Source organism: Pseudonocardia sp. MH-G8, assembly GCF_002262885.1.
Classification (GTDB): Bacteria; Actinomycetota; Actinomycetes; order Mycobacteriales; family Pseudonocardiaceae; genus Pseudonocardia.
In genome coordinates, this window is record NZ_NKYF01000043.1 from 1 (window position 1) to 55,541 (window position 55,541).

Consider the following 55,541-nt stretch of genomic DNA (forward strand, 5'->3'; position numbering starts at 1 on the left):
GTGCGCCGACTCATCCGCACGTCGTTGCCGTGACGGTGCGCGGCGCGCAGGGGCACGCTCGACCGGCCGAGCTGACGCTGCCCGACGGTTACGACGACTACCCCCGTCTGGCCGGGACGCCGATCCAGGCTCTGGCGCACGCGTATTCGGCGATTCGGGACGACCTCGTCCTCGGCACCGCTGTCGCTCCGGACTTCGCTCACGCCGTCACGCGCCATCGGCTCTTGGATGCGATCGAGCGGTCCGCCGCCACGGGGCGACGAGTCGGCATCGGGTAACCGTCGAGGGCGCGGAGTCGGTTGCGCACGAGGCCGCCCACATCGTCACCTCCTTGCGTAATGGGCAATATCCCATGCCTTAGGTGCAACTGGCCGGTAGACCTGGGCCGAGCGAGCCCTACTCCGGGGCTCGAACTCTCGGAGAGGAGCCAGGATGTCCAGCACCGCGTGGACCGACCACCGGCCGGAGGGCACGACCGTCGACGCCATCGTGATCGGCGGCGGCGCCGCGGGCTTGAACGGGGCGTTGATGCTCGCCCGCTCGCGCCGATCGGTCGTGGTCGTCGACAGCGGCGATCCCCGCAACGCACCGGCCGACGGCGTCCGCGGCCTGCTCGGGCTGGACGGGATCGCGCCCGCCGAGCTGCTGCACCATGGCCGGGAGGAGGTCGGCCGTTACGGGGGGCAGGTCCTGACCGGCGAGGTGGTGTCCGCCGCTCCGGCCGCACCCACCCCCGACGGGGACCTGCGGTTCGTGGTGGGCCTGGCCGACGGCCGGGTCCTGCACGCCCGCCGGCTCCTGGTCGCCACCGGTCTGCGCGACGTGCTGCCGGACATCCCCGGCCTGGCCGCGCACTGGGGCCACGGCGTGGTGCACTGCCCGTACTGCCATGGCTGGGAGGTACGCGACGAGGCCATCGGCGTGCTGGGCGTCGGTCCCATGTCGATCCATCAGATCTGGCTGTTCCGCCAGCTGACCGACGACCTGGTGTTCTTCAGCGGGGGGACGGACCTGGACGACGACACCCGCACCCGGCTCGCCGTGCGTGGCGTCACGGTCGTCGACACCCCGGTCGCGCGGGTCGAGTCCGACGACCGCGGCATCACGGGCGTGCGGCTGGCCGACGGGCTGCTCGTGCCGCGGCGCGTGCTGGCGGTGACCACGACCATGCAGGCCCGCACCGACGGTCTCGAGGGCCTGGACCTGCCCGTGGAGGATCTGCCGAACGGCATGGGCCGCCACGTCGCCTCCGGCATGGCGGGAACCACGCAGGTGCCCGGCGTGTGGGTGGCGGGCAACGCCACCGAGCTGCACGCGCAGGTCGGGGCCTCCGCCGCGGCCGGAGGACTGGCCGGTTCGCACATCAACGCCCATCTTGCGGCCGCGGACACCGCAGCAGCGCTCCACCTCGCCGGCAGGTCCGCGCGCCGGGCCTCCTGACGGAGCACTACAGCAGCACCGGAACCGCACACCAGCACACGGAAGGGCACCCCCATATGAGCACCGGAGCCACCCCCACCCGCGACGACCTCGCCGACATGTTGTACGACCTTCTGGCATTGACCACGTTGGAGCCGCTCCCGGCCGGTGCGCCGATCACGGGGCTGCCCGGTCGTTGGTCCCCGCGCCCTGATGGTGAGCGGGGCGCCCGGGTCGAGCTCACCGACGGCGAGCACATCCTGGTGGACGGCGTCGCGCGCACCGGCGTCGTCGACGTGGACCTGAGCGATCCCCGCACCTCGCGGTCGGACGCGCTCGCCCTCGACGCGCAGCGGCGGATCGTGGTCTGGTGGTTCCCCGACGCTTCGGGCGGTCAGGTCTGGGTCGGGATGACGACGGAGTCGGCGCCGCGTCTGCGGGACTTCCAGGGCATCTCGACCTACCCGGTCGACGACGGCTGGCGGATCCCGGTCTCGTTCACCCGTGTCGCCGATGACGAACAACTCCCCTCGGTCGAGCGTTTCTCCACCGGCGAGTCGACGCCTGTGGAGCGGGTCGGGTGGTTCGAGGCCGTCATCGACGGCGAGCCGTACCGCTTCGCCGTCGACCGGAACCCTCGTTACGCCTACGTCGAGTTCCGCGATGCCGGATCCGGGGTCGAGTCCTATGCCGCGACGCGGGCCGTCCGGATCTTCGACGACCCCGCTGACGTCACGGTCCTCGACTTCAACGACGCCGTGGTGCCGTCCTGCGCCTTCAACCCCAGGATCAACTGCCCGCTGCCCCCGCGCGGCAACTGGATCCACAGCGTCGTCCGGGCCGGTCAGCGCGATGTGCTGTTCGCACCGACCGCGACCGACGAGCAGCCGGCGCCGGGTCCGGGCTCATGAGCACCGACCGGGCGGTCCAGCCGCCCCCCGATCCCACTGCCCACCAGACGATCAGCGACGCCGGACGCCGCCGGGCGATCCTCGTCGCCGTCTGCATCGCCCTGATGGCGGTGATCGCCTCGGTCACCGGGCTCAACGTCGCCCAGCCCGATCTCGCGGTGGCCTTCGGGGTCTCGCAGCACACCGTTCTGTGGGTCATCAATGCCTACACCCTGACCCTGGCGGCCCTGCTGCTGCCGCTGGGTGCGGTCGGGGACCGCTGGGGCCGCAAGCGCGTGCTGCTCGCCGGTCTCGCCCTGTTCGGGGTCGCGAACGTGGCGGCCGCAGTGGCCCCGACGGTGGAGGTGATGCTCGCGGCGCGTGTCCTCAGCGGCGTGGGCGCAGCGATGATCATGCCGATCACGCTCGCCGTCATCACCACGACCTTCCCTCCGCAGGAGCGGAGCCGGGCGATCGGCATCTGGACGGCCGTCTCCGGCGGCGGTGGGCTCCTGGGCATGTTCCTGTCCGCCGTTCTCGTCGATCTGGCGACCTGGCGCCTGCTGTTCGTGCTGCCCGTGGTCCTCGTCGTCGTCTCCGGCGTCATGACCGTGCGCTCGGTGCCGGACTCGCGCGAGATCCCGACGCACGGGTTCGACGTGGTCGGGGCCGTGACCTCCGGCCTGGCCGTGGTCGGGCTGACCTTCGCGCTGCACGAGGGGCCGGCGCGGGGCTGGTCGGACCCGCTCTCCCTGGCCGGCCTGGTCGTCGGCGTCGGCGCGGCCGTCGCGTTCGTGCTCTGGGAACTCCGCCGGCCCGGCCCCCTGCTCGACGTCCGGCTGTTCGGCAGGCGCAACCTGTCCAGCGGATCGATCGTGCTGCTCGCGGTGTTCGGTGTCCAGGCCGGCGTCTCCGTGGTCCTCTACCCGTTCTTCCAGACCGTGTTCGGCTGGTCGGGCCTGCTGGCCACCGTCGCACTGCTGCCCATGGCCGGGCTCATGATGGCGTCCTCCGGCTTGGCCCCGCGGCTGGCCGAACGCGTCGGTGACCGGGCCACCATGGCCACCGGGGTCGCCCTCGTCGGGGCGGGGTTGGTCCTACTGGCCGTCCTGGTCTCGGTGGACGGCGGCTACCTGGCCGTCCTGCCGGGCATGGCCGTCATCGGGATCGGGATGGGGCTGTCCATGACGCCGGCGACCACCGCGATCACGGCGTCGCTGCCGCGTGATCGCCAGGGCGTCGCCTCCGCCCTCAACGACGTGACCCGCGAGGTCGGCGCCGCCGTGGGGGTGGCGCTGCTGGGCGCGCTGCTCACCGCCGGATACCGCGACGCCGTCGACGCCCGGCTGACCGGTTTCCCGGACGCGGCGGCCGACGCCGCGCGACAGGGTGTGGCCACCGCGGTCCAGGCTGCGGGTGGTGCCGGGGACCGCGCCTCGGAGCTGGTGCGGGCGGCCCAGGAGTCGTTGGTCATCGGCTGGCAGCAGACCATGTGGGTCGGCACGGGCCTGATGGTGGCCCTGCTCGCCCTCGTCGTGGTCCGCGGCCCGCAGGACCGCGGAGGTGGCGCCTCATCGCCGAATCCATCGGCCGTCGGGAAGCCTCAGCCGTCGGTCGGCACCCGGAGCGCGCCATCCAACCAGGAGATCACCTCGGCCCAGTTCAGCGGCGGGGCGGATTCCATGTGAACGACCTCCCCGTTCCGGGAGCTGGTGTGGACGGTGTGCTCGAATCCGCCGTCGGTCCGATCGAGGAACGACATGTCGTGCTCCATGCCGTGCATCCGGTAGAAGGTGGCCGGCACCCGATGCGCGGCCACGGCGTCGAACAGCAGTTGGCTCTGCTGCCACGGCACGTTGATGTCGGCGTCACCGTGAACGACGAGGAAGGGTGGGGTCCGCGTGTCGACGTAGGTCAGCGGGCTCGCGGCCCGGACCTCGTCCGGGCACGTGGAGGGACGGCATCCGATGAGCCGACCTTCGGGTGACTTCGCGTCGTCGTGGCAGTTCGTGCCACCACCGTATTCGTTGATCAGCTCGCACGATCCGGGAAGGTTGTGCTGGTCCATCTCGGCGAACTGGGTAGGGGTGTACAAGTCGACCACGGCGTTCACAGCACTGGAGGGGCCGGTGACTCCGACGTCCCCTTCCAGCTCCGGATCATTCCCGGTGACCCCCAACATCGTCGAGGCAAACGCTCCTGAGGAGTCACCCATCGCCGCGATCCGGTTCTTGTCGAGGTGGTACCGGTCGGCGTGCGCGCGCAGCCATCGTACGGACGCCTTCGCATCGTGTAGTTGCGCGGGGAACACGGCCTGACCGCTCGACCGCACGGAGACGGCCGCAACCGCGAACCCGTGCGGAACGAACTGCTCCGCGTATCGGGGCCCGATCGTATTGCCGTCGTCGCACAACCACGCGCAACCGCCCGACACCCACACCACCGGCACCGGCTTTCCGTGGCCGGCGTCGACCGGCAGGTACAGGTCGATCGCTCCGGCCTTCCCGGGCAGCTCCGCATACGTCATTCCGGTCACGGCGCGATAGGGCGGCTCAGCCGTCGTCGCCTGTGCTGTCGAGGGAATGACGAGGAGAGCCACGGCTACGGTGAACGTCACGAGGAACCGTGGGAGAACCGTCGACGGCGGCAAGATCGAGTGCCTCACTGTGTCTCCTTGACCTCACGCCCGCCACGACGTGGCGGGCCGGACGGGACCGTCCGCGTGGAACAGGGCTGCGGACGGGCGGTGCACCCTCTGACCTGGTCGAGCAGCGCGCCGATGTCGACGGTGTCGTCCCGGCCGCGCCACGCCACGTGCTGGTCGGGGCGGACCAGCAGGAGATCGGCACCGACGACCTCGCGCAGGTCGGGGCGGTTCAGGTGCAGCCGGGTCAGTGGCACGCCGCGTTCGCGCGCCGCGGCTTCCCATTCCGGGCCTGCCGACGAGCCGAGCTCGATCAGGGTGAAGCCGGGGCCGAGCTCGTCGTAGAGCGACCGTCCGGGCCCGAGCCACAGGTGGGGGAGCCGGGCGCCGGGCGCGGCGGAGGGCCGGTAGTGCGATGTGGTGGATTCCGGCGCGGGCCCGTCGTCGTCGACCACGAGCGGCGACTCGCGGTAGCGGGCACCGAGTACGAACCCGAGCGTGTACATCTCCGAGGTCTTCGAACGCCGGATCGCCGCCGCAGCCTCGGCCCGTGCCACCTCCCCGGCAGGCCCGACCTCCTCGAGTCCGGGGCGGGTGAGCTCTCCGGTGAGCACCTGCATGTTCCGCTCCGCCTCGGCGATGGTGCGCAGGGCCATCGGGCGGCGCTCGGCCTCGTACGTGGCCAGCAGGTCGGGCCCGGCCCAGCCGGCCACCTCCGCGGCGAGCTTCCAGCCGAGGTCGGCGGCGTCACCGATGCCGGTGTTGGCGCCGAACCCGCCCCACGGCGGGTTGAGATGGGCGGCGTCGCCCAGCAGGAAGCACCGTCCGACGCGGTAGTCGTCGGCGACGAGCATGCGCGCGGACCACGGATCGTGCGCCACCACGTCGAGCGGGTGGTCGCCGCCGATCATCGTGGTGAGCGCGTCCCGCACCCACTCCGCCGACGGCTCCGGCGGGGCACCGAGGGTGATCGCCCACCAGGTGTCCGCCGTGTCCAGCGGGCCCATCAGACCGTTGACCCGGTCGTTGACGATCCAGTACTGCACGGCCCGCCCGTGCGGTTGGGCCGCGCCGAGGCCGGGCGCGCGGAAGATCGTCTGCAGGTTCTGGATCTCGTGGCTGCGCCCGGACAACGTGACCCCGAGCAGGCGCCGGACGGTGCTGCGTCCTCCGTCGGCTCCCGCGAGGTGGCGTCCGCGGAACCGCAGCTCGGCGCCGTCCGTGCCGGCGGCGGTCGCGGTGACGCCGTCGGCGTCCTGCGCGATGCCGGTCAGCGTGGTCCCCCAGAGCGCGGTGACGCTGTCCCGGCGATCGAGAGCCCCACGCAGCGCCTCCTCGAGCCGGTTCTGCGCGCACCACTGCCCGGGTTCGGGCAGCTCGGAGCGAGGGACGTCGGACAGGGCGAAGACCTGGTCGAACCGTTCGATCCGGTGTCCGGTGAGGCTGGTGCAGTACACCGCGGAGTCCGACCAGCCGAAGGGCAGCCGGGCGTTGGCGCGGATGTCGTCGGCGACCCCGAGCCTGCGGAAGATCTCCATGGAGCGGGGGTTGACCTGCTTGCACCGCGGGGAGCCGACGCCGGGTGCCTCCCGCGGCTCGAGCAGCACGCAGCGAACTCCGCGCGAGCCCAGCTCGTGGGCCAGTGTCAGCCCGACCGGGCCGCCGCCGACGATGATGACCTCGGTCTCCTCGGGCGGGCGGACGTCACTCATGCGGGGGTCTCCAGTGCGGGTGCCGCGGTGCGTGTACTCGGCCGGGTGGGCACGAAGGCGATGGTGAGGGCCCCGATGACCGCGGGAACGACGAAGGCGTAGAAGCCGGCGTCGGGGATGGTGATCAGGATGGTGACGGCGGCGAGGTAGCTCGGTCCGACGATCGCCCCGATCCTGCCGACGCCCAGGCTGAACCCGAGCGCGGTACCGCGCAGCCGCGGCGGGTAGAAGCGGGCGACGTAGCTGTTGACGAGGTTCTGCGTGCCGAGCGCGCCGAGCCCGGCCAGGGCCGACATCACCAGCAACAGCCACCGCGGTTGCGGGGTGCTCAGGACGAGCATCGCCCCGGCTGCGACGAGGAAGCACGTCACCGTCGTCGCCTTGAGGAACCCGCGGTCGGCGACCAGGGTGACCGCCACGGTGCCGATGATGGCGCCGAGGTTGAAGGTGATGGCGAACTCGAGCGACGAGGTGAGGTCGTACCCCGCGTCGACCATGAGCGTGGGCAGCCAGGCGCTGGCCCCGTAGACCAGCACCAGCCCGACGAAGGTTGCGGCCCAGAACAGCCCGGTCGCCACGCGGTAGTCCGGTGCGAAGAGCTGCGCGGCCTTGTTGCCGGTGTGGTCCGGCGCGGGTCCGGTGGCCGCCTCGGGGTCGGTTTCCGGGACCTCGTGCGGAACCAGGCGCCACACGAACGGCGTGAGCAGCAGCGGAATCGCGCCCACGAGGAACAGCGTCTGGAAGTGCATGTCGGGGAGTACGGCGCGGCCCAGCAGCGAGGCGGCGAGCCCACCGAAGGCGACGCCGGTCAGGGCGATGCCGACGAACAGGCTGCGGCGGTGCGGCGGCGCCCAATCCGTCACGAATGCCACGACGAGGGGTATCAGCGCGCCGAGCCCGACACCGGTCGCCAGCCGGGTCGCCGCGAACAGTTCGACCGTGGGCGCGAGCGCGCTGAGCAGCATCCAGATCGAGATCCAGCCGAGGCTGAGGGTGAGGGGGAGGCGCCGCCCCCACACGTCACCCGCCCAGCCGGCCGCGATCGCGCCGAGCGGCATGCCGAGTGCGGTGACGCTGGCGAGCAGCCCGAGGGCGGCGGGCGTCGCACCCCACGGCTCGTAGGCGAGCAGGCTCGGTCCGACGGTGCCGAGGATGAACAGGTCGTACCCGTCGACGAACAGCACGATCATGCCGAGCGCGAGAACGGTCCTCGATCGGCGGGTGGTGGGGATCGGGTCGGCCACTTTCGGACTCCTTCGTCCGCAGGACAGGGGGCACCGACCGGGCTCTGTCGATCGTGGCCCGGTGGGTGGACTTCACTCAGGGGGCGGCGTGCGCGCCGGTCATCAGCGCGCCGAGGTCCTCCGGCTTGAGGAAGGACGGTGGGGGTGGCGGGCCCCAGTTGAACAGGCCCTTGGCGCCTTCGAGGGTCTCCGGGGTCCAGAGCTGGTCGTCGACGACGCAGTCCATGTCGGAGTAGTACTCGGAGAAGTTGCCGGCGGGGTCCTTGAGGTACCAGAAGAAGTTCGAGCCGGCGTGGTGGCGGCCCAGACCCCAGACGTGGCGTTCGGGGTGGTCCTCGAGCATGGCCATGGCGCCGCGGCCGACCTCGTCGACGTCGTCGACCTGCCAGGACGTGTGATGCAGGAACGGCACCGGGGCGCGGAGGGCGAGGACGTTGTGGTGATCCACCGAGCAGCGCATGAACGCGCCCGCGCCCGCGATGCGATCCGACAGCTTGAAGCCGACGCCCTCGAGGAAGAACCGTTCGGTGACGGCCAGGTCGGGGGTGCCGATGACGACGTGACCGAGCTTGCGTGGCGTGACCCGGCCGGTCCGGTCCACGCCGGGGGCGCGGGCGTTGACCCGCTCGATCCGCCCGGGCCCGTTGTACGGGGTGGCGGGCGTGTGCGGCTGGTCCAGCCGCGGGGTGATCGCCACGACGACCCGGGCGCCGGTGGCGGGTTCCACCGCGGTCACGCTGTCCGGGCCCTGCTCGACCGGGCCGTGTCCGCCGGGTACGGCGAGCCGGGTGAGCTGTTCGGTCACCCGGCCCAGGTCGTCGTGGTCGTCAGCGCCGATGGTGAGCTGCACCAGCCGCCGGAACGGGGTCTCGACGATCCGCAGCTGCTCCCCACCGTCGCGGGTGCGGAACACGCGCGCGTCGTCGCCGGGTTCCGGCTCGACCGGGGCGAGCCCGAAGTCGGTGTAGTACCGGGCGGTCTCGGCGACGTTCGGCACGCCGATGACCACTGAGGACAACCGGTGCAGTCCCATCGTGTCTCCTCGTTGAGCGTGGGTCGATCCTGCGGCTCAGGCGCTGACGAACCTCTGGCGCAGCTCACCGATGCCGGTCACGTAGGTGGTCAGCTCGTCGCCGGGCTGCAGGAAGCGCTTCGGGTCCCGTCCGATCCCGACCCCGGCGGGGGTGCCGGTGAAGATGAGGTCGCCCGGCAGCAGCGGGGTGACCCGGGACAGGCCCTCGATCAGCGCGGGTACGGAGAACAGCAGCTGGCGGGTCCGGCCGTGCTGCAGGGTCTCACCGTTGACGGCGCAGCCGAGCTCGAGGTCGTCGGGGTCGGTGAACTCGTCGACCGTGACCACCCACGGGCCGACCGGCGCGAAGCCGGGGAAGGACTTGCCCAGGCTGAACTGCGGGGCCGGGCCGGCGAGCTGGCTGGCTCGCTCCGACAGGTCCTGCCCGACGGTGAGCCCGGCGACGCAGCCCCAGGCGTCGGCCGCGGCGACGTTCGCGGCGCGCTTGCCGATCACCGCGACCAGCTCGACCTCCCAGTCGGTGTTCCCGCCATCGGGCAGCACGACGGTGGTCTGCGGCCCGGACAGGGCGGTGCGGAACTTGGTGAACACCGGGGGAAACGTGTCGGGTACGGCGAAGTTCGACTCCGCGGCGTGGTCGCGGTAGTTCAGCCCGATGGCGAACACCTGTGCCGGAGCCGGGGCGGGGGCGCGCAGGTCGGCGACGTCGAACGGGAGCGCCTCGGTCAGGTCGGTGTTCCGGGCCCACCCGACGAACTCGTCCCATCGTTCGTAGACCGCCTGCGGGTCGGGTCCGAACTCACCGCCCGACGCCTTCTCGACGTCGGTGGCGCCGGCAGAATCGGTGCCGGTCACCAGGACCGCGCGCCCGAGCAAGTTGGCGAAACGCACCGGTTGACCTCCTCAGGAACACGCGAACTGATCGGATTCGTGCTGTCTGGCGCCGCGCGGGTGGTGAGGCTGAGGTCCCGTGACGCTCGTCGTGCACGGAGAGCTCGGCGCGCACGTGCGGGCCGGGTCCCTTCACGGGCAAGCTTGCGCCGGGCCCATCAACATGTCAAGGCAATGTTGAAAATGCTCGGTCGTGCCGAACCTGCGGACGCACTTCGGAGGATCCGGCGCCTACGTGCTCTCGAACCGGTCGAGCAGGATGTCGGAGGTGTGCTGGATGTGCGCGGTGAGCACGTCGACCGCGGCGTCGGCGTCGTGGGAGAGGACGGCGTCGAGCATCGCGCGGTGCTCCCCGGAGATGTCACGCGGCGTGTGCCCCATCGGGACCGACCAGCGTCGATAGAGCTCAGCGGAGTCGCGCAAGGATGCGGCGACGGCGCGCAGCCGCGGATTGGGGCATCCCGAGAGCAGCGCCAGGTGGAAGGCCGCGTGGGCGGCAGCCCATTCCTCGGTGATGCGATCGGGGTCCTCTGCAGCCATCTGGTGGGTGCGTTCCAGCCGGTGGTGGGCTGCGAGAACCTGGGACTCCCACTCGACCCCGCCGTGCTCGACGGCCTGTCGCAGCACGAGGGTCTCGATGGCACACCGCGCCGCCGTCAGGTGCTGCAGGTCGACGATGGAGACGGGCATGACCCGGAAGCCGTACTGGGGTTCGGACTCCACCAGGCCCTCGGCCGTCAGCCGGGTCAGTGCTTCCCGCACCACACCCATGCTCGCCCCGTACCGGGCGGACAGCTCGGCGAACCGTAGGCGGGATGCCGGACGGACGCGCCCGGCGAGGATGTCCCCGCGCAGCTCGGCGTAGACCCGCTCGGCGCGGGTCGGCGTACCGCTGCGACTCATACGAACCAGTCAAGCATCGTTGGCAAAGTGCCGCAATGTCGAAAGGTAACTCATATATCGCTCGCGCCGGCGGTCTCATGCGCGAGGACGACGAGACGACTGCAGGAGCCGTTGCCGCACTCGTGGAGCGGGCCGACGGGATCCCGCCGGCGGTGGAACTCGCCGCATCGACAGCTGCGTTGTTCGGCCCGGCCGCGTTGCTCGCGCGACTCGACCCGCTCCCCGCACCCGCGCCACGGGAGCGTCCTGAGCGAGTCCTGGACGCATTCCGCTGCCGGGACGTGGGCGAGACGGTGACGATCGGGGCGCTGGACGACGTCGAGCTGGTTCGCGGGGCGCAGGCCGGTCACATGTCCTCCCTCGGCCTGCTGCTGGCACGTCACCAAGGAGGTATGCGCGCGGTCGCGTTGAGCATCCTGGGGCCGGGCCCCGACGCCGACGACGCGGTCCAGGAGGCCGCGCTGGTCGCGCTGCGCCGGATCGGGGACCTCCGCGACGCCCACTCGGTGGCGCCGTGGCTGCGCGCGATCGTCCGCAACGCCTGCCGGATGCAGTTGCGCGCTCCGGCGGTGGTGCCGCTGGGTGACCCGGAGTCGCCGGCGCTGCCCAGCCCCGGGCCCGGGGTCGACGAGCTGACGCTGCGCGCCGTGCACCGCGGATCCCTCTCCGAGGCGTTCGGGGACCGATCCTGCCCGACGGCCAGCGCGCGTCGCTGCAGATCGCCACCTCGTCCCGGCTACGAGCGGAGAGCTCCGCTCCGCACGTCCAGCGGGCGGCCCTGACGATCGAGGTGCTCACAGCACGTCACGGGCGATGAGATGATCTCGACGAGATCATGATGGGTCGGGACGTGGGGATGACTGCGAGGAGGTCCGAGATCGACGCCGAGTCGTTCGTCGAAGCCGCACGCGCTGCGGTGCCCGCACTCGCCGCGGACGCTGCCCGCACCGAGGCCGACCGGCGCGTGAGCGATGCGAGCCTGGCCGCGGCCCGCGCCGCAGGCGCCTTCACCCTGGCTGCCCCGCGCGATGCCGGCGGGGTCGAGGCGGACCTCGCCACCAGGGTCCGGGTACTGGCCGAGCTCGGTCGGGGGTGCCCGTCCACGGCGTGGATCGTCGCGACGACCGCCGAGACGAAGATCGCGCTGCGGCCCGCGCTGACCGGTCAGGCACACGCGGAGGTGTTCGCCGACCCGGACGCGGTGCTGTGTGCCTCGGCGCGCCCGGGCCGCGCCACCGCGGTGCCCGGTGGCCTGCGGGTCGGCGGGCGATGGGGCTACGCCTCGGGGTGCGAGCACGCCACGTGGGCGCTGCTGGTCGCGCAGGTGCACGACGACGAGGACGGGCCCGCGCGGCCCGTGGTGGTGGTCGTGCCGACCGAGCGCCTGTCGGTCGATCGCGACTGGCACGTGTCCGGGCTGTGCGGCACGGGGAGCCACAGCCTGGTCGGTGACGACGTCCTGGTTCCGGGTTCCCACGTGCTCGAGATGTCCCGCCTGGCGGGCGGGCCGCCGAACGTTGCGATGGCACTGGGCCTGTTCGCCCCGCTGCTCGGAGCGGCGCGGGGTGCGCTCGACGTCGTCGCCGCGGCGCTCGGACAGCGCCCGCCGCCGGGGCCCGGCTACGACGGGCTGGTGGAGTTCCCCGGCGCTCAGCAGTACTTCGCCGAGGCCACCCATCACATCGACTCCGCCGAGCAGCGCATGCTGCGGATCGCCGAGACCCTCGACGCCGTCCCACCCGGTGAGCGGCTTGCCCCGCAGGAGCGCTCGCGCCTGCGTATGGATCTGCTTTCCGCGATGCGGGAGTGCCGCCGGGCCTTCGACGACCTGCTCGACCTGCACGGGGCGAGCGGGTTCACCACGACGAACCCGCTGCAGCGGTTCTGGCGCGACTTCGCCGTCGGATCGCGGCACGTCCAGTTCAGCTCCTACGTCGTGGCGCAGGACTACGGGCGTCTCCTGCTCGGGGCAGGAGACGCCGTCTCCGCTGTCCTCTGACCGCGAGGCGGTCAGCGCGAGCGACGGATGCACGCAGCGGTCACTGCGACCCCCGCCACCGCCGCGGAGCTCCGCCGTGCCCGGCAAGGGAGGCAGCGCGTCCAGGAAGACCTGGGGGCGGTCGACGTCGAGCCGCCGGCCGTGGGTTCCGTCATCGTCGACCTCGCATCCTGTCGGTCCAGCACCGCGGCCCATGTGCGACCGATTTCCGACAGGTCAGGTGCGTGTCCTGACCGGCGGGCGGGGCCCGCGCTCGGGGTACGCGAGGACGGCACCGCTCAGCGGCCGCTGAGGGTGCGGGCCCAGGGTTCGTCGATGTCGGGGAGGCCGAGTGCGGTGACGACGTTGGCCAGCATGCCGGCACCGAACCACTGGCGGACGGCCTCCTCGTCGTTGCCCAGGAGCTCGCGGACGAGCTCGGTCTGCCGCGCGTAGCACGATCGCGCGGCGTCGCCGACGAGCGGCTCGTCGGCGGCGCAGTTGGCCTGCATGAGGAACATCAGGATGTCCCGGTCCTCGATCAGGCCGGTATAGGCCGTGCGCGCCACGTGCAGGGCTTCTGCGGGGGAGCGCGGTGGTTGCGCCGCGTCGGCGACCTGGGCGGCCAGGGTGGTCGCGATCAGCTCGGAGACGTGGTGGATCACGCTGGCGAACAGTGCCTGCTTGTTGGTGAAGAGGCGGTAGAGGTAGGGCTGTGAGATGCCGGCTCGTTCGGCGATCTCCTGGGTCGTGGTCCCGTAGAAGCCCTTGCGGGCGAAGCAGGCGACTGCTGCCTCCAGGACGGCCCGACGCCGCTGGCTGCTCTTCGTGCTGGTGCCGGGTGCAGGCATGGGCTAGTCAATCACGGGTCGTGGTGTGTCGGCGGATCAGATGATGCTCCGCCGCTGAGGTCGGTGACGCGGCGCGGCCCGGAACCTCGGTCCGGGCCGCGGCATACGTCGTCAGCTGCCGAAGGTTCCGGTGATGTCGGCCCGGGAGGTGTTGTCTGCGGGATCGAGGGCCTCGACGGCGGCGAGTGGGTTCCAGTAGTCGACGTAGCGGGTGATCCGGCCGGCGTCGTCGGTGTAGACGACCGAGATGCAGGTCTGCTCGTAGGGCTTGCCCGTGGCGACTGCTCGTCCTGTCGCCCGGAACTCGGCGATCGCCCTCGTGGCATCGACGGTGTCGTGGAAGACTAGATCCACGAACTGCACGTCGAAGATCTCGGGGAAGTGGGTCATGTGGGCGAGCAGCGCTTCATGTCCGCGGAGCTCGCGCGGCATGCCCGTCGGTGCGTAGGGGAACTCGAGCACCCCGTCCGCGGTGAACAGGTCGAGCCACTCGCGGGTTCGGCCCGATGGGATCAGACGCAGGTGCTCGGCGAGGGCGTGCTGCGCGGGCGTTCGCCGCTCGACAACCGAAGTGGAACTCATGCACGCTCCTAGTTAGTGGTTGACCAATCACAAAGCTACGCGAGTCTTCCGCCTCTGGTCAAGTTCGCAGGTGATCGCAGGCAACGGAGGTCGCACGTCGCAGCGCGGGCGGGTCCGCGGCTCGGATCGGCTGCGCGCGGCTCGGTCTGACGAGCCCTGCCGGATGCTTAGGCGATCACCGTCGACGGCGAGTTCCTGGGGTTCCCAGTGGAGGTCCGGCACTGCGTCGACGTGGGCCTTCTGGACCGCGAGGACGTCGGTCCGGGTGCCGGGTTCGCTGTTCAGGGTGATCCGGTCGTTGATGAACTCGTCCATGTGGTCGAACTCGTGGGCGTTGAGCTCTTCGAGGTAGCGCCGGTAGAACTCGCGAAGGTCGATCTCGGGGCATGGTGGCCTCTCCGTCGCCCCGAATCGGGGCCGCACTCGGTTCGTGGTGACTCGCGACGCCCTCCCGCGGTCTCGTCGCGGCGGGCCGTCGCTCCACATCGACGGGACGTTCAACTGGTGGCGCCCGGATCTCCGGATCCGGCCCTGTTCGTCATGTGGCCGATGCTGCTCGGCGACCTGACATCTGCCGCCGGGGACTTTCGTCAGGCGGGCGGCCAAGCCTGCAGTGCGGCGTCGGCGACCCGGTACAGCTCGTCGCGACCGGCGCCGCTCGCGGCCTGGACGGCGATTCCGCTCGACACGGCCATGAGGAACCGGGCGAGTGGTCCCGGGTCGGACGTCGGCGGCAGGTCCCCCTCGTCCCGGGCTCGCTGGAACCTGTCCTTCAGGCGGGAGCAGGCGTCGTTGCGCCAGTCGGACAGGAAGTCCTGGACGGCTCGGTCTGCGGGCGCCGCGGCCAGGGCTCCCTGCACGCCGAGGCATCCGGACGGCTGCTCGGGTGGGTGGTGGTCTCGACCGCGCCGTGCAGGAACGCGGTGGCCACCGTCCGGGCGGTCGGTTCCTCGAGTGCGCGTGTCGCGTAGGCGGCCGGTCCGGCGGAGTAGCGCTGCAGGGCCTTGCGGAACAGGTTCTCCTTGTTGCCGAAGGCCGCGTACATGCTCGTGCGGGTGATGCCCATCGCCGCGGTCAGGTCGGTGAGGCCGGCCCCTTCGTAGCCCTGCGCCCAGAACGCCCGCATCGCGCGCTCGAGGGCCTCGTCCACGTCGAACTCCCGCGGCCGGCCGATCGTCGCCCTCCGGGTACCTGCCATGACCTCCAGCATGGCCCCGCCCTCGGTCGGCGCCCCGCTGTGCTACCTTCGTTCAGTACCGATCAGTGCGAAATATTCGAGAGGTCAGAGCCCGATGAGACAGTTCGACGGCAAGACTGCGGTCGTGACCGGTGGCAGCAGCGGGATCGGCCTGGCGACTGCGGAGCGACTCGCCGCCGAAGGCGCGCACGTGTTCATCACCGGACGGCGCGAGCTCGAACTGGAGAAGGCGGTCGCCGCGATCGGCAACGCCACCGCGGTACCCGGCGACGTCAGCCTCGCGGCCGACGTGGACCGCCTGTACGAGCGGGTGGGGGAGCGCGGGCAGGGCCTGGACGTGCTGTTCGCCAGTGCAGGTATCAACTTCCTCGCGACGTTGGACGAGCTCACCGAGGAGGATCACGACCGGATCTTCGACATCAACGTCAAGGGCACCTTCCTCACCGTGCAGAAGGCTCTCCCACTGCTCAACGACGGCGCCTCGGTGATCCTGACCGCCTCCACCGCCGCCGAGAGCGGCGACGAGAGCTTCGGCGCCTACGGGGCGTCGAAGGCGGCCGTGCGGGCCTACGGGCGCACCTGGGCCAACGAGCTCAGCGGACGGGGCATCCGGGTCAACGTGATCTCGCCCGGTCCGATCGACACTCCGCTGTTCCCTGCGGTCTTCGGCGGGCGCGCCGACGAGATGAAGACGGCGATCGGGGCCGGCCTGCCTGCCAAGCGGGTCGGCGACCCGGACGAGCTCGCCTCCGCCGTGGTGTTCCTCGCCTCGTCGCAGAGCAGCTTCGTCTACGGCGCCAACCTCTACGTCGACGGCGGGATGAACCAGATCTGACCTGGTCGGCCCGTCGACGCTTTAGGGCGCAGATCACCGGCGAGCCGCCGCGCCCGGAGCCTGGCGGTCGTGAGCCGGGTCGGGACCTTGAGGAGGATGCGGAATGGATCTGCAGTTGGCCGGGCGGTCCGCGGTCGTGACCGGGGCGAGCAGGGGGATCGGTCTGGCGACAGTGCGGGCGCTGAGGGCCGAGGGGATGCGGGTGGTTGCCGGTGCGCGCACGAGCCCGGTCGAGTTGACCGAGACGGGGGCTACCGTCGTCCCGGTCGATCTGAGCACCCCGGCCGGGGCGGTGCGGCTGGTTGAGCGCGCGCTGGAGGAGCTCGGTGAGATCGATGTGCTGGTCAACAACGTCGGCGGGACGGATCGCGTTCAGAATCTGGCGTTCGCAGATTCGACCGACGAGGAGTGGTACGAGTTCCTCGAACTGAACCTGATGGCGCCCGTGCGGGTCACCCGGGCAGCGTTGCCGTCGCTCCTGCGTACTCGCGGTGTCGTGATCGCGGTGTCATCGGGCGACGCTCTCACTCCCCGGCAGGGGACACCGATCGGATATCCGTCGGCGAAGGCAGCGCTCAACACGGCAATGAAGGCGTTGTCGGTCGAGCTCGGGGCCCGGGGAGTGCGGGTGACCACCGTGTCTCCCGGCGCGACTCGGACTTCACTGTGGGAGGGCGAGGTCGGTGCACGTTTCGCAACGGCGGCGGGCGTTGCGCACGAAGACTTCCTCGCCATGTTGCCCACGCATGCCGGGGTGCTCACCGAACGGTGGATCACACCGGAGGAGATCGCCGCCGCGATCACGTTCGTGGCCTCGCCCCGTTCGGCCAGCACCATCGGAGCCAACTTCCTGATCGATGGAGGGGCTCTCCGGTCACTCTGACCGAGTACAGAGAAATCCGGCCGCGCGGCATGATCGAGGTCGGTCCATTGTCGCCGTGGCGATCGGTGTCGGCGGTCCAGGAGGTGACAGCGTCAGGCGACGCCGACTGCACTCGTCGATACCAGCCCTCATGACGCGGCGGACCTCGTGACACGGTCCCGACCGGCGCCGGACGCGGTAGGCGTTGCCGAGCCGTTCGCGGGTCTACGACGCGACCGGATGGTGATAGCGCCGGGCTTGGGTTGCGACCCGGGCCCCGAGGTGGCGTGCCGTGGTCACGTCGGCGGCGTGGACGGCGTCCGGGCCTCGGTCGTTCCAGGTCTGGGCGCCCGCGCCGAGGTAGAACCCGAGCCGGTTGTCGTCGTATTCGCTGCTGGTGGTGGTGTTCCAGCCGGGCATCAGGCCCAGACTGACCCAGTGCATGCCGTGTTGTGCGGCTAGCAGGGCCAGGTACTGCAGCGTGTGCAGCTTGTCGCCGCTCATCGATCCGGAGTTGGTGAACCCGGACGCGAATTTGTCCAGCCATTTCTGGGTCATCCAACGCTTCGAGGTCGCTTCGGCGAATGCGTGGAACGCCCCGGATGCCGACCCCATGTAGGTCGGTGTTCCGAAGATGATCGCGTCACTGGCATCGAGGATCGCCCACTTCTCGTCGGTCATGTCAGCGACGTCGACCATGTCGACGCGGGCCTCGCGCACCGACTCGACACCGTCGCCGACTGCCTTGGCGATCACGAGAGTGTGCCCGTAGCCGGAGTAGTAAGCGATGGCGACGTGAACGGATGGCATGTCAGATCCTTTCGTCGTGCAGGGTTGGCTCAGGACTCGCGTGAGACTGCGATCTCGGTCATGTCCGGGCAGCGATCGCCGGCCAATGAGCGGACGTCGTTGCCTTGCGGCTGGGCAGCCATAGCGCCGGTCGGCACCAGGGTGTGATCGATGTCTCGAGCGAACAGCGGCCACTCCGACTGCGGGGCGGCGATCGGATGGATGGCGTTGGCTTCGCGTAGCTCGTCCCGGACATGGCGGCCGTATCGAGGTCGTATCGAACATCGTCACGCCCCGCTCAAGAGCCGCATCCAATGCCGCGCGAGCGGCCGGCTCGCCGGTGTCGCCATAGAACTCGCTCATCCCCTGCAGTCCAGACCCTGCGCCCCACTGTCAGACCTCGACCACCGAGCCGGGCCTGCTCTACCCGTTTGCCGTCAGCCACTTCTGATCCTCACTTGTTGACAGTGATAACGGTACGACCGTGACGTTGGCACTGTCAACGTCAACAGGACTCTGTTATCGTCGACACATGAAACCCGACGATCGCCGCGGCGGCGGGTCCGACGAGCAACGCGAGCGCATCCTGAGCTCGGCGGTGAAACTGCTCGCCGATGCCGGGCCATCTGCGCTGTCCACCCGAGCCGTCGCGGCAGCGGCCGGAGTCCAGACGCCGACGCTGTACCGGCTCTTCGCAGACAAGGACGGGCTGCTCGACGCCGTGGCCAGCTTCGGCTTCGAGGGCTACCTCACCGAGAAGCGCGCGTTCGAGCCCAGCGCGGACCCGGTCGACGACCTGCGCCGGGGCTGGGAGGTGCACGTCGAGTTCGGGTTGGCCAACCCCGCCCTCTACACGTTGATGTACGGAAACCTGCGGCCGGGCCGCCGCCCCGCGGCGGCAACGGAGAACCGGACAATCCTGCGCGGCATGCTCGAACGCGCCAAAGTGCAGGGCCTGCTCCGGGTGCCTGTCGAGGCGGCTGTGGTGGCCATCGAGGCGTCCACGACAGGCGCGGTTCTACTCCTGCTGGCCCAGCCGGAACAGGCGCGGCACGCCCAGCTGATCCGACCACTGCGCGACATCGTGCTCGATGCCCTGATGGCGCAAGCGGAACCGCGCGCCGACGACCGCTCCCACATCGCCGACCGTGCACAGTCACTGCTCGCGATCGTCACCCCCGCCAGCAACGCCGATCCCGTGACCGATGCAGGCTTCAGTGTCTTCGAAGCCGGCCTGCTGCGCGAATGGCTCGCACGGCTCAACGAGGCCCACAAATCCGTCGGTAGCAGCAACCCGGCATCTCGATAACCGCGGCTAGCTTGCTGGCACGGCCGAGTCAAGTTCTGGGTTCACGCGGCCAGTCCGGCCTCCTGGATGAGTTGATCAATAGCCCGGCGGTAGTTGCGCGCGCTGCGCACGATCCACGGATAGGAGTCGCCGTGCGCGTCGCGGCGGCGTTCGGTGCGGAACTACGAGGTCTTCTCCTGTATCCGCCCGATGAACAGCACGCCCTGCTGCGCGGTGAACCGCGCGAGGTGCTCGTGCATCACGTCGTCCTTGCGCCGGCCCTTGACGAAGTCCCCCAGGCACCTGCTGGTCATGGGTGACGCGGCGCATCGCGGTGCTGAACGCGTCGGTGATCTTCCCCAGTCGGCCGGAAAGCCGGCATACACATAGCCGGCCGGCAATTCTGGCGGCGGTCGTGGGGTCTCCGGCGCACGGCCCTCGCCCCTCTGCCGGCGGAACCGGCGCCATCGCTCCGCGGACAGAACTTGATGTTGCCGTTGGCCATGGTATGGCCACACGATGCCGCGCCCACTGCGCGCGGCTCTGCGCGCCACTGCAATGTGGCAACGGTCCCAGGTCATGGCCTGACCGCTGCTCGGCCACGAAGTCGGAGATTGCGGCCGGCTTGGCGGCGAGGTCCTGCGCGAGCGGGTTCTTCTCGGGGCTGAGCGACCCGCGATGATCGTGGGCGTGCGGCGTTCTGATGATGGAGGCCGGGTTGGTGGCCCAGTAGTCCCCATCAGCACAAACGGCCCCTCCCGATCTCGCATTATGTGAAGCAGCGACTGGGTGTGCCGCAGGGGTGTCAGGCGCGCAGGCGAGAGCCTGCCTCGCTCACCGCGTGATGTAGCGGGAGGCCTGTCAACAGGCGCTCCAGCTCGTCGGCCACCAATCGGCCCAGATCGGCGCGTTCGCCGCCCACGCTGCCGGCGGTATGGCCGGTGAGCTGCACGTTCGGCAGGTCGTAGAGGGGGGAGTCGGCGGCCGGTGGCTCATCGGTGGTGACGTCGAGGACCGCCTCGACATCGGGTCGGGCGGTGAGCAGCTCCACCAGGTCGGTCTCCCGCACGAGCGCGCCCCGCGCGGTGTTGACGAAGGTGGCGCGGGGTGGCAGCACCTCGAGGTGTTCGAGCCGGATGAGGTCGTCGGTGATGCCCGGGATCCACGGGGCGTGCACGCTGACCACACGGCTCGTGGCGAACAGCTCGTGCAGGGACCGGGTGAGCCGGACGCCGTTGAGGGCGGCCTCGGTCTCGGTGAGGTGCGGGTCCCAGACGAGGACGTCCGCGCGCAGGGCCCGGACCCGGTCGCGCACCTTGCGCGCGATCGACCCGAACGCGACGAGCCCGATCGTCTGCCGGTAGATGCCGGGCACGTCGGTGAAGTCGGGGAGCCGGCGTTCGGTGGACATGACCCTGGCCCGCCGGTGGGTGTCCTTGAGCGCGAGGACGATCTGGGCGTAGACGTACTCGGCGACCGGCTCGTTGTTCGCGTCCGCCGCGCTGACCACCGTGACACCGCGCCGCCACACCGTCGGGGTGACGAGCTGGCGGATCGAGCCCGCCGCGTGCAGCACCGCCCGGAGCCGGGGCATCCGGCCGAGCAGCTGGTCGGTGATCTGGGGCGCGCCCCAGCCTGTGATCAGCACCTCGACGTCGTCCAGGTCGGTGCGCTCGATGAATGCACGGGCGTCGAGGGGCCCCGGGCCGAGGTCGACGATCTCGGAGATCCGGCGCCAGGTGTCGTCGGCGAAGACGTACGGCCGGGCGTCGGGATCCATCACCAGCAGGGCAGGCGGGCGCACGGCACGTTCCCGGTGTGCTGGACGGGCGGGCAGCGTGGACTCGGACGGCACGGCGGTGACTGTACGCGACGTGCCGGTACTGGGAATGCGCGTTCCCAGAGTCTTCGCGCGCGATGTCCTGGTCGGAGGGATGGGCTGTTGACCGCCTCCACCTCCGCCCGTAGTGTCGCCGCTCACGATCGGAATGCGCTATCCCAACCCCTTCCCGGCGATGCCGCCGGTCTCGAGGAGATGACGTGCGCAAGCGTTCGATGCTGAACCTGGTGGCGATCACCGCGGCCGCAGTGCTCGGCCTGGCCGCCTGTGCGGGCCCCGTCGAGTCGGGGGGTCCGATCACGCTCACCATGTCGTCCTGGGCCTCGGGGATCGAGAAGCGCGTCGCGGTGTGGAACGCAGCCCACCCGGACGTGCAGGTCGAGCTGACCAAGCCGGGCGGCAACGAGAACGTGTACGCGAAGCTGGTGGCGGCGACGCACGCCGACGAGGCGCCGGACATCGCCCAGATCGAGTACTCGGTGATGCCGTCCATGGTCACCGGTCAGGTGGCCCGCGACGTCTCCGCGTACTTCGCGCCGTACGCCGAGAAGTTCGGCGAGGGCGCCCGCAGGCTCGTCACGTTCGACGGTGTGGTCTACGGCGTGCCGCAGGACCTCGGCCCGATGCTCATGCTGTACCGCCACGACAAGTTCGCCGAGTACGGGCTGGAGGTGCCCACCACGTGGGCCGAGTTCGCGGCGGTCGCGGAGCAGCTGCACGAGAAGGCGCCCGACGTGGAGCTGGCGAACCTCAGCTCGAACGACGCCAACATCTTCTCCGGCCTGGTCCAGCAGGCCGGGGGCAACTGGTGGGAGGTCGACGGCGAGGCGTGGACCGTCTCGGTCGACTCGCCGCAGACCAGGCAGGTCGCCGACTTCTGGCAGGACCTCGCCGACCGCGAGCTCATCGGCACCCTGCCCTCGGCGACGCCGGAGTACAACGAGGCGGTGGCGAGCGGGCGGATCCTCGCCCTCGTCACCGGCGTGTGGGGTCCCGGCCCGACGGCCGGCATCGCGCCCGACACGGCCGGCAACTGGGCCGCGGCGCGCACCCCCGCCTGGACGCCGGGCGACCACACCGTCGGCTTCATCGGCGGGTCGTCGAACATCGTGACGACCTCCAGCGACCACCCGGCGGAGGCCGCGGAGTTCGTGCTCTGGCTCAACGCGTCCGACGAGGGCGCCGCGGGCCTCACCGAGATCAACAAGTTTCCGGCGGCCACCCACGGCCAGCAGGTGCCCCGCACGCCCCCGACGTTGATGCCGGACGACGAAAGCTACTGGCCGCTCGCCGCCGAGATCGCCCAGGAGACCTTCGACGTCCGATGGGGTCCGAACACGCAGGTCGCCTTCACCGCGTTCGGCGACGAACTGGGCGAGGCGATCGGCAACGGCAGTTCCTGGAGCGACGCGCTCGGCGGCGTCCAGCGCGTCGTCGCGGACAACCTGACGCGAATCGGCTACACCGTCGCCGGCTGATCGCCCGACCCCGAGAGGAGGATTGCCATGACCGCCACCCTGCCCGTCCGGCGCACCGCTGATCCGCGCCGACGGCCACTTGCTCCGCGACGTCGGCCGCTGCGCGTCCGCGCCACGCCGTACCTGTTCCTGGGGCCCGCTGCGCTGCTGTTCCTCGGGCTCATCGCGGTGCCGATCGGCTACGCCGTCGTCCTGAGCCTGTTCGGGCCGCGGGTCAGCGGCGGCGCCTACGGGGTGCGCAGGCAGGTGTTCCTCGGCCTCGAGAACTACGCGCGCAGCCTGACGGACTCGGTGCTGCTCGAGAGCATCGGACGGATGTTCCTCTTCGCGCTGATCATGGTGCCGCTCATGATGGGCTCGGCCCTGCTGTTCGCCCTCCTGCTCGACGCGCCCCGCACCCGGCTGAAGGGCCCTGCCCGCACGGCGATCTTCCTGCCGTACGCGGTGCCCGGCGTGATCGCCTCGCTCATGTGGGGCTTCCTCTACCTCCCCTCGACCAGCCCCGCCGTCGACCTCGGGCGGCTGGTCGGGGTGGAGCTGCCCGACCTGCTCAACGGGCCGATCGTCTACGGCTCGATCGCGAACATCGTGATCTGGAGCGGTGTCGGCTTCAACATGATCATCTTGTACACGAGCCTGCGCTCCATCCCGGAGGAGACGATCGACGCCGCCCGCATCGACGGGGCGAACGAGCGCCAGATCGCCTGGTACATCAAGGTGCCCTCGGTGCTGCCCGCGCTGACCCTGACCGGCCTGTTCTGCATCCTCGGAGCCCTGCAGACCTACAGCGAGCCGACCACCCTCAGCTCGCTCACGACGGGCATCTCGTCCACGTTCTTCCCGCTGATGAAGGTGTACCAGGACGCTTTCGCCAACGACGACCTGAACCACGCCGCGGCGACGTCGGTGCTGCTCGCGGTGGGCACGCTGCTGTTGTCGCTGCTCATCCTGAAACTCTTCGCCACGCGGGCGAACGGGAGCCAGGACGGATGAGCACCCTGACCGCCGCGTCACCGCAGCGGGGCCGGACAGGCGGACTCCTGTCCACCGCGGTCCTCGTCATCGGCGCCCTCTACTGCCTCGTGCCGATCGCCTGGGTGGTCGTCGCCTCGACGAAGAGCCCGGGGGAGCTCTTCACGACGTTCACGTTCCAGCCCGGGTCCGGGCTGATCGAGAACCTGACCGACCTCCTGACCTACTCCGACGGCGCCTTCATCGGGTGGGCGGGCAACACGTTCGTCTACGCCGGGCTGGGCGCGATGCTGTGCACGCTGGTCTCGGCCGCCGCGGGATACGCACTGGCCCGGTTCGAGTTCGGCGGCAAGCGCGCGGTGCACCTGACGCTGCTGGCCAGCGTGCTCGTGCCCGGCATCGCACTGGCCATCCCGCAGTACATGGTGATGGCGCAACTGGACCTGACCAACACCATGTGGTCGGTGCTGCTCCCGTCGATCATCAGCCCGTTCGGCATCTACCTGGCGATGGTGTTCGCGGCAGGCGCGGTGCCGGTCGAGGTGATCGAGTCGGGCCGGATGGACGGCGCGGGTGAGGGCCGCATCTTCATGACGATCGTCCTGCCGATGATGCTGCCCGGCCTGGTGACAGTCTTCCTGCTCCAGTTCGTCGGCATCTGGAACAACTTCCTGCTGCCGTTCCTCATGCTGTCCGACGACAGCCTGTTCCCCCTGACGATGGGGCTGTTCAACCTGCTCAACCGCGGGGCGAACGAGAGCTTGCTCTACACGCTGGCGATCGCCGGGTCCGCGCTGTCGGTGCTCCCGCTGATCGCCCTCGTCCTCGTCCTGCAACGGTTCTGGCGGCTCGACCTGCTCAGCGGAGGGACCAAGGGATGACCGGCGCGGAGTTCGACCGCCACCACTACGACTACTCACCCTGGTGGTTCTGGCGGAAGGGGACGCCCGAGGAGCGCGCGGAGCAGCTGGCGGCGCAGCAGCGCTTCCTCGAGCAGAACCCCAGCTCGAAGATCGGCGAGCGGTGCTTCCTGTCGCCGCTGGCCGCCGTGCAGACGACGTCGCTGGTGCTCGGCGACGGCTCCTACATCGCGGCGCACGCCTACCTGACCGACGACGTCGTGTTCGGCCGCGACTGCACGGTGAACGTCGGCACCGTCGTGCGCGGGGACATCACCGTCGGCGACGCCGTCCGCATCGGCGCCCACACCTCGATCCTGGCGTTCAACCACGGGATGAGCGACCCGGACGTCGAGGTGTTCCGCCAGCCGATGGAGAAGGACGGCATCACGATCGGTGACGACGTCTGGATCGGCTCGCACGTGGTGATCCTCGACGGCGTCAGCGTGGGTAGCCGCTCGGTGATCGCCGCCGGTTCCGTCGTCACGAAGGACGTGCCTGCCGGGGCGATCGTCGCCGGCAATCCGGCCAGGGTGAAGCGCTGGCGGGTGCCGTCCGCGGCGCCGTCGCCGCTCGCCGGGCTGGAGGCGCGGCTCGTGCGGCTCGAGGAGCACCTGCGCGCCGACCTCGGCGACATCCTCGACCGCAGCTGGATCCCCGACCTCGCCGACGGCCGCTACGTCGACCGCCCCGGCCACCCGGTCACCGTCCGCGCGCACTGCGACGCGGTCGAGATCGCCGACACCGTGGCGCGCACCGTGCCGTCGCAGCTTTCGGCCGCGGAGCACGTCGCGCGCCTGCGGGGGCTGCAGGACCCCACGACCGGACTCGTCCCCGAGTACGACGCCGACGGGCGGCCGCAGTCGATCGGCGACGGCGATCCGAGCTACCACGTCCTGTGCGTGGGTTACGCGCTGGACCTGCTCCGTTCGGCGTTCCCGTCGCCGGTGACCGCGTTCGCCGAGCTCGACCCGGCCGCCGTCGTCGCCCGGCTGGATGCGCTGCCGTGGGACAGCCAGGCCTGGCACTGCGGCAGCACGGTCGACACGTTCGGCACGGCGCTGCTGTGGAACCTGAACGCGGGCACCGCCGGGGTCGAGGGTGCCCGGGAGGCGCTGTTCGGCTGGCTCACCACCCGCGTCGACCCGGTGACAGGGATGTGGGGGCGGCCCGCCCCACAGGACGGCATGCTGCAGGTCGTCAACGGGTTCTACCGCGGCACCCGCGGCACCTACGCGCAGTTCGGCGTGCCGCTGCCGTATCCCGAGAAGGTTGTCGACACCGTGCTCTCCCACGTCCGGGACGAGCGGTTCTTCGACCCATCGCGGTACAACGCCTGCAACGTGCTCGACGTCGCGCATCCCCTGTGGCTGGCCCGCCGCCAGACGACGCACCGCCGCGAAGAGGCCGAGGCGGTGGCCGTGCGGTTGCTGGACGGTGTGCTCGACACGTATGTCCGTGGCGAGGGATTCGGCTTCGCCGCGCCGTCGCGGGACGGGCACCGGCACGGCCGCTCCGTGCCGGGCCTGCAGGGCACCGAGATGTGGGTCTCGACGATCTGGCTGCTGGCCGATCTGGCCGGTCTCAGCGAGGCGGTGGAGTTGCGGCCGCGCGGCATCCACCGCCCGGAGCCGGCCCGCCGCCCGTTGGGCTGAGTCCTGGGCCTGGGGCCTGCGATCAGTCGAGCGGCACCAGCTGGTGGCGCCGGGCCGGTGTGCTGTCGCGCAGCACCGGCCGGGCGCCGACGTAGCGCGCCGCGGGAGCGGCCGACGGCGCGCTCAGGGCGACCCGGACGGCAGTGACGCCCAGCTCGCGCAGCGGCAGCCGGACGGTCGTGAGCCCGGGCGAGACGTCGCGCAGGGCGTCGATGTCGTCGAACCCCGCGAGCGAGACGTCGTCGGGAACCGCGAGCCCGGAGTCGCGGATGGCGACCATCGCACCGAGCGCCGTGGTGTCGGCGACCGCGAGGACGACGTCGGCGCGGGGCCCGTCGAGGGCGAGCAGGTGCAGGGCCGCGGCGTGGCCGCCTGCGCGCGACAGCTCACCGTGCACGACACCCCCCGCACCGATCCGCACGCCGGCCGCTGCGCAGCCGTCGACGAACCCCCGCGTGCGGTCCCGGGCGGCGATGTCGTCGGACGGGCCCGCGAGCACGGCGGCCGACTCGTAACCGAGCCCGCCGAGGCGGACCGCCAGGTCGCGCGCCCCTTCGTAGTTCTGCGGCACGACGCGGTCGAACGGCAGGGCCGAGTCGCCGACGATCGCGACCCCACCGCCGCCGGCCCGGATGTCGGTCAGCGCGTCGGTGGTGCCGCCTGCGCCGACGTCGGTGGCCCGGTGGCCGGCCAGCACCACCGCCGCGGGCCGCTGAGCCCGCAGCGCGTGCAGGAGCTCGAGCTCACGCCCCGGCCTGCCGTTCGTAACCGAGACCGTGACGAACAGCCCCCTGCGGTCGGCCTCCTCGACGACGCCGGCGGCGATCGCCGTCTCCTGCGGGTCGGTGAGGTCGGTGAGGATCAGCGCGACGAAGTCCGAGCCGCCGCGCGCCAGCTCCTGGGCCGAGGTGTTCGCGACGTAGCCGAGCCGGGCGGCCGCATCCGTGACACGGCCGCGGTGCGGCTCTCCCACGGCCCGTGCGCTGCCGTTCAGCACGCGGGACGCGGTGGCGGGGGAGACCCCCGCTTCGCGCGCGACGTCGACGAGGGTCGGCGTGCGCTTGCCTGACATTGCACCTCCGTCGTCGCGCTCCGGCCAGTATCGCAGCGCTCGGCTCAGCCCGGTGGCACCAGGCGCCGCGCCGGCCGGGCCAGGACGGTGAGGCGCGGGAACCACGGCCGCGCGGCGTCGTCGGGCAGATCCGGCGGGCGTCAGTCCTCGGCCGGTGGCCAGTGCCGCAGAGCGGCGACGGCCACTCGTCGGAGATCCTCGCGTGTCCCGCTGTCCGCCGCCTCGACGGTCAGGCCGTTCCCGATCGTCGTGACGTACCGGGCGAGGTGTTCCGGATCGGCGTCGGCGGGCAGGTCGCCCTCCTCGACGGCCCGCTGGAACCGGTGGCGCAGGTGCGCCCGGACCGTGGCGCGCCACTCGACCAGGGTGTCGCGGGCGACCTGCCCGGTGGCCCCGGCCGCCAGCGCGCCCTGCACGCCCAGGCAGCCGCTCGGGTATCCGGGCCGGGTGGTGGCGCGAACCGCGCCTGAGAGGTACTCCTCGGCCACCTCGCGCGCGGTGGATGCCTGCAGGGCCTCCAAGATGTAGGACGCGGGCCCTTCCAGGTAGCGCTGCAACACCTTCCGGAAGAGTTCCTCCTTGTTGCCGAACGCCGCGTACATGCTCTTGCGGGCGATGCCCATGGCCTCGGTCAGGTCGGTGAGGCTGGCTCCCTCGTAGCCCTGTTCCCAGAAGACCACCATGGCCTTCTCGAGCGCGGCGTCGGCGTCGAACGTGCGCGGCCGACCCGGCTTCGCCTTCTCCACCGGGGCATCGTAGCGCTTGTTCACCGATCGGTGCCGAAGTGCTAGCTTGATTCGGCACCGATCGGTGTCATTTACCCGTGGAGGTCAGGGATGCTGCGACTGGAAGGCAAGACCGCTGTCGTCACCGGAGGGGGAACGCGCGGTATCGGCAGGGCTACCGCCGCCCGGCTGGCGGCCGAGGGGGCTCACGTGTTCCTCGCCGGCCGGCGCAAGGCCGAGCTGGACGAGGCGGTGGAGGTCATCGGCCAGAACGCGACGGCGGTGCCGACCGACATCACCGACCCCGACGACCTCGACCGGCTCTACGACGCGGTCGCAGCTCGCGGTCGGGGTCTCGACGTGCTCTTCGCCAACGCGGCGACAGCTTCCTTCGCGACCATCGAGACGATCACCGAGCAGGACCTCGACCAGGTCTTCGGCGTCAACGTCAAGGGCACCGTCCTCACGGTGCAGAAGGCGCTCCCGGTGCTGAACGAGGGCGCCTCGGTGATCATCAATGCCTCCACCGCCGCTGACCGTGGTACCGCGGGGTTCGGCGCCTACGCCGCCTCGAAGGCGGCTCTGCGGACGTTCGCGCGCGTCTGGGCGAGCGAGCTCAAGGGGCGTGGCATCCGGGTCAACGCCATCTCCCCCGGGCCGACCGACACTTCCGGGATCACCGAGCTGGTGGGGGAGGAGAACGCGGCGGAGTTCAAGGCGGCCGAGGGAGCCCGGATAGCCATCGGGCGGATGGGGCGCCCGGACGAGGTCGCGGGCGCAGTGGCCTTCCTCGCCTCCGCCGACAGCAGCTTCATGCTCGGCGCCAACCTGTACGTCGACGGCGGCGAGAACCAGATCTGAGGGCCCAGCCGGACTGTCGTTGATCGCCGGTTCGGCGCGTTCGCGGGTCGATCCCGCCCGTTCTCGCGCCGAACCCAACCGAGTGACTACGTCCACGGACGGTGAAGACCTCATCCATCACGGTCGCGTGTTCGGCGCCGGCCGGCGTCGCTCGCCCATCGAAGCCGCCGCGACCCGGAACAAGACGTTGCACCTGCGCCGCAGCCCGCGTCAGCCCAGCTCGACGGGCCGTTCCGGGTCGGTGGTCCACGCGGTGAGCGAGCCGTCGTACACGGCGACGTCCGGGTTCCCGGCGACGAACGCGGCGAATGCGGGCAGCGTCGCCGCGATCCCGCCCCCGCAGTAGGTCACCGCGCGGCCCTGCCCGAGGAGGCCGGCCTCGCCCAGCAGTTCGGCCATGTCGGCCACGGGCCGGAACCGGCCGGTTCCCGGGTCGAGGAGGCTGTCGAAGGGCAGGTTCCCGCTGCCGGGGATGCGGCCGCGGCGCGGGTAGGGGTTGGTCGGCTGCTCCCCGCGGAACGTCGCGGGGTCGAGAGCGTTGACGAGGCAGCCTCCGTTCGCGGGGAGGGCCGCGACCTCGTCGGTCGTGGCGAGGAGTTCGGGCCGGACGGCCGGGGTGAACGTGGCCGGGGCGACCTCGACGGCCCCTGCCTCGGTGGGGAGCCCGGCCGCCTGCCAGGCCCGCAGCCCGCCGTCGAGCACCGACACCCGATCCAGTCCGTGCAGCCGCAGGAGCCACCAGACCCGGGTGGCCCACGCGCCACCGGAGGCATGGACGACGACCTGCGTGCCGTCGCCGACCCCGAGCCGCCCGACCTGCCGGGCGAACAGCTCCGGGGCGGGGAGCGTAAACGCGAACTCGGCTTCCGGGTCGGAGAGGTCGTGCGCGACGTCGGCGAAGACCGCCCCGGGAATGTGGGCGGCGAGGTAGGCGTCCCGCTGGGGGACGGCGACGTGGCGTCCCGCGTCCGGATCGAGGGTCAGCGTCGTGGACGCGTCGAGGATCCGCAGATCGGGACGGCCGAGGACGGCGTGCAGGTCGGCGGCGGACAGGAGCGGGGGCAGTGCGGGAGATGCGGGAGAGCTCGTCATGGTTGCTCCGGGTGCGACGGTTCGGTCGGCGGTCGGACCGATCTCGGGGCCGACGGTAGGCGGTGGCGCGGGCGGCCCGAGCCGCCACGTGGCGGGAGGTTCCCTGCGGGCGGCGGGATGCCGGTCCGGAGGCCCACGGCTCACCGTGGATCCGTACAGAGCCCACCCTCCAGGAGGACGACATGACCACGATCGCCCCGCCGCCGTTCGACCCCGAGTCGGCGGGCGCGCTCGCCGCCACCGGCCAGGCCTCCGTGGCCACCGGTATCACCCTCGAGACGCTCGCCGAGGAACGTGCCGCACTGCTCGAGACGGTTCCGTCGGTGGCGGAGCCGGCCGCCGGGTCGGCGTCCAGCACTGAACCTTTTCAACCTGGCATCGAGCCCGGCGGTGCCGGGCCGTCTATCAGCTTTAGAAGAGCCGGTATGGGACCCCGTTGTGGGGCAGCCGCGCATCGCATGCTTCGGCCGCACTCCCGCCTTGCGGCAAAGAATCCTTCCACTCCGGCCGACGCCGGCGCGTCACGTCACGGGCACCTTCATTCGGAATAGTTTCTCTGCATTTCGGAACGCAATCTTTTCCTTGTCTACGCGTGGCAGATCGACTCCGCGGAACCAGTCGGTCTGCACCTTTATGTCCGCGAACGGGTAGTCGGTTGCGAACATCACCCGATCCACGCTTATGTGCTTCAGCAGGAGTTCGAGCAGTTCGGTCTGAGGGAATGCGCTGGTTGTGATCCAGAAGTTGTCCTGGAAGTATTGCCCGATGGGCTTCTCGAGCGAGTTTTCGGTCGGCTCGCCCATGTCTTCGATGATCCGCTTGTAATAGAATGGAAGACCTTCGCCCATGTGGCCGATGATGATTTTCAGCTTGGGGAATCTGTCGAAGACCCCGTACGTGATCATCCGAACGCATTGGGTCAGCACCTCCTGGTGCCAGCCATATCCAGACCCGCTGAAGATGTAGTCTTGGAATTCTTCCGTGTACTCAGACCGGGTGGTGCCGTAGTAGATCTTGAAGACCTCGTCGGCTGGATAGCCGGGATGCAGGTAGATCGGCACATCGAGAGCTACGGCACGTGCCAGCACAGGCTCGAAATCGGGGTGATCGAGGAACTTGTTCGTGATGTGTCCGTTGGTCAGTGCGCCCAAGAAGCCATCTTCCCGAACCGAGCGTTCCAGTTCGTCCGCCGCCGCCTCCGGGCTCTGCAAGGGCAAGGTGGCGAAAGCCTTGAAGCGGCCAGGATACTTGGCGATCGGCCCGTCTACAAGTTGCCGGTTCAGACTATAGGCAAGGTCGACGCCCCTTGTCCCAGGGACGTTTTGTACGGACGGTGTATGAGCAGAGAGGATTTGAACGTCGAGTCCCCCTGCGTCCATATCGCCGATGCGGCGTTCACCTAGATCCGCAAGACCAGTTTCCTCGAGGAACGCTATGTGTTCCTGATTGATGGAGTTCAGCTTCAACAACGTGGGAGTCGAAAAGGTCTCCTCCGTACCGATGAAGGGCAGGTCCTTGTCCCGCTGCGCAATTTCCGCAGTCGTCTCCGGAGTCTTGTCCGGAGTCTTGTTCCCGTCCGCTGTCGAAACCGCGGCATACGTGGACAAGCCGGCACCAGCGCCAAGTGCCGTGGCAGCGGCCAGAAAGCCGCGGCGTCCCATGGGCTTCATGTCAGTCTCTCTTCAGGTGCTTGTGTGGAGTGGTATCCGTACGGCATCCGTCTGCGAGATGCTCAGTTCGAGCCTTCGTCATTGCCCACCGCGGCAGCGCCGACCGGCGGCATCGCGAGGAACCGCTCGCCGGGGCGCGGCGGCTGTGGTGGAGCTGACGACCCGCCCGCGTGCGCGCTGTGCGCGGGCAGCGCTTTCCCTGACGGCGTTGCATTGACGACCATCAATACCCCCTACACGCGAGTTGCTTCGCTCATCTGACACAGACTTCGTACCAAGCGAATCTGAGACGACCGTTAAAAAGCTCCTGACACGGTCTCGCTCAGCACTCCAGCCGGGGATGTTGACCGGATCAGCAAGGCGTCGACGTCCACCCGATCCGTGCGGGCGGTGACGGTGTTGACCCGTCGAGTTCACGAGCCTCACGCAGCAGGTCCGCCGACCGGGTCACCGCGCTGCGGTGTCCTCCCCGGCGGTGAGCCGCGCGATCGGGGCGGGCGGAGCCGCAGCCGGAAGGTCGACGACAAGCAGCGCGCCACCGCGTGCGGACCGGGCGACGGTGACCCGGCCGCCGTGGGCGTCGACGACGCGCTGCACGATCGACAGCCCCAGACCGGATCCCGGCAACGCCCGGGCGCTGTCGGCACGGTAGAACCGGTCGAACACCCGCGGCACGTCGGCGGCGTCGATGCCCGGCCCGGCGTCGTCGACCTCGAGCAACGCCGACGACCCCTCGGCACGGAGCCGGACCTGGACCGACCGGTCCGCGGGGGACCACTTGCCGGCGTTGTCGATGAGGTTGAGCATCGCCCGCTGGAGCGCGGCGGGACGCCCGCTCACCCACACGGAGGTGAGGTCGAGCGCGATCTCGATGTCGGGCACGCGGGAACGCGCGCGGGTCGCGGCGGCCACCACGACGTCGGCGAGGTCGAGCAGTTCGGTGCTCTCGTCGTTGACGTCACCGCGCGCCAGGTCGGTCAGCTCGGCGGCAAGGGCGCTCAACTCGGCCACCTGGACGCCGAGATCGTTGAGCAGCCGGGTTCGGCTCTCCGCCGGCAGTGCGCTGTCCAGGGTGCCGCGCCGATCGAGCCGGATCAGCAGTTCGACGTTGAGGCGCAGGCTGGTGAGCGGGGTCTTGAGCTCGTGGGCGGCGTCCTCGGCGAGCAGCCGCTGGGCCCGACGGGAATCCCGGAGCGCGGCGAGCATGTCGTTGATCGACCGGATCAGCCGCCGGATCTCCCCACCGCCCTCATCCGGGATGTCGGCGTCGAGATCCCGGGTGTGCGCGACACGGACCGCGGCGGCGGTCAGTCGGTCGATCGGTGCCAGCCCGGTCCGCGCCACGGTCCGCCCGACAAGGGCTCCGCCGACCACGCAGAGCAGCCCGATCAGAAGCATGCCGAACCCGAACCGGTCGATCGGGCTGTCGTCGGCGGCGCGGGCGCCCACCTGGACCGCGCCGTCGCCGGCCCGCAGCGTGTAGATGAGGTAGCCGTCCTCGTCGCTGTCGTTCGGCTCCATCAGGTCGGCCGACGCGCCCTGCGCCACGCGCCCGGCGTGCTCGCTGACCGGGGGCAGCGCGGGTTGGCCGGCCGGCGTCCGGGTCGAGCCGTCGGGCAGGATGACCCGCACCAGCCGACCGGATCCGGGATACGGCGGTAGCTGGACCTGCGCCAGACCGGCGCGCTCCGCGTTCGTCGCCAGGACCCGGGAGTCGGCGCGCAGCTGATCCTCGGCGGTGTCCTGCAGCTCCGAGTCCAGCAGCTCGATGGCCACCTGCAAGGCCAGGAACACGCTGACCGCGATGGCCGTCGCCGCGATCACCGTCAGCCTGGTCCGCAGGGACCGCCTGCGCCACCAGCGGGTCGGGCGGCGCGAGCCCCGGCCGGCGGGCCTGCTCACGGAGGAGTCTCCCGCAACGTGTACCCCAAGCCGCGCAGCGTGTAGATCAATCGCGGCTCACCCTCGGCCTCCATCTTGCGGCGCAGGTAGCTCACGTACACCTGGAGGTTGTTGGAGGTGACGCTCATGTCGAAGCCCCAGATCGCCTCGAACAGCGCGTCGCGGGTCAACACCCGGGTCGCGTTGCGCACGAGCACCTGCAGCAGGGAGAACTCGGTCCGGGTCAGGTGCAGCGGCCGCCCGCCCCGCCACGCCTCGAACCTGTCGGGATCGACCCGGACGTCGGCGAACGACAGGATCTGCGACTCGTCGTCGCCCGGCGTGCGGCGGCGCAGCAGGGCCCGCACCCGGGCCAGCAACTCCTCGATGGCGAACGGCTTGGGCAAGTAGTCGTCGGCGCCCGCGTCCAGCCCCGCAACCCGGTCGAAGACCTGATCCCGGGCGGTCAGCATCAGCACCGGCAGATCCCGACCCGCCGCCCGCAACCGCCGGCAAGTCTCCAACCCGCCGAGGCGGGGCATCATCACGTCGAGGATCAGCAGATCCGGCGCGTCGCCACCGACCCCGTCGAGCACGGCGAGACCGTTGGCGACGGTGCTGGTGTCGTAACCCTCGACCTGGAGCACCCGCTCCAGCGACTCACGGATGGCCGCCTCGTCATCCGCGATCATGATCCGCACGCCGGCCCGCCCCCTCCAGTCGACGCTTTTGCCGCTCATTGTCACCGGTCAACCTGAGGCCAGGATTAGAGCGTCCGCGGGCCGTTCTCCTACGGATGACTGACAGGGCTTTGTCGGGTCGGCACGGGGTAGGGGCGTTTGCAGGTGCCCCGTCCCGGGTTTGATGGAGACCATCAAACCCGGAGGATGATCAAGGGATGGGTGCCCCGAGGAAGTACCCGGACGAGCTGCGGGAACGAGCGATCCTGCACCGTCGCTCCGGCTGAACGCGTAACCCGGGCATCGGCAGCAGGACGACGATCGGGATGAAGCTGCCGTCTCGCGGTCGGTCAGCGAGCACCGGATAGCGATCGCAGACGTCGTCGTCCTGATGTGGGCCGACGTTCAGGCGGTGCTCATCGGAACCGATGACCGTGACGCGGTGCCCGATCTCCTGGCCGATCGAGGTCGGGGTCCTTGCGGCGAGGATCCCGTGGTTTTCCCTGGTCGATCAGGGTGAAGGGGCGGGTGACCGGCGATCTCACTGAGCGCCGACGCGGGCCAGGCTCCAGTCGTTGTAGTCCTTCTCGGAGGTCTCGCGCCGCATCCGGGCGGCGGTCTCGACGTCCTCGCCGACCAGGTACCGAAGCTGCGTGCTGTCGTCGCCGGCCGCAGTGACGACGGCTTCGGCCACCGTCTGAGCGGTCGCGAGCCGGTAGGGCCACTCCTGCTCGAACGCGCCCATCACCTGCTGCACGAGGGTTTCGTAGCCGGCGGCGACGGGGACGGCCTGAGCACTCTCGGCGGTGTGGGCCAGGAAGTTGGTTCCACGCACCAACCCGGGCTCGACCAGCTTGACCGAGACCCCGCGCGCAGCTGCCTCGTACCGCAGGGATTCGGTGAAGCCTTCGACGGCGAACTTGGTGGCGCTGTAAACCGACAGCAGCGGCTCAGGGACGATCCCGGCCCCGGAACTGATCGCGATCATGCACCCGCTGCCCTGGGCCGCGAGGATCGGCAGGGCGGCCTGCGTCACCTGCATCATCCCGAAGACGTTGGTCTCGAACAGCGCCCGGATGGTGGCCATCGGGGTGGACTCGAAGACGGAGAACAGTCCGGCGCCGGCGTTGTTGACGATGCAGTCGAGCCGACCGAAGCGGGCCAGGGCGTCCCGGAGGGCGGCCTGGATCGAGTCCGGGTCGGTGATGTCCAGCGCGCAGGTCAGCAGGTGCTCGGTGTCCGGGCCGAGGTGGCCCTCCGGCGCCGGGCGGCGGGCCGTCGCGACGACGTTCCATCCTCGCTCCAGGAAGAGCGCGGCCGTGGCCTTGCCGAACCCCGACGAGCTGCCGGTGATCAGGACGGTCTTGCGGGACTGTGGGCTCATGCATTGAGTCTCGACGTCATCCGTCCGGACTGTCTATCATCAGCAGTCCTGAACTAGTTGGCGAGCGTCCGCATGACCGATCCCCTGGCCGATGTGATCGGCCTGCTGCACCCGCGCGTCGTTCTCTGGAAACAGATCGAGGGCTCCGGGCGGTGGGTGCTGCGATTCGAGGCCAACCCCGACGTCAACTTCGGTGTGGTCACCACCGGCCACTGCTGGCTGCAGTGCGAGGGAGGCCCGGTCGGGCTCGCGAAGGGAGACTTCCTGCTGCTGTCGGGCCCGCCTGCCTTCACCTTCAGCAGTGACATCGGCGAGGCCTCCGGCGGGGACGTCGTCGACGCGGATCGGACACTGGCCGGCAGCCAGGACAACCACCTGAGACTGGGCAGCGAAGGAGGGCCGGCGGTGCAGTTGCTCGCCGGGCACTTCGCGATCGAGCCGGAGAACGCCGATCTCCTGCTGGATCTGCTGCCGACCGTGGTCCACCTGCGTGCGGGCACCGACGGCGCCGGGCGGATCGCGAGCCTGCTCGAGCTGATCGGCGACGAGGCCGGCGCGGGCCGGCCCGGTGCTTCGTTGGTGCTGACCCGGCTCGTCGAAGTGATGCTGGTGGAGGCGCTGCGCAGCGCTCCGGCGGCGTTGGAGCAACCCCCAGCCAGCCTTCTGGCAGGCCTGGGCGACCCCCCGGTGGCGGCTGCCCTGCAGGCGATCCACGCGAACGTCGCCCGGCCCTGGACAGTGGCCGGCCTGGCGGCCGAGGCACGGGTCTCACGATCGGTCCTGGCCGAGCGGTTCGTTCGGCGCGTGGGCCTGACGCCGATCGAGTACCTGCTGTCCTGGCGGATGGCCATGGCTAAAAGCGCTCTGCGGCAGGGGGATCAGCCGATCGCCGAGATCGCCCGGAAGGTTGGTTACGGCTCGACCAGTGCCTTCAGTACCGCGTTTTCCCGTGTTACCGGATCGGCTCCCGGCCGGTATGCCCGCCAGGGGGTGGTATGAGGCCTGATGTCCGATTCTTCGTTTCGTGCGGGAGAAGCGGGCAGGTCGTGGCGACATCGGTCGACTACGGCCGAGGCTGGGTGAACAGGTCTGGATCGGTCTCGGCCAGGAACCCGCGGCCGGCCAGCCGCTTGCGCTCGAGGCGGACATTGTTGATGTTGTTGGGCGAGAGCGCGTTGACCTGCTCCAGCCGCGACCCGTGATGACCCGGCTGCCCGCCAGGGTGTGCGGCCGCTGCGTCCACGCAGCGACTTCGGAGCTGGTTTCGCCAGCCCGTCCATGCCCGGCGACTTCGGGGAGTTGTGCGAGTTCAGGCTGAGCCCGCAACGACGAGGCCAGATGCGGTGAGCTGGACCGCCTCACGAGTTCACGCCGACGGTCACTGGTTCGATCTCAGTATCGCCCACCCAGGTGGTTCGGACGGGAGCTGCCGACATGAGTGCCGATCCGAGATGCATACAGTATACTGTCCTGATGACCGACGCCTGGAAGCATCGTCCGACGTTGTCCGGTGACCGGGTCCGGCTCGAGCCACTGGACGCCGAGCACGCCCAGGGACTCTTCGATGCGGGCTCCGATCCGGAGATCTGGACGTGGCTCGCCGTGCGCCGACCGATCGACGTCGAGGGAATGCACGCAATCATCGACAAGTCCCTCGCCGACAAATCCCGGCTTGCGTGGGCACAGGTGGACGCGACCACGGGGGAAGTGGCCGGGACGACGTCCTTTTACCAAATCGATTCGAGCCATCGGATTCTGTCGATCGGTCACACCTGGATCGGTAAGCGCTGGCAGCGCACACCGCTCAACAGCGAGGCGAAGCTGCTGATGCTGCGCCACGCCTTCGAGGCGCTCGGAGCCAACCGGGTGTCGCTCGAGACCGACATCCGCAACGAGGCGTCGCAGCGCGCGAACGAACGACTCGGCGCTCAGCGAGAGGGTGTGCTGCGGGCCCACCGAGTCCGCCCCGACGGCACGCTGCGCGACACGGTGGTCTACTCCGTGATCACGCAGGAGTGGCCCGCCGTAGAGGAGAAGCTGGTGGAGCGCCTCTCCCGATAGTCGTCGCGATTTCCTGGACGGGACACACGACGTGACCGGTGGTGCGAACCCTGACCCGGCTCTTGCCAGGGCGGTCCTGGAACTGGTCGCTCGCCGGCCGCGCCGGCAGGTGCCCATCCAGGACGTGCCCTGGTAGGCGGCGACCTGGTCGCGCAGGGAGGTTGTCCGGTGGCAACGGCCGCTCCGGTGAGGGGAAGTTGAAGTCGAGCGTGATCAGGGTGTGAAGCCCAGTGCCGACGAGAGACGGTCGGCGGTGTCGCGGAGCGCGAGTACCTTGCCGGCGTTCAGGTCGGAGGACAGCGTGTGCACGGTGCCGATGATCGCGACGGTGGCCACGACCATCCCCTCGTGGTCGAGGACCGGCGCTGCGATGACGCGCACGCCCACGTTGATCGTGTCGCTGATGGCCACACCTGATCGCCGCACGTCGTCGATCCGCCGGCGGATCCGCTCGGCCTGGGGCTCGTCGAGCTGGTCGAGGAGCGGGTCGACGCGGTCGGTCCGGTAGGCGAGGAAGACGGCCGCCTGCGCGGCGTCGAGGTTCAGGGTGCGACCGACCCGGATCGAGATGTTGAGGACGCGGTTCTCGGGTTCGTGGCAGCGCACGACGACCGGGCTGCGGCCGGCCCAGACGCTGAGCACGGCGGTCTCCTCTGCCACGTCCGCCAGGTCGCGTAGGTAGGGGTCGGCGATCTCGACCACCCCGAAGCCGTTGAGCGCCAAGGTCCCCACGTGTGCGAGAAGGGGGCCCAGGCTGTACCCGCGGTCGCCGTCCCGCTCGAGGAAGCCCGCGTTCGCGAGCGACGCCAGGTAGCGGTGGGCGGTGGTGCGCCCGACGCCGAGCTCGGAAGCCACCTGCGTCACCCGCACGGTGCGGTTCTCGAAGGAGAACATCCGCACCACCTGCGCGCACCGGGCGACCACCTGGATGTCGGCACCACCGGTGTCGGTTGCCTCGGTCATGTCGCTCCTATCCGTTGTTCCGTATCGTGGACGCCTAGTCCGTTCATTGTCCACTATGAGGGCGAACGGCTCCGAGACGACGCCATTCTGTGTGATCTGAGCGTCGCATCGTGGTCCTCATGTCCGTCAGACGCTACAACTGGTTCCGAAGAGCTAGAGAGACGAGGAGCCTGCCAATGACGGCGATCGCTGACATCCTCTGGGGGTCCGTCGACCTCCACGTGCACTCCGGGCCGAGCCCGTTCCCCCGTCGCTTCACCCACGCCGAGGCCGCCCGTGACGCGGGCGAACGGCTGGGGATGCGGGGGATCCTGTGCAAGTCGCACCACCACAACACGGTGATGGACCTCCTGTCGATGAAGGACCAGCTTGCCGGGTTGAGCTGCCGCGCCTTCGGCGGGATCGCGATGAACAACCAGGTCGGCGGCGTCAACCCGTTCGCGGTCGAGATGTCGCTGCGCATGGGGGGCAAGGCGGTCTGGCTGCCGACCTTCTCCTCGGGCAGGCACATCGACTGCCACCCGGAAGGCACCGGCTTCCCCACGGCGACGGTCGAGCTGCGCAACGTCGAGGTGTCCATCCGAAGGGAGGACGGCCGCCTGCTCGACGAGTTGCACGACGTCTTGGGCCTCGTCGCCGAGAGCAGCGCGTTGCTCTCCGGCGGGCACATGGACCCGGACAGCATCGAGGAGGTCTTCACCGAGGCGAAGGCGCGTGGCATCCGAAGGCTGGTCGTCAGCCACCCGAACTTCGTGATCGGGGCCGAGCCGGAGCAGGCCCGCCGGATCGTGGAGCTCGGGTCGTACATGGAGCACGAGGTGTCCATGTACGACCCGAAGGGCACGAAGCAGTGGGACCCGCAGATCCTCAAGGACTGGATCGACGCGATCGGCCCGGAGCACACCGTGCTGGCGTCCGACCTGGGGCAGGCCAATCGGGAGCTACCCGTCGACGCGTTCCTGCGGGTCGGCGAGATCCTGCTCGACCTCGGCGTCGAGGAGAAGGACCTGCAGCGCATGACCCGCGACAACCCGGCCTTCCTCCTGGGGTTGGAGGACTGATGGCGTACGCGTCGAGCGATCCGCGCTCGCAGCTCGCCACCGCCGAACGGCGGGCGGGCGACGAGGGCATCGCCGCCCCGGAGTTCGCGGACTTCACCGCCGCCCCGCCCGCCGAGGTGAGCGACCTCGGCTCGCGCACCTGGTTCGTGCGGGCGCAGAACGCTGTGCTCGCCTACACCGACGCGGTGGCGGGCGAGGTCCTCGAGCGCACCGGTGACACCGACGAGTACGTGGTGCTGCTTCCGCACGAGACCTCCGCCGCCGGCGTCCGTGCGGGCGGCGCGGAGGTGCAGCTGGCCGGTCAGGGCCTGGTCGTCGTGCCGCCGGGGAACAGCGAGGTGGTGGCGGGGGCCGCCACGCACCTGGTGCGGTTGTTCCGGCCGGACGCCCCCGGGGTGGCGGCACTGGCCGGCAACGCCGCGTCGTACGCCGAGCCGCACCCGCGGGTGGCCGTCGAGGACCGCTGGCCCGCCCCGGTGGACGGCGACCGGCTGCGCGTCTACCCGGTCGGGGAGATCGGGCGCAGCCCCGACCGCTTCGGCCGGATCTTCCGGACCCGCTCGTTCATGGTCAACTTCCTCTACCCGCACCAGGGCCCGCGTGACCCCGAGAAGCTCTCGCCCCACCACCACGACGACTTCGAGCAGATCTCGCTCGCGGTGCGCGGGGAGTTCACCCACCACATCCGCACGCCGTGGACGACCGCCCGCTCCCGCTGGCGCGAGGACGTCCACGAGACCCTCCCCAGCCCGTCGGTGGCGGTGATCCCGCCTCCTACGGTGCACACCAGCGAGGCCGTGGGTGCCGGGCTCAACCAGCTGGTCGACATCTTCGCCCCGCCGCGGCGCGACTTCTCGGCCAGACCGGGCTGGGTGCTCAACGCCGACGAGTACCCCGCGCCGTGAGTGGCGCGCTGCGGGCACCGGCGCTCGGGACGTGGGTGAAGCTGAGCTCCGCGACCACCGTCGAGATCATGGCCCACGCCGGCTTCGACTTCGTGGTGGTCGACCTCGAGCACACCCTGCTCGACCTCGGAACCACCCAGACGATGATCTCGTTGGCCCGCGCGTCCGGGGTGCTGCCGTTGGTGCGGGTGCCCGACCACACCGCGTCGACGATCCAGCGGGTGCTCGACGCGGGCGCCGCGGGTGTCCTCGTGCCGCACGTGGACACCGCGGAGCAGGCCGACGCCGTGGTCCGCGCGTGCCGGTTCCCGCCGCACGGCACCCGCGGAGCGGGTTCCACCGGCCCCGCGGGCCGGTGGGGTCAGCTGCCCCGGGCGGAGTACGTGCGGCACGGCAACGAACAGGTGCTCTGCATCCCACAGTTGGAGAGCGGCCAGGCGATCCGGGAAGCCGGCCGGATCGCCGCCGTGCCGGGCGTCGACGCCGTGTTCCTCGGCGCTGCCGACCTGGCGATGGACGTCGGCACCGGTGACGTGGCCGACCTGCTGGCCGCCGCGCGCGCCGCCGCCCGGGAGGCGGGCGTGCCGGTCGGCTCCGCCGCCGCCTCCGCTCCGGCGGCGAGTTCGGCCCTCCACGCGGGCGACGCCTTCGTCGTCTGCTCCAACGACGCGTCGATGCTGGCCGCCGCCGCGGTCGACACCGTCGCCGCCGTCCGCCGCGCGTCCGCGGCCACCTCCTAACCCTTCTCCGAGCAGACTGGAGCTACTCCATGAGCGCCTCCCCGACGACGACGTCGTGGAACCAGCAGCGTCGAACCCTGATCCCCGCGGCCGTCGTCGGCACCGTCCTCGAGTGGTACGACATGTTCGTCTACGCGCAGGCGGCGTCGCTGATCTTCGCGACGATCTTCTTCCCGTCGTTCTCCGGTTCCGCGGGCACGCTGGCCGCCCTCGCGACCTTCGGCGCCGGGTACATCGCCCGGCCGGTGGGTGCGATCGTGTTCGGCCACATCGGCGACAAGTTCGGCCGCAAGACCGCACTGAGCCTCACCCTGGTCATGATGGGCGTGTGCAGCACGCTGATCGGTGTGCTGCCGACCTACGAGTCGGTGGGGATCCTCGCCCCGATCCTGCTGGTCGTGCTCCGGTTGCTGCAGGGCCTCGGCTCGGGCGCGGAGTTCGCAGGCTCGTTCGTGATGGTCGCGGAGTTCGCCCCGGCGAACCGGCGCGGGTACTGGGCGTCGCTGCCCGGCACCGGCGTGTACGGCGGCATCATCCTGGCCACGATCGTCGGCCTCACGGTGTTCCAGCTGCCGGACGAGCAGCTCTACAGCTGGGGCTGGCGACTGCCCTTCCTGGTCAGCTTCGTGCTGGTCATCATCGGCGTGGTCATGCGGCTGCGGCTGTCGGAGTCACCGGTGTTCAAGGACCTGAGGGAGCGCAAGGAGTCGCACAGCATCCCGTTCGTCGCGATCTTCCGGAAGTCCCCGAGGACCCTGTTCCTCGCGATCCTGCTCACCGCACCGATCGCCTTCAACGCCCACGTCAGCTCCACCTACTCGCTCACGTTCGGGGTCGAGCAGGGGGTGAGCCGCACCGGCGTCCTCCTCGGCTCCCTGCTGGGCGCGATCGCCGCGTTCCTCCTGGTCCCGGTGGCCGGGCGGCTGTCGGACCGGTACGGGCGCCGTCCGATATACATGATCATGACAGGGCTCGGCGCCGTGGGAAGCATCCCGTACTTCATGCTGATCCTGGCCGGCACCGACGTCTCCTTCTGGGCCGCGCACGTGCTGATCATGGCGCCGTTCACCCAGGCGCTGACCGGCGCGCAGGCCGCATTCCTCACCGAGCTCTTCGAGCCCCGGCACCGCTACACCGGTGTGGCGCTGTCCCGTGAGATCAGCACCGCACTGCTCGCCTCGATCGCCCCCGTCACGGCCCTGGGTCTGATCACCGCGGCGGGCGGGCGGCCCTGGCTGCTGGCGGCCTTCATGTCGGTGCTCAGCCTGGCCGCGTTCACCGCTGCATACTTCCTCCCCGAGACCAGGGGCAAGGACATGCTGGCCGAGGACCCCGACGACGCCGGCGCACCCCCAGCGGAACGCGCCGAAGGGATGGTGCCCTGATGGTCCCGACGTACGACGAGCTGCTCGCCCGCACCGACGCCCCCGCGGGCTCGGCGTGGGGCCTCTGGGGCGCCGACGACCAGCTGGGCATGCTCAACTTCCTCACCCCGGACCGGGTCGTCCGCGCGGCAGGACTGGTCCGCAGCGGAACGCGGTTCAACCTGGACTTCCCGGTGAACGCGTTCGAGCCCTACCCGTCCGGCACCCGTCATCCGGCGCAGCACCACACGTTCGCGAACAACCCGTACCACCGCGACGACTGGGTGGACTCCTTCTACATGCAGTCGTCGTCCCAGATCGACTCCCTGCGCCACATCGGGCACCCCGAACACGGCTTCTACGGTGGCCGGGCGAAGGAGGAGATCACCGACGCCGGAGACACCCTGGGGATCCAGAACTACGCGCAGGCCGGGATCGTGGGCCGCGGAGTGCTGCTCGACGTCGACCGGTACCTCGCGGAGCAGGGCAGGCCGTTGCAGCTCAACGACCCGACGGCGTTCGACGCCGACCTCCTCGACGCCGTCGCCGACGCCCAGGGCGTCCGGCTCGAGGAGGGGGACCTGCTGCTGATCCGCACCGGCTGGGCCGGGCGCTACCTGGCGCTGACGGCGCAGGAGCGTGCAGCGCTGAACTCCGCCCGCTCCACGCCCGGGCTCGCCCAGACCGAGGCGGTGGTCCGCTGGTTGTGGGACCACCGGGTCGCGATGGTCGCCGCGGACAACACCGGCGTCGAACGCTTCCCCGCGCAGGACTCCGACTTCGTCGTCGACGGGCTCCCGAAGCCCGAACGCGGCCCCGACCACAACGGGATGATCCACCGACCGCTGATCGCCCTGCTCGGCATGGCGATGGGCGAGCTGTGGGCGCTGGACGAGCTGGCGGCCGACTGCGCTGCGGACGGGCGCTACGAGTTCCTGCTCACAGCGTCCCCGCTCAACCTGGCCGGCGGCGCCGGCTCGCCGAGCAATGCGATCGCGATCAAGTGATGCGCGTCGGGCTGGCCCTGGACCTGGGCAGTGACATGGCAGCGGGACCCGTCGCCGCCCAGGTCCGGGCGGCGCAGCCACTGCTGCGGGCCGCCGAGGCGGCCGGGTTCGACTCGGTGTGGCTCGGCGAGAGCTACCACCCGCGACCGGAGTCGTTCCACCTGCCGTCGCCGCTGATGGTGCTCGCGCACCTGGCCGCCCGCACCACGCTCGGGCTCGGGACCGGGGTGCTGCTCGCCCGTGCACAGCACCCGGACCGGCTGGCGGTGGAGGCCGCGCTGCTCGACCAGCTCAGCGACGGCCGGCTCACGCTCGGGATCGGGCTGGGCGGCGACGCGCTGCGCGGTGCGTTCGGCGGCCCGGATCTGCCTGGCGGCCGAATGCTCGACGAGCTGCTCATCCGGTTGAGCGAGCTCTGGCGGCGTCCCGAGGTGGTTCCGGGTCCGCATCGACCGGGAGGCCCACCGGTGCTGGTCGGCGGGCGGGGGCCGGCGGCCGTCCGGCGGGCGCTCGAGCTCGGCGAAGGCTGGTACGGCGCCACGAACTACTCGAACCGGCTGGTGGTGGCACAGGCCGCGGCGTACCGGGCCGCGGGCGGCACGGGCGAGGTCGCGGTGAACCGGCTGTGCGTCATCCACGCCGACGACGACGGGCGAGTCGACCGGCACCTCGATCGGGTCCGCGCCTACTACCGCGACCGGGCCGCATGGGACATCGGGCGCGACGCAGGGGACTCCGAACCGGTCCTGGTCGGCGGCCCCGACGAGGTGCGGGACGGGCTGGAGCGCCTCCGCGACGCGGGCGTGAGCAGCGTGCAGCTGCGCGTGGCCTCGCTCGGCGTCCCCGCCGACGTGGCGCTGCAGACCGTCGAGGCGATCGGCGACCGCGTCCTGCCGGCACTCGCACCGACAGCGCCCGGCATCTGAACGAAGGAACAAAGCCGCCAAGAGTGCTTCCTCAGGTCCACCTTCCGCGCCCGAAAGGCACGCACCAGGGTAGGGAAGAACCTCACCAACTTCCTGCCCACGATCAGCGCGCGCCGTCCGTCCGGGTAACGGGAGACTGTGACGTCCGGATCTGTGGGAGCCCAGGGGTGAGATTCCCCTGCATCACCCGACCTCAGCGGTGGAACCGCGTCGTGGTGGGCAGGGGCTCGCGGCCCGCGGCGATCGTGTTGACCGGCGCGTCGGTGACGGCGTAGCCGAACGAGATGCCGAACAGCAGCTTCCCGCCGCGGATGCCGAGGACATCCCGGACGGTGTCGGCGTAGAAGCTCAGTAGGCCCTGCGGGCAGCTTGCCACGCCGTGGGCGGTCAGCGCGAGCAGCAAGGTCTGCCCGTACATGCCGACGTCGGCGGCCAGCCGGGCCTCTGCCGTGTCCGGCGCGAACAGCATCGCGACGTGCGGGGCGCCGTAGAAACGCAGACTCTCGGCGTCGTATGCGGCGCGCTTGTCGTGGTCGTCCAGGCCGATGTCGAGCGCGCCGTAGAGCGCGGCGCCGAAGGCGGCACGGCGACGCTGGTGCACCGGCGTGTAGATCTCCTCGCTGTACGGGAAGTCGACCGACATCCTTCCGGTGCGGTTCGCGTCCACCAGTGCGTCCGCGAGTGCGTCGCGCCGGGCGCCGCTGACCACCTCGACCTGCCACGGTTGCGCGTTGGAGTTCGACGGGGCGGCTGCGGCCAGATCGAAGACGGCGCGAAGTGTCGCTTCCGGAACCGGTGTCGGGCGGAACGCCCGGGTGGCGCGGCGACCCCGGATCAGCTGCGTCGCGTACCCGGCGAGATCACGGGGCGGGGCGTCGCCCGCGGCGACCTCGGACAGCGCTGGACCACGCATGGTGGATCCTCCTCGGTGAAGTATACGGTGACGTTTACATGGGTGACCCTAGTGGGAGCCTGTCCTCATGTAAACGATCGCGTACACTTCGCCGCGTGGGGAACGGAGGATCCCGGAGGCCGGGACGCGGTGGCCGGGAGCGGGTGCTCGCCGCGGCGCGCACGCTGTTCGCGACCCGGGGGATCAACGCGACGACCATGGAGGACGTGGCCGCGCAGGCGCCGGTGTCGAAGCGGACGCTGTACGCGCACTTCCCGACCAAGGACGACCTCGTCCTGGCTCAGCTCCGTGCTCTGGCGGAGACCGGGGACACTCTGCACGCGGTACTCACCAGAGAGGACATCCCCGCCCGCGATCGGCTGCTGGCGATGTTCGACATCCCTGCGCCGGCCGCCGGCCCGGTGCGTGGCTGCCCCTTCGTGGACGCTGCCGCGGAGTTCCCCGACCCCGACAGTGCTGCCCACTCCTACGCGCGCACGCAGAAACTGCTCATGCTTCGCTTGGTGTTCGATCTGGTCACCGAACTCGGCGTCGTCCAACCCGAGGTCCTCGCCCAGCAGCTGGTCACTCTGGCCGACGGGGCCGCGAGTCGCGCGATGGTCCTGGACGATGCCGGCTACGGGTGCCACGCGCGCGCGGCCGCCACGACCCTCATCGAGCACGCGGAGAGAAGGTCCACCGAGTAGGTGGTTGCGGGCAACGCTGACGCCGGTACGCGAGAGCACGCCTTCCATGCCACATGGCAGAACTGGGCGCCCCGGCGAGCAACGCGAGGTGGGCTCACAGGTTGTCCGAGTAGAAGGTGGCGAGCCGGTCGATGGCGGCGTCGACGTACTCGGGCTCGTCGTACATCTCGTAGTGGCCGGCGCCCTCGATCACCATGAGATCGACGGGGTTGGGTGCCAGTTTCCACAGCTGCATGCCGGACTCGTAGGAGCCGGTGTTGCCGATGCGTCCGGCGAGGATGACCTGCAGCGGCTGGGTCATGAGCTGATCGACCAGGTGATACGCGTCGTACCCCAGCAACAGCGAGTCGCCACGCGAGAGGCGGCGGTTCGTCGAGTGCTCGTTCCGGCCCCGCTCGGTGCGGTAGAACGTGATCGCCTGAGTCGTGTCGATGTCGGTCAGTCCGGCGGCGGCGGCGTCTTCGAGGGTGTCGGGCAGCCAGTTCGCGCGGGTCAGTTCACCGGTGCGGGTTTCCTCGATGCGCGCGTCGGCCATGGTGTCGAGCGCGGCCGCCGGGCCGTCCGGCTGGAAGCTGCGGAACGCCGTGCCGATGTCGCTGGGGGCGACCGTGCCGACCGCCTTGATGCGGTGGTCCGTGCGGGCGGTGTGGACGGCATAGCCGCCGCCGGCGCAGACGCCGAGGACGCCGATGCGCTCCGGGTCGATGCCGGGGATCGTGCTGAGGGTGTCGATCGCGTAGGAGATGTCCTCGCCGCGCCGGTAGGGGTCTTCGAGGTCGCGGGGCTCACCGCCGCTCTGGCCCTGATGGGCGGGGTCGAACACGAGCGCCGCGATGCCCCGGGCGGCGAGACGGGATGCGTAGTTCGCGCCGATCTGCTCCTTCACACTACTGCCGGGCGTGGAGAGCACCACGGCGCGCAGCGGTGCCGCTTCGTCGATGTCGTCGGGCAGGTGGAGGTCGGCCGCGAGCTCGATCGGCCCGCGCGGGATCGTGATGTGCTGAAGCACCTGAGCGCCCCTCTTGCGTAAGGTTGTTCGGTAGCTGGCCAGTCCGAGGTGTGCACTAGTACATCATCGAACTAGTTTAGAACGGTATCATCTGGACGAGGGGGTCGTGTGTCGGTTGACGCCGCGCAGCTGTGGACGCTGAACCATCGCCTGCTGACCGTCGTGATGGACGCCTGCAGTGCCGAACTGGCAGAACTCGGGCTCGAGACGAAGGAGTTCTTCGTGCTGGCCGAGGTCACCGCGTCGCCGTACCCGGCCGAGCTCGCGGCGACGCTGCTGATCCCCAAGGCGAGCGTGACGGTCTACGTGCGCAACCTCGTCGCGAAGGGGTTCATGCGCCGCGAGATCGACGACGCGGACCTGCGGCGGCACCGGCTCGTGCTGACCGCCCAGGGTGAGGCGGCGCGGGACCGTGCGCTCGCGGCGCTTGCGACGGAGTTCGACCGCAGGCTGGCGAGGGTTGCGCCTCGCGATCGCACCGAGCTGCAGCGGATCCTCCTGGATTTGCTCGAGCCCGCGCAGTAGCGCACCTCCATGAGGGGGGACAATCGCAAGACTCACGAGTTCCGTAAGGCCGCCAGCGCGGCCCTTGCTTACCTACGACCGATCGCTGAACCCGCGGTAGGCGACGTGTTCGAAGGTCATTCGGCGACCCCCATTCGCTGCGTGCCGATCACGGACAGCAGGCGAATTGCGGTCTCGTCCGGGGTCCCGGGCTCCGCGGTCATCAGCACGACACGCTGGTCGCGGTCGGGGACGCCGAGCATGTCGCTGTGCAGGCGGATCGTGCCGATCGCGGGGTGGATGAACGTCTTGATCTGATGACGCCGCTCGATGACCTCGCTCGTGTTCCAGAGCCGGATGAACTCGAGGCTGCCCCTGCGCAGGTCGCGGACGAGTTGCTGGGTGGGTGCGTCGTCCGGGTAGCGCGCAGCCGTTGCGCGTAGGTGCCCGACGGCCAGCCGGCCGAGGTGGCCGTCCTCGACCATGCCGTGTGTGGGGTCGGGGTGGAGGAAATGGCGGCGAAGTGTGTTGCGCTCGCGGGGCGGGAGGGCCGAGAAGTCCTCGATCAAAGCGGCGGCAAGCGGGTTCCAGGCCAGCACGTCGTACTTGGCGTCGAGCACCAGGACCGCGGTGTCGCGCAGCCGGGCGATCAGCTCGTGGATGTGCTCCGGCACGTCGGAAGGTGGGCCGGGCGGGGCGCTGAACGCCTCCCCGGCGAGAGCGAAGAGGTGCCGGCGCTGGGCGTCGTCAAGGCGCAGCGCGCGGGCCAGCGATCCGAGGACGGCGCGCGAGGGTAGCGAGCCGCGGCCCTGCTCGAGCCGGGTGTAGTGCTGGGCGGAGACATGTGCCAATGCGGCTACTTCCTCGCGGCGCAGCCCGGGGGTACGACGCGGTCCGGCGGCCGGCAGGCCGATGCTTGCGGGGTCCAGCCGCTCGCGGTGCAGACGGAGGAATGCACCGAGCTGGTGTCGATCCACGCCCCATGGTCGCTCGGTGGCCGAAGGTCGGCAACGGATCAGGGGGGGTACGGGCTGGGCCTGTCATCCGTCTCCGGTGCCGGCGACGCTCTGGGACATGAGCGGATTGCTGAACGGGAAGGTCGCCTTCGTCACCGGGGCGAGCAGAGGTATCGGTGCGGCCGCTGCCCGCCTGTTCTCCCGCGAGGGCGCCACGGTTGTGCTGTGTGCCCGTAGTGAGCACGCGCTGAAGGAGCAGGCCGAACAGATCGTCGCGACCGGGGCGATGGCGTCGTACGTGGTCGCGGATCTCGGTGAGGCGGCGGAGATCGAGCGGGCCATCGGCACCGTCGTCGACCGGTACGGCCGGTTGGACGTGGCGTTCAACAACGCTGGGGTCCTCTCGGCCCCGGCGTTTCTGGCGGACACCCCCGAGGCGGAGTTCGACCTGCTGACGCAGGTCGACTACAAGGCGGTCTATTTCGCCACGGCCGCGGAGGTGCGGGCGATGCGAGAGACGGCGGGTGGTGGTGCGGTCGTCAATAACAGCAGCGTGAGCAGCCTGGCCGGATATGCCGACATGCCTGCCTACGCAGCGGCGAAGCGTGCGGTGAACGCGCTCAGCGCGAGCGCGGCCATTGCTTACGGCCCGATCCGGAATCCGGATCAATGCCATCGCCTCGGGTCTGACTCTGACCGAGATGGTGAGCGGCTGGGAGGACGCGGACCCGGGAGTGGTCGATCGGATCTCGGCCGGAATACCGTTGCGCCGTGTCGCGCGGCCTGAGGAGATCGCGGAAGCGGCGGCCTGGCTACTGTCCGATCGCGCGTCGTTCGTCACCGGTGCGGTCGTTCCGGTGACCGGCGGGGCCAACATCTGAGAGGCACGTTCGATCCCCGACAGGCGCACCCGGACGCGATCGGCATCGCGCCATGTGCGGGTTCGCATCGGTGAGAATCACCGCAATCGACCCCGAGAGCATCTTCCGCAAGCTGGGCATCAGCTCCCGCCGGCAGCTGCGGGACCTGCGGCTTCCCTGATCGGCCGGCAGCACGCGGTCCTGCCGGGCAGCGGCGTAGGGGCACGGCGAACCTGTACGCTGCCAGCGGCTAAGGCTAGGGAGCGGCGTCCCGAGAGGACCGGACGATGCTGGTGGGCCGGCGCGTCGAGTTCGGGGCGGTCGAACGCCTGCTTGCCCGGGCTCAGGACGGGCACAGCGGGGTGCTGGTGGTGCGCGGGGAGGCCGGTATCGGCAAGACCGCCGTGTTGCAGCACGTTCGTCGGTCGGCCGTCGCGGCCGGGTTCCGGGTCGAGGACGCGGTGGGGGCGGAGGCCGAGGCGGAGTTCGCGTTTGCGGGCCTGCATCAGCTTTGCGCCCCGTTGCTGGCGCGGGCGGCGGCGCTGCCCGAGCCGCAGCAGGCCGCGCTCGGGGTGGCGTTCGGGCTGCGCGAGGGTGTCGTGCCGGACCGGTTCCTGGTGGGGCTGGCGGTGTTGAGCCTGCTGGCAGAGGTGGCCGAGGACCGGCCGCTGCTGTGCGTGGTGGACGATGCGCAGTGGCTGGACCAGGAGTCCGCGCAGGTGCTGGCGTTCGTGGCGCGCCGGGTGGCAGCCGAACGGATCGTGCTGATGGTGGGGTTGCGTGACGCCGGCGACGGCGCCGCCCAGCTGTTCGTCGGGTTGCCCGAGATGCGTCTGGGCGGACTCGGCGACAGCGACGCGCGGGCGCTGCTCGCCGCCGCTCTCCGCACACCACTGGATGACGGGGTGCGCGACCGGATCCTGGCCGAGGCGCGCGGCAACCCCCTGGGGCTGCTGGAGCTGCCCCGGGGCGCCCGGCCCGCGGAGCTGGGGGGCGGGTTCGACGTGCCGGACGTGGGCGTGCCGCGGCGGATCGAGGAGAGCTTCGCGCTGCGCTCGGGCAGCCTGCCGCCCGAGACGCAAGCGTTGTTGCTGGTGGCCGCAGCCGAGCCGACCGGCGACGCAGCGCTGCTGTGGAGCGCGGCCACGGACCTGGGGATCACCCGGGACGCGGCCTCGCTCGCGGAAGCCGCAGGGCTGCTGACCGTCGACGCCCGGGTGCGGTTCCGGCATCCGCTCGTGCGCTCGGCCGTGTACCGGGCTGCCACGCCACCGGATCTCCGCCGCGTCCACGCCGCGCTGGCTGCCGCGACCGACCCGCAGCGTGCTCCCGACTGGCGGGCCTGGCACCGCGGGCGGGCGGTGCTGGGCACCGACGAGGAGGTCGCTGCGGAGCTGGAGCGCTCGGCCGGGCGAGCGCTGGCCCGCGGCGGGTTGGCCGCCGCAGCCGCGTTCCTGCAGCAAGCGGCCGCGTTGACTCCTGATCCTGCGCACCGTGCCGGTCGGGCCCTCGAGGCCGCGCACGCCAAGCACGATGCCGGTGCTTTCGAGACCGCCGTGGAGTTGCTGACGGTCGCCGCGGCCGGGCCACTGGACGCTCTCCAAGGCGCCCGGCTCGAGCTGCTGCGCGCCCAGATCGCGTTCAACCGGACGCGCGGCAGCGAGGTGCCGGGGATGCTGCTGGACGCGGCCAAGACGCTCGCCCCGCTCGACGCTGCGCTGTCGCGCGAGACCTACCTGCACGCGCTCGACACGGCCCTCATCACCGGCGGCCTCGGAGACGGCCGCGGTATGGCGGAGGTGGCCGAAGCCGCCCGGGTCGCACCCGCGCCACCCGGCCCGCCGGGGCCTGCCGATGTGCTGTTCGACGGGCTGACGACGATCTACACGCAGGGATTCGCGGCCGGCGTGCCAGAACTGCGCCGCGCGCTCGAGGCCTTCTGCGCCGACGATCCCTCCGCCGAGGCCGCGGGCGACGGCGGCACCCGCCGCTGGCTGTGGTTGGCCAGCCGTACCGCGCTGACGCTGTTCGACGACGAACTGCTCCACGTGCTGGCCCACCGGAACGTTCGGCTCGCGCGCGAAGCCGGCGCGCTGGCCACGCTCCCCGCCGCGCTGCTGTTCCTGTCGGCCGAAGCGGTGCTCGCCGGCGAGCTGGCCCAGGCCACCGAGCTGATCGCCGAGGCGACTGCCATCAACCAGGTGACCGGGGGTGTGTCGCTGCGCTTCGGCCGGCTGGTGCTGGCTGCCTGGCAGGGTCGCGAGGCCGAGACCGCCGAGATCCACGCCGCTGCCGTCCGGGAGGCGACCGCCCGCGGGAACGGTGCCGAGGTCGCACTGGCGCAACTCGCGTGGGCGGTGCTCCACAACGGTCTGGGCAACTACGCGGCGGCGCTGGACGCCGCGGAGGGGGCGTGCGAGTCTCTCGACCCACCGCACGTCAACCCGGCCCTCCCCGAGCTCGTCGAGGCTGCCTCCCGTGCCGCGCAGCCCGAGCGCGCGGCCGCCGGGCTGGTGGAGCTCGACGTGCGGGCCCGCGCCAGCGGTACCCGGTGGGCGCTCGGGCTGGCGGCGCGCTCGCGCGCGCTGGTCAGCGCCGGGCCCACCGCGGAGGAGCACTACCGGGAGGCGATCGAGCTGCTGCGAGGCTGTCGGATGCGCGTCTACCTGGCCCGCACGCACCTCGTCTACGGCGAGTGGTTGCGTCGCGAGGGCCGCCGTCTTGCCGCTCGCGACCAGCTCCGTACCGCGCACGAGATGCTGTCGGAGATGGGCGTGGGGGCGTTCGCCGCGCGTGCCGCGCGTGAGCTGCGGGCCACCGGTGAGCGTCCGCGCAGCCGGTCTGCGCGGCCGTCGGATGCGCTGACCGCGCAGGAGTTGCAGATCGCGCGGTTGGTGGCCACGGGGGCGACGTCTCGGGAGGTGGGTGCGCAGCTGTTCCTGAGTCCGCGCACGGTCGAGGCGCATCTGCGCAGCATCTTCCGCAAGCTGGGCATTACCTCCCGCCGGCAGCTGCGGGACCTGCAGCTCCCCTGACCGGACCCAGGGTCAGGCCTCTGCCGTGGTGCGTCCGCCCAGGTGGCGGGCGAGGAAGCGCTCCAGGGTGCGGTAGAGCTCGATGTTGCTGTCGGACGATGCGTGCGCTGAGGTCGACGAGGTCGGACATGCCGGTGTAGCTGATCGCGGCGGCGAACCGGTGCGGGGTGAAGGCGGCCCCGACGAGTGCGGCGTAGCCGCCGTAGGAGCTGCCGTAGATCGCGACCCGGTTGCGGTCGGTGTAGCCCTGGTTGATGGCCCAGTTCAGGGCGTCGATGACGTCGTCGTGCATGCGGCCGGCGAACTGGCCGATCGCGGCTTGGGTGTGGGCCTTGCCGTAGCCGGTGGAGCCGCGGAAGTCGACCTGCAGCACGGCGTAGCCGCGGTTGGCCAGCAGTTGCACCTCCGGGTCGTAGCCCCAGCTGTCGCGGTACCAGGGGCCGCCGTGCAGCAGGACGACGGTCGGCAGGTCGCGGTGCTCCGTCCCGATCGCAGGGTCAGGTGACACGGTAGGTCGAGGCCGTCGCGGGCGGTGATGGTGATGGGGGTGACCGGGGCCAGTCGGGCCGGGTCCAGGTGCGGGTAGGGGCGGAACAGTTGCCGGGCGGTGCCGGTGGTGTGGTCGTAGGACCAGGTGACGCGGGGGTCGCGGTCGTGGGTGAAGTCCACGACCCAGCGTTGCGCTCCTGCGTCGCAGGAGACGTGGGCCAGGTCGCCGTCGGACAGTTCGGCCAGCCGGGGGAGGACCTCGGCGAAGCGCGGGTCGAGGGCGTGGATCTTCTGGCGGGCACCGAGGTAGCGCGCGCCGAGCAGCTCTCCGTCGCCGGGGTGCACGATCAGCGAGGAGGGGAAGCGCTGGTCGGCCTCGGGCCGCGGGGTGTCGAGGTCGAACACCGGGTGGCTGTCGACCCCGATCTGCTCGCCGGTGTCGAGGTCGACCCGGACCAGTCGGGTTCGGTCCGAACCTCGCGCCGACCCGATCCACAGTCCCGCTCCGTCCGGGGTCGGGACGGAGGGGGAGACGCCGAAGGGGTGGTCGAGCCCGGAGAACCGGCTGATCAGGCGGGGCGCGCCGGCGTTCCAGTCGCACAGCAGGTGCGTGCCGTCGTCGGCCTGGCTGAAGGTGAGGATGCGTCCCTCGGCCGTGCGCAACCAGGAGAGGACGTCGCCCGGGTTCTCGGAGAGCACGGTCAGCCGGGCGGTGTCGAGGTCGAGCTCGTAGAGGTCGGCTACGTCGGGACGGCGCGCGTTGAGCTGGACGAGCACCGTCCCGGGCCTGTCCGCGCAGAGCTGGGTCCCGAACACACGCGCCCCCCGGATCGGTGTCAGGTCGACCGCCGCCTCCCCGGGGCGGGTCAGGGCCGGGACGTGGCCCGGCCGGCGAATCGCGGTGTCCCATACGTGACTTCTACCGACGCGAAGTGCCTTCGGCGCCACGAGTCTGAGACGAGAGGTGTCGAACAGATCGGCATCGGGAGTGATGGAGACACCGGCATGGGACAGTTCGAAGGCAAGACGTCGGTGGTCACCGGGGGCAGCACCGGTATCGGCCTGGCCAGCGCCGTACGGCTGGCGGACGAGGGCGCGTACGTGTTCGTCACCGGGCGACGCGAGGCCGAGTTGGAGGCCGCCGTCAAGACCATCGGTGCGGACCGGGCGACGGGAGTGGCCGGCGACATCTCCGAAGTGGCCGACCTGGACCGGCTCTACGACGCGGTCCGGGCGCGAGGCAAGGGCGTGGACGTGCTGGTGGCGAACGCGGCGGTCGGTGCGTTCGTGACGCTGGAGCAGACGACCGAGGAGCACTTCGACCAGACCTTCGGGGTCAACGTCCGCGGCACGTTGTTCACCGTGCAGAAGGCGTTGCCGCTGCTCAACGACGGAGCTTCGATCGTCCTGGTCGGTTCGACCGCCGGCGACCGTGGTGTGGAGGCGTTCGGCGCGTACGCGGCGTCGAAGGCGGCCGTCCGGTCCTTCGCGCGGACGTGGTCCAACGAGCTCAAGGGTCGTGGCATCCGGGTCAACGTGGTCTCGCCGGCGTGGATCGAGACTCCTGGGGGCACCGCCGCTTTCGGTGACGAGGAGACCGCTCGGGCCGTCAAGGAGAATGTCGCCGCCACCGTGGCGAAGGGCCGCATGGGCCGTGCTGATGAGGCGGCCGCAGTCGTGGCCTTCCTGGCCTCGGAGCAGAGCAGCTACGTCGTCGGCGCGAACCTCTACGTCGACGGTGGAGCGAACCAGATCTGAGCAGGCACCACACGCTGCGGTGGTCGTGGCCCGCGGCTTGACCATGACGCAACGGCACGGTGTGCGATACGGATCTCGCGGGCCTCGCCTGCTCTGCCCGCCGCCCTACGGAAGGACAGACATGACCGCCTCGGACACGCAGCCGAGACTCATCGAGGTCGAGGAGTTCTTCGCCGACCCCGGGTTCATCGTGCCCACCATCTCCCCGGACGGCACCCGTATCGCGTACCTCGCGCCGTACCGGGGGCGGCGCAACATCTGGGTCCGTGGCGTGGACCAGACCCACGACGACGCCGTCCCGGTCACCTCCGACACCCGCCGCGGGATCACCACCTACTACTGGACCGACGACCCGCGGTGGCTGCTCTACCTGCAGGACACCGACGGCAACGAGGACTGGCACCTGCACCGCGTCGACCTGGACGGGAGGGTGGGGGACGACCCGGAGCCGGCCGTCGACCTGACCCCGATGGGAGCGGGCTCGCGGGTGTTCGCCGTCGAGCAGCTGCCGTCGGTGCCCGGCGGCGTGCTGGCCTGGATGAACCCCCGGGTCGAGCGCATCGAGGTCTTCCGCGTCGACGTCGCCTCCGGTGAGGCCGTGCTCCACCACGAGGAGCCCGATCCGCTGGCCGAGACCCTGCTCGACCGCCAGGGCCGTCCCGCGTTCCGGATCGCCACGGACGAGGACGGGACGGTCGTCATCTCTGGCATCGACCGTGCGAGCGGGGCCGCCCGGCCGCTGCAGCGGATGGGCGGGGCCGAGTACCCGCTGGGCGTGCAACCGCAGCTGGTCACCCCGAGCGGCGACGGCCTGCTCGTCGGTTCCTTCTCCGGCGGCGATGACCTGCGGCTGGTCCGCATCGACCGCGAGACCGGCGAGGAGACCGTCGTCGCGGGCGTGCCGGACCGGAGCCTGGACAACTTCGGCATCCTGGCCCCCGGGGTCCTGCCGCCCGCGGTGTACACCCACCGCGGC

General features: G+C 70.7%; 55 protein-coding genes and 1 pseudogene (1 of these 56 running past the window's edge). 30 read left to right on the forward strand and 26 right to left on the reverse strand.

Features of this window, described 5'->3' with window-relative positions; all coding sequences use genetic code 11:
* The 4 genes and pseudogenes from CFP66_RS44345 to CFP66_RS44360 all read left to right on the forward strand — a co-directional run.
* Window positions 1–278: pseudogene (locus CFP66_RS44345) on the forward strand (hypothetical protein); the annotation flags it as partial.
* Between the two features lie 154 nt (window positions 279–432).
* Complete coding sequence (locus CFP66_RS44350; protein WP_094931408.1) at window positions 433–1,440, forward strand: NAD(P)/FAD-dependent oxidoreductase; 1,008 nt, start codon at window positions 433–435, stop codon at window positions 1,438–1,440.
* A gap of 56 nt (window positions 1,441–1,496) precedes the next feature.
* Window positions 1,497–2,330: a DUF1684 domain-containing protein gene (locus CFP66_RS44355; protein WP_094931409.1), complete on the forward strand. Its 834-nt coding sequence runs from the start codon at window positions 1,497–1,499 to the stop codon at window positions 2,328–2,330.
* The gene (locus CFP66_RS44360) at window positions 2,327–3,997 is read left to right on the forward strand and encodes an MFS transporter (protein ID WP_094931410.1); all 1,671 of its coding nucleotides are present in this window, start codon (window positions 2,327–2,329) and stop codon (window positions 3,995–3,997) included. Before CFP66_RS44355 ends, CFP66_RS44360 begins: the two co-directional genes overlap by 4 nt.
* On the opposite strand, the gene CFP66_RS44365 is transcribed toward CFP66_RS44360, so the two are convergent.
* From CFP66_RS44365 to CFP66_RS44390, 6 genes are all read right to left on the reverse strand, one after another.
* Window positions 3,913–4,959 carry an alpha/beta hydrolase gene (locus CFP66_RS44365; protein WP_143517607.1) on the reverse strand — a complete coding sequence of 349 codons (1,047 nt, stop codon included), beginning with the start codon at window positions 4,957–4,959 and terminating at the stop codon, window positions 3,913–3,915. The genes CFP66_RS44360 and CFP66_RS44365 overlap by 85 nt on opposite strands.
* An 11-nt stretch (window positions 4,960–4,970) precedes the next feature.
* Window positions 4,971–6,665 carry an FAD-dependent monooxygenase gene (locus tag CFP66_RS44370; protein WP_094931412.1) on the reverse strand — a complete coding sequence of 565 codons (1,695 nt, stop codon included), beginning with the start codon at window positions 6,663–6,665 and terminating at the stop codon, window positions 4,971–4,973.
* Entirely contained in the window at window positions 6,662–7,909 is a 1,248-nt protein-coding gene (locus tag CFP66_RS44375) for an MFS transporter (protein ID WP_094931413.1), read from the reverse strand. The genes CFP66_RS44370 and CFP66_RS44375 overlap by 4 nt, the downstream gene beginning before the upstream one ends.
* Before the next feature lie 76 nt (window positions 7,910–7,985).
* Complete coding sequence (locus tag CFP66_RS44380; protein WP_094931414.1) at window positions 7,986–8,942, reverse strand: VOC family protein; 957 nt, start codon at window positions 8,940–8,942, stop codon at window positions 7,986–7,988.
* A gap of 36 nt (window positions 8,943–8,978) precedes the next feature.
* Window positions 8,979–9,833 carry a fumarylacetoacetate hydrolase family protein gene (locus tag CFP66_RS44385; RefSeq protein ID WP_094931415.1) on the reverse strand — a complete coding sequence of 285 codons (855 nt, stop codon included), beginning with the start codon at window positions 9,831–9,833 and terminating at the stop codon, window positions 8,979–8,981.
* Between the two features lie 231 nt (window positions 9,834–10,064).
* The gene (locus tag CFP66_RS44390; RefSeq protein WP_094931416.1) at window positions 10,065–10,736 is read right to left on the reverse strand and encodes a GntR family transcriptional regulator; all 672 of its coding nucleotides are present in this window, start codon (window positions 10,734–10,736) and stop codon (window positions 10,065–10,067) included.
* Between the two features lie 77 nt (window positions 10,737–10,813).
* Between CFP66_RS44390 and CFP66_RS48845 the strand changes: the two genes are divergently transcribed.
* Window positions 10,814–11,518, forward strand: coding sequence for an RNA polymerase sigma factor (locus tag CFP66_RS48845; RefSeq protein ID WP_198962112.1), 705 nt, complete (start codon window positions 10,814–10,816; stop codon window positions 11,516–11,518).
* A 74-nt stretch (window positions 11,519–11,592) separates the two neighbouring features.
* Window positions 11,593–12,735, forward strand: a complete 1,143-nt coding sequence (locus CFP66_RS44400; protein ID WP_158228458.1) for an acyl-CoA dehydrogenase family protein — start codon at window positions 11,593–11,595, stop codon at window positions 12,733–12,735.
* A gap of 278 nt (window positions 12,736–13,013) precedes the next feature.
* On the opposite strand, the gene CFP66_RS44405 is transcribed toward CFP66_RS44400, so the two are convergent.
* From CFP66_RS44405 to CFP66_RS44420, 4 genes are all read right to left on the reverse strand, one after another.
* Complete coding sequence (locus CFP66_RS44405) at window positions 13,014–13,565, reverse strand: TetR/AcrR family transcriptional regulator (protein ID WP_094931418.1); 552 nt, start codon at window positions 13,563–13,565, stop codon at window positions 13,014–13,016.
* 111 nt (window positions 13,566–13,676) lie between these two features.
* Window positions 13,677–14,147 (reverse strand): nuclear transport factor 2 family protein, encoded by a 471-nt coding sequence (locus tag CFP66_RS44410; RefSeq protein ID WP_094931419.1) that lies wholly within the window; start codon window positions 14,145–14,147, stop codon window positions 13,677–13,679.
* 27 nt (window positions 14,148–14,174) lie between these two features.
* Window positions 14,175–14,570, reverse strand: coding sequence for a nuclear transport factor 2 family protein (locus tag CFP66_RS44415; RefSeq protein ID WP_094931420.1), 396 nt, complete (start codon window positions 14,568–14,570; stop codon window positions 14,175–14,177).
* A 349-nt stretch (window positions 14,571–14,919) separates the two neighbouring features.
* Window positions 14,920–15,345: a TetR/AcrR family transcriptional regulator gene (locus CFP66_RS44420; RefSeq protein ID WP_233160243.1), complete on the reverse strand. Its 426-nt coding sequence runs from the start codon at window positions 15,343–15,345 to the stop codon at window positions 14,920–14,922.
* A 94-nt stretch (window positions 15,346–15,439) separates the two neighbouring features.
* Between CFP66_RS44420 and CFP66_RS44425 the strand changes: the two genes are divergently transcribed.
* Together CFP66_RS44425 and CFP66_RS44430 are read left to right on the forward strand one after the other, a co-directional pair.
* Complete coding sequence (locus CFP66_RS44425) at window positions 15,440–16,180, forward strand: SDR family NAD(P)-dependent oxidoreductase (protein ID WP_094931421.1); 741 nt, start codon at window positions 15,440–15,442, stop codon at window positions 16,178–16,180.
* A gap of 103 nt (window positions 16,181–16,283) precedes the next feature.
* Window positions 16,284–17,063 (forward strand): SDR family oxidoreductase, encoded by a 780-nt coding sequence (locus CFP66_RS44430; RefSeq protein ID WP_094931422.1) that lies wholly within the window; start codon window positions 16,284–16,286, stop codon window positions 17,061–17,063.
* A gap of 204 nt (window positions 17,064–17,267) precedes the next feature.
* Here CFP66_RS44430 and CFP66_RS44435 read toward each other — a convergent pair whose 3' ends face one another.
* A complete protein-coding gene (locus CFP66_RS44435) occupies window positions 17,268–17,852 on the reverse strand; it encodes a flavodoxin family protein (protein WP_094931423.1) in 585 nt (194 codons plus the stop codon).
* A gap of 511 nt (window positions 17,853–18,363) precedes the next feature.
* Between CFP66_RS44435 and CFP66_RS44440 the strand changes: the two genes are divergently transcribed.
* Window positions 18,364–19,140: a TetR/AcrR family transcriptional regulator gene (locus CFP66_RS44440; RefSeq protein WP_198962113.1), complete on the forward strand. Its 777-nt coding sequence runs from the start codon at window positions 18,364–18,366 to the stop codon at window positions 19,138–19,140.
* A 161-nt stretch (window positions 19,141–19,301) separates the two neighbouring features.
* On the opposite strand, the gene CFP66_RS50100 is transcribed toward CFP66_RS44440, so the two are convergent.
* Window positions 19,302–19,433, reverse strand: coding sequence for a hypothetical protein (locus CFP66_RS50100; protein ID WP_255413944.1), 132 nt, complete (start codon window positions 19,431–19,433; stop codon window positions 19,302–19,304).
* 491 nt (window positions 19,434–19,924) lie between these two features.
* The gene (locus CFP66_RS44445) at window positions 19,925–20,974 is read right to left on the reverse strand and encodes a hydroxyacid dehydrogenase (protein WP_143517608.1); all 1,050 of its coding nucleotides are present in this window, start codon (window positions 20,972–20,974) and stop codon (window positions 19,925–19,927) included.
* Between the two features lie 185 nt (window positions 20,975–21,159).
* On the opposite strand from CFP66_RS44445, the gene CFP66_RS44450 reads away from it, so the two are divergent.
* From CFP66_RS44450 to CFP66_RS44465, 4 genes are read left to right on the forward strand one after another with little or no spacing between them, the layout of a single operon-like run.
* The gene (locus CFP66_RS44450) at window positions 21,160–22,437 is read left to right on the forward strand and encodes an ABC transporter substrate-binding protein (RefSeq protein WP_094931426.1); all 1,278 of its coding nucleotides are present in this window, start codon (window positions 21,160–21,162) and stop codon (window positions 22,435–22,437) included.
* 27 nt (window positions 22,438–22,464) lie between these two features.
* A complete protein-coding gene (locus CFP66_RS44455) occupies window positions 22,465–23,430 on the forward strand; it encodes a carbohydrate ABC transporter permease (RefSeq protein ID WP_094931427.1) in 966 nt (321 codons plus the stop codon).
* Window positions 23,427–24,290 (forward strand): carbohydrate ABC transporter permease, encoded by an 864-nt coding sequence (locus tag CFP66_RS44460; RefSeq protein WP_094931428.1) that lies wholly within the window; start codon window positions 23,427–23,429, stop codon window positions 24,288–24,290. Before CFP66_RS44455 ends, CFP66_RS44460 begins: the two co-directional genes overlap by 4 nt.
* A complete protein-coding gene (locus CFP66_RS44465) occupies window positions 24,287–25,963 on the forward strand; it encodes a DapH/DapD/GlmU-related protein (protein WP_094931429.1) in 1,677 nt (558 codons plus the stop codon). The genes CFP66_RS44460 and CFP66_RS44465 overlap by 4 nt, the downstream gene beginning before the upstream one ends.
* 22 nt (window positions 25,964–25,985) lie before the next feature.
* On the opposite strand, the gene CFP66_RS44470 is transcribed toward CFP66_RS44465, so the two are convergent.
* Window positions 25,986–27,035 carry a LacI family DNA-binding transcriptional regulator gene (locus CFP66_RS44470; RefSeq protein WP_094931430.1) on the reverse strand — a complete coding sequence of 350 codons (1,050 nt, stop codon included), beginning with the start codon at window positions 27,033–27,035 and terminating at the stop codon, window positions 25,986–25,988.
* 140 nt (window positions 27,036–27,175) lie between these two features.
* On the reverse strand, window positions 27,176–27,781 hold the full coding sequence (locus tag CFP66_RS44475) for a TetR/AcrR family transcriptional regulator (protein ID WP_233160244.1): 606 nt from the start codon (window positions 27,779–27,781) through the stop codon (window positions 27,176–27,178).
* Between the two features lie 90 nt (window positions 27,782–27,871).
* Between CFP66_RS44475 and CFP66_RS44480 the strand changes: the two genes are divergently transcribed.
* Window positions 27,872–28,621, forward strand: coding sequence for an SDR family NAD(P)-dependent oxidoreductase (locus tag CFP66_RS44480; RefSeq protein ID WP_094931431.1), 750 nt, complete (start codon window positions 27,872–27,874; stop codon window positions 28,619–28,621).
* 210 nt (window positions 28,622–28,831) lie between these two features.
* Here CFP66_RS44480 and CFP66_RS44485 read toward each other — a convergent pair whose 3' ends face one another.
* Entirely contained in the window at window positions 28,832–29,713 is an 882-nt protein-coding gene (locus CFP66_RS44485; RefSeq protein ID WP_094931432.1) for a sulfurtransferase, read from the reverse strand.
* A gap of 182 nt (window positions 29,714–29,895) precedes the next feature.
* Between CFP66_RS44485 and CFP66_RS48850 the strand changes: the two genes are divergently transcribed.
* Window positions 29,896–30,264: a hypothetical protein gene (locus tag CFP66_RS48850; protein WP_198962114.1), complete on the forward strand. Its 369-nt coding sequence runs from the start codon at window positions 29,896–29,898 to the stop codon at window positions 30,262–30,264.
* Here the strand turns inward: CFP66_RS48850 and CFP66_RS44495 are convergent.
* From CFP66_RS44495 to CFP66_RS44510, 4 genes are all read right to left on the reverse strand, one after another.
* The gene (locus tag CFP66_RS44495; RefSeq protein WP_198962115.1) at window positions 30,235–31,383 is read right to left on the reverse strand and encodes an amidohydrolase family protein; all 1,149 of its coding nucleotides are present in this window, start codon (window positions 31,381–31,383) and stop codon (window positions 30,235–30,237) included. The two genes, CFP66_RS48850 and CFP66_RS44495, sit on opposite strands and share 30 nt — an antisense overlap.
* Window positions 31,384–31,830: 447 nt before the next feature.
* Entirely contained in the window at window positions 31,831–33,285 is a 1,455-nt protein-coding gene (locus CFP66_RS44500; RefSeq protein WP_094931433.1) for a HAMP domain-containing sensor histidine kinase, read from the reverse strand.
* Window positions 33,282–33,965, reverse strand: coding sequence for a response regulator transcription factor (locus CFP66_RS44505; RefSeq protein WP_094931434.1), 684 nt, complete (start codon window positions 33,963–33,965; stop codon window positions 33,282–33,284). The genes CFP66_RS44500 and CFP66_RS44505 overlap by 4 nt, the downstream gene beginning before the upstream one ends.
* 520 nt (window positions 33,966–34,485) lie before the next feature.
* Window positions 34,486–35,328 carry an SDR family oxidoreductase gene (locus CFP66_RS44510; RefSeq protein ID WP_094931435.1) on the reverse strand — a complete coding sequence of 281 codons (843 nt, stop codon included), beginning with the start codon at window positions 35,326–35,328 and terminating at the stop codon, window positions 34,486–34,488.
* A 72-nt stretch (window positions 35,329–35,400) separates the two neighbouring features.
* Between CFP66_RS44510 and CFP66_RS44515 the strand changes: the two genes are divergently transcribed.
* Window positions 35,401–36,327: an AraC family transcriptional regulator gene (locus CFP66_RS44515; RefSeq protein ID WP_094931436.1), complete on the forward strand. Its 927-nt coding sequence runs from the start codon at window positions 35,401–35,403 to the stop codon at window positions 36,325–36,327.
* 64 nt (window positions 36,328–36,391) lie between these two features.
* On the opposite strand, the gene CFP66_RS44520 is transcribed toward CFP66_RS44515, so the two are convergent.
* Window positions 36,392–36,571, reverse strand: a complete 180-nt coding sequence (locus tag CFP66_RS44520; protein WP_094931437.1) for a hypothetical protein — start codon at window positions 36,569–36,571, stop codon at window positions 36,392–36,394.
* Between the two features lie 230 nt (window positions 36,572–36,801).
* On the opposite strand from CFP66_RS44520, the gene CFP66_RS44525 reads away from it, so the two are divergent.
* On the forward strand, window positions 36,802–37,389 hold the full coding sequence (locus CFP66_RS44525) for a GNAT family N-acetyltransferase (RefSeq protein ID WP_094931438.1): 588 nt from the start codon (window positions 36,802–36,804) through the stop codon (window positions 37,387–37,389).
* A 213-nt stretch (window positions 37,390–37,602) separates the two neighbouring features.
* Here the strand turns inward: CFP66_RS44525 and CFP66_RS44530 are convergent, their stop codons facing one another.
* On the reverse strand, window positions 37,603–38,352 hold the full coding sequence (locus CFP66_RS44530) for an IclR family transcriptional regulator (RefSeq protein ID WP_094931439.1): 750 nt from the start codon (window positions 38,350–38,352) through the stop codon (window positions 37,603–37,605).
* Between the two features lie 176 nt (window positions 38,353–38,528).
* On the opposite strand from CFP66_RS44530, the gene CFP66_RS44535 reads away from it, so the two are divergent.
* The 6 genes from CFP66_RS44535 to CFP66_RS44560 are packed head-to-tail and all read left to right on the forward strand — an operon-like array spanning window position 38,529 to window position 44,355.
* Complete coding sequence (locus tag CFP66_RS44535; protein WP_094931440.1) at window positions 38,529–39,413, forward strand: DUF6282 family protein; 885 nt, start codon at window positions 38,529–38,531, stop codon at window positions 39,411–39,413.
* On the forward strand, window positions 39,413–40,318 hold the full coding sequence (locus CFP66_RS44540; RefSeq protein ID WP_094931441.1) for a hypothetical protein: 906 nt from the start codon (window positions 39,413–39,415) through the stop codon (window positions 40,316–40,318). Before CFP66_RS44535 ends, CFP66_RS44540 begins: the two co-directional genes overlap by 1 nt.
* Window positions 40,315–41,058 carry an HpcH/HpaI aldolase/citrate lyase family protein gene (locus tag CFP66_RS44545; RefSeq protein ID WP_233160246.1) on the forward strand — a complete coding sequence of 248 codons (744 nt, stop codon included), beginning with the start codon at window positions 40,315–40,317 and terminating at the stop codon, window positions 41,056–41,058. The genes CFP66_RS44540 and CFP66_RS44545 overlap by 4 nt, the downstream gene beginning before the upstream one ends.
* A 29-nt stretch (window positions 41,059–41,087) precedes the next feature.
* Window positions 41,088–42,443, forward strand: a complete 1,356-nt coding sequence (locus tag CFP66_RS44550) for an MFS transporter (protein ID WP_094931442.1) — start codon at window positions 41,088–41,090, stop codon at window positions 42,441–42,443.
* Window positions 42,443–43,429 (forward strand): cyclase family protein, encoded by a 987-nt coding sequence (locus CFP66_RS44555; protein WP_094931443.1) that lies wholly within the window; start codon window positions 42,443–42,445, stop codon window positions 43,427–43,429. Before CFP66_RS44550 ends, CFP66_RS44555 begins: the two co-directional genes overlap by 1 nt.
* Window positions 43,429–44,355: an LLM class flavin-dependent oxidoreductase gene (locus tag CFP66_RS44560; RefSeq protein ID WP_143517609.1), complete on the forward strand. Its 927-nt coding sequence runs from the start codon at window positions 43,429–43,431 to the stop codon at window positions 44,353–44,355. Before CFP66_RS44555 ends, CFP66_RS44560 begins: the two co-directional genes overlap by 1 nt.
* A gap of 193 nt (window positions 44,356–44,548) precedes the next feature.
* Here the strand turns inward: CFP66_RS44560 and CFP66_RS44565 are convergent, their stop codons facing one another.
* On the reverse strand, window positions 44,549–45,268 hold the full coding sequence (locus CFP66_RS44565; protein ID WP_094931445.1) for a nitroreductase family protein: 720 nt from the start codon (window positions 45,266–45,268) through the stop codon (window positions 44,549–44,551).
* 95 nt (window positions 45,269–45,363) lie between these two features.
* On the opposite strand from CFP66_RS44565, the gene CFP66_RS44570 reads away from it, so the two are divergent.
* The gene (locus CFP66_RS44570) at window positions 45,364–45,954 is read left to right on the forward strand and encodes a TetR/AcrR family transcriptional regulator (RefSeq protein WP_233160247.1); all 591 of its coding nucleotides are present in this window, start codon (window positions 45,364–45,366) and stop codon (window positions 45,952–45,954) included.
* A gap of 94 nt (window positions 45,955–46,048) precedes the next feature.
* Here CFP66_RS44570 and CFP66_RS44575 read toward each other — a convergent pair whose 3' ends face one another.
* The gene (locus CFP66_RS44575; protein ID WP_094931447.1) at window positions 46,049–46,963 is read right to left on the reverse strand and encodes an alpha/beta hydrolase; all 915 of its coding nucleotides are present in this window, start codon (window positions 46,961–46,963) and stop codon (window positions 46,049–46,051) included.
* Window positions 46,964–47,071: 108 nt separating this feature from the next.
* On the opposite strand from CFP66_RS44575, the gene CFP66_RS44580 reads away from it, so the two are divergent.
* A complete protein-coding gene (locus tag CFP66_RS44580; RefSeq protein WP_094931448.1) occupies window positions 47,072–47,488 on the forward strand; it encodes a MarR family winged helix-turn-helix transcriptional regulator in 417 nt (138 codons plus the stop codon).
* Between the two features lie 116 nt (window positions 47,489–47,604).
* Here the strand turns inward: CFP66_RS44580 and CFP66_RS44585 are convergent, their stop codons facing one another.
* Window positions 47,605–48,444, reverse strand: a complete 840-nt coding sequence (locus tag CFP66_RS44585) for a helix-turn-helix transcriptional regulator (RefSeq protein WP_094931449.1) — start codon at window positions 48,442–48,444, stop codon at window positions 47,605–47,607.
* Window positions 48,445–48,541: 97 nt separating this feature from the next.
* Here CFP66_RS44585 and CFP66_RS44590 point away from each other — a divergent pair, with 97 nt between their 5' ends.
* The 3 genes from CFP66_RS44590 (at window position 48,542) to CFP66_RS44595 (ending at window position 52,318) form a co-directional block, all read left to right on the forward strand.
* Window positions 48,542–49,210 (forward strand): SDR family NAD(P)-dependent oxidoreductase, encoded by a 669-nt coding sequence (locus CFP66_RS44590; protein ID WP_369805286.1) that lies wholly within the window; start codon window positions 48,542–48,544, stop codon window positions 49,208–49,210.
* Window positions 49,125–49,304, forward strand: coding sequence for an SDR family oxidoreductase (locus CFP66_RS50565; protein ID WP_369805287.1), 180 nt, complete (start codon window positions 49,125–49,127; stop codon window positions 49,302–49,304). The genes CFP66_RS44590 and CFP66_RS50565 overlap by 86 nt, the downstream gene beginning before the upstream one ends.
* Before the next feature lie 266 nt (window positions 49,305–49,570).
* Window positions 49,571–52,318 (forward strand): AAA family ATPase, encoded by a 2,748-nt coding sequence (locus tag CFP66_RS44595; RefSeq protein WP_094931450.1) that lies wholly within the window; start codon window positions 49,571–49,573, stop codon window positions 52,316–52,318.
* Here the strand turns inward: CFP66_RS44595 and CFP66_RS49725 are convergent.
* Window positions 52,278–52,826: a S9 family peptidase gene (locus CFP66_RS49725; RefSeq protein ID WP_233160248.1), complete on the reverse strand. Its 549-nt coding sequence runs from the start codon at window positions 52,824–52,826 to the stop codon at window positions 52,278–52,280. The two genes, CFP66_RS44595 and CFP66_RS49725, sit on opposite strands and share 41 nt — an antisense overlap.
* A 194-nt stretch (window positions 52,827–53,020) precedes the next feature.
* On the opposite strand from CFP66_RS49725, the gene CFP66_RS50570 reads away from it, so the two are divergent.
* Window positions 53,021–54,565, forward strand: coding sequence for an SDR family NAD(P)-dependent oxidoreductase (locus CFP66_RS50570; RefSeq protein WP_369805288.1), 1,545 nt, complete (start codon window positions 53,021–53,023; stop codon window positions 54,563–54,565).
* A gap of 121 nt (window positions 54,566–54,686) precedes the next feature.
* A protein-coding gene (locus CFP66_RS44610) for a S9 family peptidase (RefSeq protein WP_094931451.1) crosses the window boundary here: on the forward strand, window positions 54,687–55,541 show its 5' end (the start). Its footprint extends 1,089 nt past the window's final position; only the first 855 of its 1,944 coding nucleotides appear in the window; the start codon lies at window positions 54,687–54,689; its stop codon lies beyond the right edge, outside the window.

Coding starts and splice junctions, on each gene's coding strand:
- CFP66_RS44350 (WP_094931408.1), top strand. CDS start 433: ATGTCCAGCACCGCGTGGACCGACCACCGGCCGGAGGGCACGACCGTC.
- CFP66_RS44355 (WP_094931409.1), top strand. CDS start 1,497: ATGAGCACCGGAGCCACCCCCACCCGCGACGACCTCGCCGACATGTTG.
- CFP66_RS44360 (WP_094931410.1), top strand. CDS start 2,327: ATGAGCACCGACCGGGCGGTCCAGCCGCCCCCCGATCCCACTGCCCAC.
- CFP66_RS44370 (WP_094931412.1), bottom strand. CDS start 6,665: ATGAGTGACGTCCGCCCGCCCGAGGAGACCGAGGTCATCATCGTCGGC.
- CFP66_RS44380 (WP_094931414.1), bottom strand. CDS start 8,942: ATGGGACTGCACCGGTTGTCCTCAGTGGTCATCGGCGTGCCGAACGTC.
- CFP66_RS44390 (WP_094931416.1), bottom strand. CDS start 10,736: ATGAGTCGCAGCGGTACGCCGACCCGCGCCGAGCGGGTCTACGCCGAG.
- CFP66_RS48845 (WP_198962112.1), top strand. CDS start 10,814: ATGCGCGAGGACGACGAGACGACTGCAGGAGCCGTTGCCGCACTCGTG.
- CFP66_RS44400 (WP_158228458.1), top strand. CDS start 11,593: ATGACTGCGAGGAGGTCCGAGATCGACGCCGAGTCGTTCGTCGAAGCC.
- CFP66_RS44405 (WP_094931418.1), bottom strand. CDS start 13,565: ATGCCTGCACCCGGCACCAGCACGAAGAGCAGCCAGCGGCGTCGGGCC.
- CFP66_RS44410 (WP_094931419.1), bottom strand. CDS start 14,147: ATGAGTTCCACTTCGGTTGTCGAGCGGCGAACGCCCGCGCAGCACGCC.
- CFP66_RS44420 (WP_233160243.1), bottom strand. CDS start 15,345: ATGGCAGGTACCCGGAGGGCGACGATCGGCCGGCCGCGGGAGTTCGAC.
- CFP66_RS44425 (WP_094931421.1), top strand. CDS start 15,440: ATGAGACAGTTCGACGGCAAGACTGCGGTCGTGACCGGTGGCAGCAGC.
- CFP66_RS44430 (WP_094931422.1), top strand. CDS start 16,284: ATGGATCTGCAGTTGGCCGGGCGGTCCGCGGTCGTGACCGGGGCGAGC.
- CFP66_RS44435 (WP_094931423.1), bottom strand. CDS start 17,852: ATGCCATCCGTTCACGTCGCCATCGCTTACTACTCCGGCTACGGGCAC.
- CFP66_RS44440 (WP_198962113.1), top strand. CDS start 18,364: ATGAAACCCGACGATCGCCGCGGCGGCGGGTCCGACGAGCAACGCGAG.
- CFP66_RS50100 (WP_255413944.1), bottom strand. CDS start 19,433: ATGACCAGCAGGTGCCTGGGGGACTTCGTCAAGGGCCGGCGCAAGGAC.
- CFP66_RS44455 (WP_094931427.1), top strand. CDS start 22,465: ATGACCGCCACCCTGCCCGTCCGGCGCACCGCTGATCCGCGCCGACGG.
- CFP66_RS44460 (WP_094931428.1), top strand. CDS start 23,427: ATGAGCACCCTGACCGCCGCGTCACCGCAGCGGGGCCGGACAGGCGGA.
- CFP66_RS44465 (WP_094931429.1), top strand. CDS start 24,287: ATGACCGGCGCGGAGTTCGACCGCCACCACTACGACTACTCACCCTGG.
- CFP66_RS44470 (WP_094931430.1), bottom strand. CDS start 27,035: ATGTCAGGCAAGCGCACGCCGACCCTCGTCGACGTCGCGCGCGAAGCG.
- CFP66_RS44480 (WP_094931431.1), top strand. CDS start 27,872: ATGCTGCGACTGGAAGGCAAGACCGCTGTCGTCACCGGAGGGGGAACG.
- CFP66_RS44485 (WP_094931432.1), bottom strand. CDS start 29,713: ATGACGAGCTCTCCCGCATCTCCCGCACTGCCCCCGCTCCTGTCCGCC.
- CFP66_RS48850 (WP_198962114.1), top strand. CDS start 29,896: ATGACCACGATCGCCCCGCCGCCGTTCGACCCCGAGTCGGCGGGCGCG.
- CFP66_RS44495 (WP_198962115.1), bottom strand. CDS start 31,383: ATGAAGCCCATGGGACGCCGCGGCTTTCTGGCCGCTGCCACGGCACTT.
- CFP66_RS44510 (WP_094931435.1), bottom strand. CDS start 35,328: ATGAGCCCACAGTCCCGCAAGACCGTCCTGATCACCGGCAGCTCGTCG.
- CFP66_RS44515 (WP_094931436.1), top strand. CDS start 35,401: ATGACCGATCCCCTGGCCGATGTGATCGGCCTGCTGCACCCGCGCGTC.
- CFP66_RS44525 (WP_094931438.1), top strand. CDS start 36,802: ATGACCGACGCCTGGAAGCATCGTCCGACGTTGTCCGGTGACCGGGTC.
- CFP66_RS44530 (WP_094931439.1), bottom strand. CDS start 38,352: ATGACCGAGGCAACCGACACCGGTGGTGCCGACATCCAGGTGGTCGCC.
- CFP66_RS44535 (WP_094931440.1), top strand. CDS start 38,529: ATGACGGCGATCGCTGACATCCTCTGGGGGTCCGTCGACCTCCACGTG.
- CFP66_RS44540 (WP_094931441.1), top strand. CDS start 39,413: ATGGCGTACGCGTCGAGCGATCCGCGCTCGCAGCTCGCCACCGCCGAA.
- CFP66_RS44550 (WP_094931442.1), top strand. CDS start 41,088: ATGAGCGCCTCCCCGACGACGACGTCGTGGAACCAGCAGCGTCGAACC.
- CFP66_RS44555 (WP_094931443.1), top strand. CDS start 42,443: ATGGTCCCGACGTACGACGAGCTGCTCGCCCGCACCGACGCCCCCGCG.
- CFP66_RS44560 (WP_143517609.1), top strand. CDS start 43,429: ATGCGCGTCGGGCTGGCCCTGGACCTGGGCAGTGACATGGCAGCGGGA.
- CFP66_RS44565 (WP_094931445.1), bottom strand. CDS start 45,268: ATGCGTGGTCCAGCGCTGTCCGAGGTCGCCGCGGGCGACGCCCCGCCC.
- CFP66_RS44590 (WP_369805286.1), top strand. CDS start 48,542: ATGAGCGGATTGCTGAACGGGAAGGTCGCCTTCGTCACCGGGGCGAGC.
- CFP66_RS50565 (WP_369805287.1), top strand. CDS start 49,125: ATGGTGAGCGGCTGGGAGGACGCGGACCCGGGAGTGGTCGATCGGATC.
- CFP66_RS44595 (WP_094931450.1), top strand. CDS start 49,571: ATGCTGGTGGGCCGGCGCGTCGAGTTCGGGGCGGTCGAACGCCTGCTT.